Genomic DNA, 56,308 nt, shown 5'->3' with positions numbered 1-56,308 from the left:
TGTTGCCGATGACGTTCTTCTCGCCGCCGACGAAGTCGAGCGTCGGGGCCCGGAACTCGCCGCCGTAGCCGAGGATGTACTGCGATCCCGCGGGGGCGGTCATCTGCCAGGCGTCGAGCTCGGCGCCCTGCTCGGCGACGAAGTCGAAGACGACGTCACCACCCAGCCCGTTGGTGAGGTCCTTGACCGCGGCGACGTGGTTGCCGTCGGCCAGCACCGTCTCGTCGGCGCCGAGCTGCTTGGCCAGCGCGAGCGCGTCGGGGTTGCGGTCGACGACGATGATCCGCGCGCTGGTGATCGCGGCGAGGGACTGGATGCCGATGTGGCCCAGCCCACCCGCGCCCTGGACCACCGCGGTGGTGCCCGGGAACAGACCGCCGGCCGCCTTGCGCACCGCGTGGTAGGCGGTGATGCCGGCGTCGGCCAGCGCGGCGACGTCGGCCGGGTTGGTGCTCGGGTCGAGCTTGATGCAGGCCCGCGCGGTGGTGCGCAGGTACTCCGCCATGCCGCCGTCGTTGTTCGACAGGCCGGGGAAGAACGCCGCCTCGCACTGCATGTCGCGACCGCGACGGCAGGCCAGGCACAGGCCGCAGGAGGGCTGCGGGTGCAGGATCACGGTGTCGCCGACGGCGACGTTCGTGACGCCCGCGCCGACCTCGTGGACCCAGCCCGCGTTCTCGTGGCCGATGACGTAAGGGAGGTTCGGGTTCTGCGCCTCGGCCCAGTCGCCGTTGATGATGTGCAGGTCGGTGCGGCAGACGCCGGCACCACCGACCTTGATGATCACATCCAACGGGCCCTGGATCGTGGGCTCCGGAATGTCGTCGATCTTCGGATCCTCGTGGTACGCGTGTACCCGAACGGCCTTCACCGGTGGACCTCCTCAGGTGTCGGGAACTGGGTCCGATTCCAGTGCCGGGTGCTCCCGCTCACAACCCGTTCCATTCCGCGGAGCGAGAAAACGGACAAAACGCACTGCCTGTCCGGTGAGGGTCGGGATGCTTACCCGTGAGTAACATGACCGGCATGACGACGGACACCAGCTGGGTCGGCCCCGCGATGACACAGACCGTGCCCTGGGTGGGCACGGCCGGGATCACCTTCGGCGAGACCACCGGCACGCGCGCGGTCGCGCACCTCCCCGACGACGCGGCGCAGCACAACCACGTCGCCGGCCCGCACGCGGCGATGATCTTCGGGCTGGGGGAGACGGCGTCGGGGGCCGTCGGGCTCGCGGCCTTCGGTGCGGTGATGGAGCGCGCCACGCCGCTCGTCGTCCGCTCGGAGATCGCCTACCTCCGGCTCGCGAAGGGCCCGCTGACGGCGGTGGCGCAGCTCGACCGCGACGCGGCCGACGTCCTCGCCGAGCTCGACGCGGGCACGCGCCCGGAGTTCACGGTGTCGGTGGTGGTCACCGACGCCGACGGCCGGGAGACCAGCCGGATGACCGTCGTGTGGACGCTGCGCCCCAACCGCTGAACCCAGACCGGGGAATGGCGCACTGTTTGATACTTATGACGGTTCGATGGATCTGCGTGCCTTGGTGACATACTTCGCGTCATAATTCGTGGAGGCTGTCATGGATGACGGGAACGTGACGTGGGGCGGCCGTGTCCGTCGCGCGCTCGCCGAGGGCGAGTCCTACAGCGTGGAGTTCAAGAGCGAGCGGTCGGCGAAGCTCAACGACCGCGATCTCGTCGAGGCCGTGGTGTGCCTGGCCAACGGAGCCGGCGGACTGCTCCTCCTGGGCGTGGAGGACGACGGAACGCCGACCGGCTCACGTCCGCGCCACGAGACAGGACGGACGGATCCGCTGCGCGTACAGGCGTACGTCGCCAACACCACGCAGCCGCCCGTCTCGGTGACGGTGCAGTCGGTCGACGTCGACGGCGTGGAGATCGTCGCCCTCGACGTCCCGGACAGTCCGCGGGTCACCGGCACCACCCGCGGCACCTACGTCCGTCGTGCGGTCGGCAGCGACGGACGTCCCATGTGCATCCCGTTCCACGCCCACGAGATGCTGGCCCACGACATCGACCGCGGCGCCGTCGACCACGCGGCGATCCCGGTCGTCGGTGCTCGCCTCGACGACCTCGATCCCGTCGAGTTCGACCGGGTCCGCAGGCTCGTGAACGAGGCGGGCGCACGGGGCGACCGGATCCTCGCCGGACTGTCGGACCACGAGATCCTCCAGGCTCTGGGAATGGCCCGCGACGATCACGTCGTCACCGTCGGTGCGCTCCTGCTCTTCGGTCGATCGTCGGCGATCCGCCGGTTCGTCCCGACCCACGAGGCAGCGTTCCAGGTGCTGCGTGGCCTCCAGGTCGAGGCCAACGAGTTCTTCGTCGAACCGCTGTTCCGGCTCGCCGAGGCGATGTACGCGCGGTTCGAGGCGCGCAACCGGGAACAGGAGCTGCAATGGGGCCTACTCAGGGTTCCGCTGCCCGACTACTCGCAGACGGCGTTCCGCGAGGCCCTCGCCAACGCGTTGACCCACCGCGACTACACCCGCCGCGGCGCGGTGCACGTGCAGTGGGAGGACGACCAGCTGGAGATCTCCAGCCCTGGCGGCCTCCCCGCCGGTGTGACGGTCCAGAACCTGCTCGTCACACCGCCACGACCGCGCAGCCCGCTGCTTGCCGACGCGTTCAAGCGGACCGGTCTCGTCGAGCGGACCGGTCGTGGGGTCAACCGGATGTTCGCCGAGCAGCTGCGCGTCGGTCGCGCAGCGCCCGACTTCGGCCGGACCTCCCACGAGCAGGTCGTCGCGATCCTGCCCGGGGGACCGGCGGACGCCGCGCTGACGCGCTGGGTGCTCGAGCAGGAGCGGGAGTCCGACCGTCCGCTTCCCCTGCCTGACCTGCAGGTCCTCTCCGAACTCGTGAGGGAGCGGCGCGCGGGAACCGCAGAGCTGTCCCAGGTCCTGCAGCGGACGGAGAGCGAGACGCGTCATCTGCTGGTGCGGATGGTCGAGCAGGGGTGGGTGGAGGCGCGCGGGGATGGCAAGGGTCGTTCCTGGCACCTGTCGGCCGCGGTCCACCGGGCACTGGAGGAACCGTCGGGGTACGTCCGGGTGCGCGGTTTCGAGCCGATGCAGCAGGAGCAGATGGTCCTGTCGTACGTCACGGCGCACGGTCGGATATCCCGCGGACAGGCGGCTGAGCTGTGCTCCCTGGCGCCTGCGCAGGCCAGCCGCCTGCTCGGCAGGTTGGTCGGCAGCGGGAAGCTGGTCCGGCGAGGGGAGCGCCGAGGCAGCTACTACGAGGCACCGTGAGCAGTCGATCGGAGGGCTCCCGGCCCGGCGCGCCCGCCGTGCCGGGTCTAGCGTCGCCGTCGTGCATGTGGTGATCGCAGGAGGACACGGCAAGATCGGGCTGCGGCTCGCCGCACTGCTGGCCGGGCGGGGTGACACCGTCACCGGCCTGGTGCGCAACCCCGACCACCGGGCGGACCTGGAGACGGCGGGCGCCGGGTGCGTCGTCGTCGACCTGGAGACGGCCTCGGTCGACGAGCTGGCGCCGCACCTGGCCGGGGCCGACGCGGTGGTGTTCGCCGCCGGGGCCGGCCCGGGGAGCGGCACGGCCCGCAAGGACACCGTCGACCGCGCCGCCGCCGTGCTGCTGGCCGACGCGGCCGTGCGGGCCGGCGTGGCGCGCTACCTGCTGGTGTCCTCCACCGGCGTCGACGCCGAGCCGGCGCCCGGCACCGACGAGACCTGGGCGGCGTACCTGCGGGCCAAGAAGGCCGCGGAGGAGGCGGTCCAGGCGTCCGACCTGGCCTGGACGATCCTGCGCCCGGGCGCACTCACCGACGACCCGGGCACCGGCAAGGTGCTGCTGGCGTCCCCGCCGGTCGACCGCGGCGACATCACCCGCGACGACACCGCGGCCGTCCTCGCCGCCCTGCTCGACGCCCCCGGCACCGCCGGACGGGTGCTGGAGCTGCGCGAGGGCGAGGTCGACCTGCTCGAGGCCGTCGTGTCGGTGACGGCGCCGTGAGCGACGCGGGGGGCACCTCGTTCGACGTCGTCGTCATCGGCGCCGGGGCGGTCGGCGAGAACGCGGCGGGCTACGCGGCGCAGGCCGGGCTGTCGGTCGCGATGGTCGAGGCCGAGCTCGTGGGCGGCGAGTGCTCGTACTGGGCGTGCATGCCGTCGAAGGCGCTGCTGCGCACCGGACACGCCGTCGCGGCCGTCCGCCGCCTGCCCGGCACCACCGCGACGTTCGACCCGCAGGCCGTGCTCGACCGTCGCGACACCTTCACCCACGACTGGGACGACGCGAGCCAGGTCGAGTGGGCCGAGGGCGCCGGGATCACGCTGCTGCGCGGCCACGCGCGGATCACCGGGGAGAAGGAGGTCACCGTCGACGGCGGTGACGTCCTGACCGCCCGGCACGCCGTCGTCGTCTGCACCGGGAGCACGCCGGTGACGCCCCCGGTGGAGGGCATCGACACCGTCCGCACGTGGACCTCCCGCGACGCCACCTCGGCCAAGGAGGTGCCGGCGCGGCTGGGCGTGCTCGGCGGCGGGGTCGTCGGGTGCGAGCTCGCGCAGGCCTACCAGCGGCTCGGGTCGCAGGTGGTGCTGGTGCAGCACGGGTCGTCGCTGCTGGCGTCGATGGAGCCGTTCGCGGGGGAGCGCGTCGCCGCGGCCCTGCGCGAGGAGGGCGTCGACCTGCGGCTGGACGCCTCGCTCGACTCCGTCGCCCCCGCCGATGACGCCGTCACGATGTCGGTCGGCGGCGAGGAGATCACCGTCGACGCGCTGCTGGTCGCCACCGGGCGCCGCCCGCACACCGCCGACGTCGGCCTGGACGCGGTCGGGCTGGAGCCCGGCACCACGCTGGAGGTCGACGACGCCGGGCGCGTGCAGGGCGTCGACGGGGGGTGGCTGTTCGCCGCGGGCGACGTCACCGGCCGCGCGCCGCTCACCCACCAGGGCAAGTACGCGGCGCGGATCGTCGGCACCGTCATCGGGGCGGTCGCGGCGGGGGAGCCGGTGGACCCGGCGCCGTGGAGCGAGCACGCCGCCACCGCCGACCACGTGGCCGTGCCGCAGGTCGTGTTCACCGATCCCGAGGTCGCCTCCGTCGGGCGCACCGAGGCCCAGGCCCGCGAGGCCGGCCTCGACATCCGGGTCGTCGACATCCCGATCGCCGTCGGCGGCTCGTCGCTGCAGGCCGACGGGTACGACGGGGCCGCCCGGATGATCGTCGACGAGGCGCGGGGCGTGCTCGTCGGCGTCACGTTCGTCGGGCAGGACGTCGCGGAGATGGTCCACGCGGCGACCGTCGCCGTGGTCGGGGAGGTGCCGCTGCACCGGCTCTGGCACGCCGTGCCGGCCTACCCGACGATGAGCGAGGTGTGGCTGCGGCTGCTGGAGGCCTACCGCGGCCCGTGACGGCTAGGAGCCGGTCTGGGTGAGCGCCGCGGCGAGCCCGAGCACCACCGCCATGAGCGCCACCTCGACGCCCGCCCAGCGCAGCACCGGCAGGCGCCCGGCCGCGAGCCGGCGCCGGGCCAGCCCGCCCAGCCCCGCGAGCGCCACCAGCGCCACCGACTTGGCCGCCACGATCAGCCCGTACCCCGTGGTGAGCAGCGCGCCCCAGTCCTGCAGCCGGACCTGCGCGCCGAGCACGCCGGTGATAGCGACGATCACGACGCACGCGCCGGCGAGCGTGGAGAACCGGCCGAGGGTGGCCGCGAGCAGGGTGCGGTGCCGGGCGACGAGCACGAGCAGCCCGCCCAGGCCGCCCACCCACAGCGCGGCCGCCCCGGCGTGCAGGGCGGCGGTGACCACCGCGAGCTGGTGGTCCGGAGCCGACCCGGCGTGGCCGGTGACCGTCGGGGTCAGCACGCCGAGCAGGGCCGCGACCAGCGGGATCCGCACGGCGATCCGGTCCGGGTCGTGCAGCCGCACGGCCGCGCAGACGAGCACGACCAGCGCGCACCCGGCCGTCAGCACCAGGCCGCGGCCCGCGGCGAGGCGCGTCGACCAGGCCAGCACCTCGCCCGCGCCGAGCTGCCCGGGCGAGCGGCCGAACGCGTCGGCCGCGCGGAGCGCGACGCCGACCAGCACGAGCGCGACCCACGCCCCGCCGAGCACCAGCAGGGCTCGGTCGACGGTCCGGTCGACGCGGGCGAGGTCGTGCCGCGTGACGCCGGTCGGCCCGGGCAGCAGCACCGCCACCAGGGCCAGCCCGACGCAGGCGACGCCCGCCACGTCGGCGCCGACCCGGGTGGCGACGACGCCGAGCCCCAGCGCCCCCGCCCCGGCCACCGCGGCCGCGGCCAGCGACGCCCCGACCGCCAGCACGCTCCACGCGACGGGCCGGAGCCGGTCGCGGGTGGCGGCGGTCGGGGAGGTCACCGGGTCAGGCCGGGCCCGTCACGAGCGGCCCAGCCGCAGCGCCGCAGCGACGCCGCCGCCGACCAGCACGACCGCGCCGACGATCCACGGCCACACCGGCATCCCGCCGTCCCCGGCGGGAGCGGCGGGTGCCGCCGCGGGAGCGGGCGCGGCTGCGGCCTGCGACGACGACGACGGGGCGGCGGGCGCGGCGGCCGCGGGGCCGTCGGCCGTGAGCGTGAAGGCGACGCTGCCGGTGACGGGGTGCCCGTCCTCGGAGATCACCCGGTAGCCGATCTCGTAGCGGCCGGCGGCGCCGAGCGGCCCGACGTCGACCGCCACCGTCGCGCCGTCCGCCGTGACCCCACCCGTCTGGAACTGGGTGCCGTCCGGCCCGACCACGGTGATCGTCGAGAAGCCGGCCTGCATGGTCTCGTTGAACTCGAGCGCGACGCGGGACGGCCCGGCGTCGAGGCTGGTGCCGTCGGCGGGGTCGCTGCCGAGCAGGCGGGTGTGCGCCGCGGCCACACCCGTGCCGAGCAGCAGGGCGAACCCGCACAGCAGGGTGAGCGCGGCCGCGCGCAGGACGCGGGTCATCGGGTGCTCTCCTCCTTCGCGCGCCGCCGGTTCTGCAGGACGGCGCCGCCGCCCAGGCCCAGTCCCAGCGCGCCGACGAGCAGGCCCGCGCCGCCGATCCAGCGGGCGGTGCCGTCACCGGTGCCCGCCGGGTCGGCGCCGGTGGCGTCCTCGGCGGGCAGCAGCTCGACGGTGGGGGCGGGGCGCTCGGGCTCGGAGCCGTCGGCGGTGGGCGGCTGGTCCCACGCGACGACCTCGCCGTCGTCGTAGGTCTGCACCGCCGGCAGCACGAGCAGGTCGGTGTCGGTGGGCAGCGGACCCAGGGACAGCGGGAAGTCGGCGAACTGGCCGGGACCGACGCGGACGCCCGGGTCGGCGGTCCAGGTGACGGCGGTGACGGTCTCGCCGCTGCGCTCCAGCACGGCCGTCCAGCCCGGCACCGGGCTGGTGCGGACCGACCGCAGGGGGTGCTCAGCGGGCAGCGTCACGCGCAGGGCGACGGTGCCGGCGGTGTCGGACTCGGTGGGGACGCGCAGGGTGACGACGCCGTAGCCGCCCTGGCGCACCTCGCCGGCCTGGGCGGTGACGTGGGCGAACGCGGGAGCGGCGGTGACGAGGACCGCGGCGGACGCCGCGGCGAGGACGGTGGCGGCGCGCAGGGCGAGCCGTCGGGGACGTGCGGACAAGGGGGTCTCCGGGGGAGTGGGTGCGGACGGGGGGTCAGCACCCCACCGGCGGACCCCTCCGGACCTGGGTCGCGGCGAGCGCCCCGGCCAGTGCCAGGCCCGCGGCGGGCGCGGCCGGGACCGGGGCGGGCAGCGGGCGGCGCGCGGGCGGCGGGGCCGTCCGGCGCGGCAGGACCCGGGCCAGCGCGGCGTGCACGGCCGCGATCGCGGTGTCGGCGTGGCGCACCGCCGCGGCGACGACGAGCGTGGCCGCGCCGTGCATCGCCCACATCCCGGACGGACCGAGCAGTGCGGGCGTGTCGGCGTGCGCGGGGTGCAGCAGCTCCAGCAGGTGGTGCAGCGCGAGCTGGCCGGCGGCGAGCGCGCCGAGCAGCCCGACGAGCCCGGAGGCGCGCTCGGCGACCGTGACGAGGACCCCGCACAGCAGCGGGAGCAGGACGACGAGCAGCGCGAGGTCGGGCAGGGCGCCACCGCCCGCGGCGTGCCCCGTGGCCGTGAGCAGGGCGCTGAGCAGCGCCAGCGCGCTCCCGCGCACCCCCGCTCCGACGCCGTTCACGCCCCGACGGTAGCGGGGGGCTCAGGTGGTGACGACTCCCAGGTGGGTCAGCAGGTCGATCTCGATGCGGTCGAGCTCGGCGCCGATCGACCGGTAGGCCGTGCGGCGCCGCGGGGTGGGCATCTGCTCCGCGGCCCGGACGGCGACGGCGAGGTCGGCGAGCCGCGGACGGGTGGCGGTGACGAACGCGCGGGCGTCGTCGGTGGCGCGGGAGTCCGGCCCCTCCAGCTCCGTGAGCGCCTCGGCGATCCGGGAGAGCCGCGCGTGCAGCGCGCCCCCCGGACCGGAGTAGGCGCCGAGCTGGTCGGGCGCGACGCCCAGGCGCGCGGCCCGGCGCGCGTCCCACGCCCCGCGCGCTGCGCCGGCCACGGCCAGCGCGTACGGCGTCAGGAGCGGCAGCACCGCGGTGCCCACGCCGATCATCCGCTTCGCCTGCTTGCCGGTCAGCGGCTTCTTCACCGCCTTGCCGACGTCCTTCGCCGCGTCGGTGACGGACGTCGTCGCGTCGGTACGCCGGGATCGTCGCCCCAGAGCCATGCTCGTCCTCCTCGACCGGTGTGGGGCGCAGCCTATGACGATCAGCGGCGGGCGGCAGTCGCGGAGGTTGTCGGAGGTCCTCATTACCCTCGGGGGTGTGACGGCGACAGCGCGGACCCCCTCCCCTCCTGCCGTCCTGCTCGACGCCGGGTCGCTCACCCGCTGCCGGCGCCGGATCCACCTCGACCACGACCCGTCGGCGGCGGGCGTCCCGCAGGCGCTGCCCGACCCCTCGCTCGAGCAGCGCCGCGCCGACGCCGCGGCGCACCGCGACGAGCTGGCCGCCCGGCTCGGCGCGGTCCTCGACGGCTGGGAGCGGGTGCCGGCGGGCGGCACGGCGGAGCGGGTCGCGGCCACGGCGGCGGCGGTCGAGCGCGGGGCGCCGTACGTGTGGGGGGCGGTGCTGCCGTCCGACGGCGCCGGGCGCGGCGGGGCCGAGCTGCTGGTGCGGCTGCCCGGCGGCGGGTACGTGCCGCTGGTCGTCGTGCGGCACCGGGTCACCGACCCGGGCACCGGCGCGGTCACGTCGCCGCTGCTGGCGCCGCACCCCGACCGCGCCTTGCCCGACCCCGCGCGCAAGGTCCGCTCGCAGCCGCGCGACCTGCTGCGCCTGGCCCACCTGCACCGCCTGCTGCGCGCCGCCGGCTGGGCCCCACCCGACGCGGCGCGCCACGCCCACCTCGCCGGGGTGATCGGGCTCGACGCCGACGCGGTGGTGTGGCACGACCTGCGCTCCGGGCACTGGCCGGGCGGGCGCTCCACGCTCGCCGAGTACGAGGCCCGCTTCGCCGACCGCACGGCCGTCGCGCGGGCCGCGGCCACCGGCGCGCCCGCGCTCGCCGCGCCCTCGCGCGTCAACGAGTGCCGGCACTGCCCGTGGTGGCCCACCTGCGAGGCCGAGCTCCGCCGCACCGACGACGTCAGCCTCGTCGTCCGCGGGGAGACGGCGGTGGCGCTGCGCGAGGTCGGGGTGCAGACGGTCGAGCAGCTCGCGGGGCTCGACCCCACGGCCGAGCCGCCCATCCCGTTCCCCGCGCAGCCCTACCCCGACGTCGTCGCGCTCGCCCGGGCGTGGCGCAAGGACCTGTCGGTCGTGCGGCGGGTGCCCCGGGTGCCGGTGCTGCGCGCCGACGTCGAGGTCGACGTCGACATGGAGAGCTTCGGGGAGTCCGGCGCCTACCTGTGGGGCGCGCTGCTCACCCACCCCGGCGGCGCCCGCCCGGGCGACGAGCCCGACGGCTACCGCGCCTTCGCCACCTGGGACCCGGTGCCCACCCTCGACGAGGCCCGCTCCTTCGCCGCGTTCTGGGGCTGGCTCTCCGCGGTGCGCGCCCGGGCCGCCGCGTCGGGCCGCACGTTCGCCGCCTACTGCTACAACGAGCAGGCCGAGAACCGCTGGCTGCTGGGCTCCGCGCAGCGCTTCGCCGGGATGCCGGGCATCCCGCCGATCGCGGAGGTCGAGGCGTTCATCGCCGACCCGTGCTGGGTCGACCTGTTCGCCGTGGTCAACGAGTGGTTCCTGTGCGCGCACGGCAAGGGGCTCAAGCGCATCGCCCCCGCCGCGGGCTTCGGCTGGCACGACGCCGAGGCGAGCGGCGAGAACTCCATGCGCTGGTACCGCGACGCGGTGGGCATGGACGGTGCCCCGCCCGACCCGGTCCAGCGCGAGCGGCTGCTGGAGTACAACGCCGACGACGTCGCCGCCACCCACGCCGTCCGGGTGTGGATGACGTCCCCCGCGATCGACGACGTGCCCCTGGCCGCCGACCTGTAGGTGCTGCGCCGCGCTGCGCCGCCCGCCAGGATCGGCGGGTGGCACCGACGAAGCACGAGCAGCGGGGGCCCGCCGGGGCCGCCTCCAGCACCCACCACCTCGGCACCTCCACGGCGATGTCCGTGCTCGCCCGCGGAGGCAACGCGTTCGACGCGGTCGTCGCGGCCGGGTTCGTGCTGCAGGTGGTGGAGCCGCACCTGTGCGGGCCCGGGGGCGAGGTGCCGGCGGTCTTCGTCACCGCCGCGGACCCGGTGCCGCGGGTGCTGTGCGGGCAGGGCGTCGCGCCGGCGGCGGCCACCGTCGAGCGGCTGCGCGACGGCTGCGGCCTGCCGATCGTGCCGGGCACCGGGCTGCTCGCGGCCACCGTCCCCGGCGCCTGGGACGGCTGGCTGACGCTCCTGCGCGACCACGGCACCTGGAGCCTCGCGCAGGTCCTCGAACCGGCGATCGGGTACGCGGTGGGCGGGTTCCCGCTGGTCCCGCGGATCCCCCCGACGATCGCGACGGTCGCCGCGCACTTCCGCGAGCACTGGACGTCCTCGGCGCGGACCTGGCTGCCCGACGGGGACGTCCCCACCTCGACGCACCGGCTCCCGGTGCTGGCTGAGACCTGGCGTCGGCTGCTCGACGCCGCGGTCGGCCCGAGCCGCGAGGCGCGGATCGACGCCGCCCGCGACGCCTGGTACCGCGGCTTCGTCGCCGAGGAGATCGCGGCGTTCTGCACGGTCCCGGTCCGCGACGAGTCCGGCCGCGACCACCCCGGCCTGCTCGTCGCCGACGACCTCGCCCGCTGGTCGGCGACCTACGAGGACGCGCTCGCCGTCGACGTCGGCGGGGGCTGGACGGTGGCGAAGCCCGGCGGGTGGTCCCAGGGGCCGGTGCTGCCGCAGATGCTCCAGCTCCTGCGCGGCGACGTGGAGTACGCCGACGGGGTCGCCACCGCCGCCACGGTCCACCGCGCCGCCGAGGCCGCGAAGCTCGCCTTCGCCGACCGCGAGGCCTGGTACGGCGACAGCGCCCCGGTGCCGCTCGACGCGCTGGTGTCGCCGGCGTACGCCGGGCAGCGCCGGGCGCTCATCGGGGAGGACGCGTCCCGCGAGCTGCGGCCGGGGAGCCCGGACGGCCGCGCGCCGCGGCTGGCCGTCCACGCCGCCCGTCCGGGGCGGCAGCGGGGCGACGGCGTCAGCGGTCCGGGGCTGGGGGAGCCGACCGTCAGCCGCAGCGGGGCCGTGCGGGGCGACACGGTGCACGTCGACGTCGTCGACGCCGCCGGCAACATGGTCTCGGCGACGCCGTCGGGCGGGTGGCTGCAGTCCTCGCCCACCATCCCCGCGCTGGGGTTCTGCCTCGGCACCCGCGCGCAGATGTTCTGGCTGGAGGACGGCCTGCCGTCGTCGCTGGTGCCCGGGCGGCGTCCGCGCACCACGCTGTCGCCCTCGCTCGGCCTGCTCGACGGCGAGCCCCGGATCGCCTTCGGCACCCCGGGCGGTGACCAGCAGGACCAGTGGCAGCTGTGCTTCTGGCTCGCCCACACCGTCGGCGGGCTGGACCTGCAGGCCGCGATCGACGCCCCGGCGTGGCACTCCACCGCCTTCCCCAGCTCGTTCGCGCCGCGCGGGTGGGAGCCCGCGGGCCTGGTGGCGGAGTCGCGCCTGGGTGCGGCGGCGTTCGGGGAGCTGCGCCGGCGCGGGCACGAGGTCGTCGACGCGGGGGAGTGGGCGCTGGGCCGGATGTGCGCGGTCGGGCGCGGCGACGGCCCGATGCTGCGCGCCGCGGCGGACACCCGCAGCGGGGTCGGGGCGGCCGCGGCACTGTGAGACCGTTCCAGAACGACGTGCTGTAGCGTCGTTGTGGAACGACATTGCAGAAAGCTCCTACAGGAAAGAGGTCCGGTGGCCATCGGCACGCGCAGCGCACGGGCGGAGGCCACGCGCGCACGGATCGTCGGGGCGGCGGCGCCGCTGTTCGTCGAGCTCGGGTACCTGGACACGACCACGACCGCGCTGGCGAAGGCGGCGGGGGTCGCGGTGCAGACGCTCTACCTCTCCTTCGGCAGCAAGGCCGCGGTACTGGAGGCCGTCCTCGACGCGGACGCGCAGGATCACCGTTCCGGGTGGCGACCGGGAGCGGCGGCGGACGGTCCCGGCGAGCTGCGCTCCTACGTCGAGGCCACCGCGGCGGAGGTGGCGCGGCGCCACCCGCTCGACGCCGTCCTGCGCGCCGCCGCGGCCGACCCCGAGCCCGCGGAGCTGCTCGACCGGTCGCGGCGCGCCGCGCTGGCGGCGCACGCCCGCGTCGTCGACGAGCTCGCCGACCGTCCCGGCTTCACCACCGAGGTGTCGCTGCAGCGCGCCACCGAGATGCTCGACGCGCTGCTCTCGCCCGAGGTCTACGGGCGGCTGGTCGTCGGGCACGGCTGGACGGTCCCGGACTGGTCGGACTGGGCCGCGCGGCACCTGGTCGCGGACCTGTTCCCGGCCGGCGCTCCCGGACCGTCGGGGGCACCGGGCACACTCGGGGCATGAGCGACGACCGAGGCACGGGCGACCACGGCGCGCCCCGGACCCTGGCCGTGGCCGTCGTGCCGGCTCCCGCGCCGATCGGCGCGCTCACCGTCGGCGCCACCGCGGCCGGGCTGGCGCTGGTCGCGTTCGGCGACGCGCCGCAGGTCGCGGCCCGCGCGGCCGCGCGGCTGGGCGCGGAGGTCGTCGCCTCGGCACCGCTGCTCGAGCAGGCCACGGGCGAGCTCGCCGAGTACCTGGCCGGGCGGCGCCGGGTGTTCACCGTGCCCCTGGACCGGTCGCTCATGTCGGGCTCGCAGCGCCGGGTGCTCGACGCCCTCTTCGCCACCGTCCCGTTCGGCGCCACCGTCACCTACGGCGAGCTCGCCGCCCGGGCCGGCCTGGCCGGCGCCGACCCGGCCCGCGGCCACACCGCCGCCCGCGGCGTCGGCGCGATCATGGGCTCCAACCCGGTCCCGGTCGTCGTGCCCTGCCACCGCGTGCTGGGCTCCGACGGGCTGGGCGGGTTCGGCGGCGGCCGCGCCACCAAGGAGTGGCTGCTCGCGCTGGAGGGCGTGCTCACGCCCGCGCTGGACTTCGGCTGAGGGGGCGGGCGTGAGCGCGATCGACGTCTTCGACCCCCGCGTCTTCGCCCGCGGCGTGCCCCACGAGGCGCTGCGGACGCTGCGCGACACCGACCCGGTGAGCTGGCAGGACGAGCACGAGGTCGGCATCTGGCCCGCCGGGCCCGGGTACTGGGCCGTCACCCGCTACGACGACGTCCGCCACGTCCTGCGCAGCCCGCAGGACTTCTCGTCCTCGCTGGGCGCCACGCAGATCCGCGACCCCGACCCGGCCGACCTCCCGTTCATCCGCCGCATGGTCCTCAACATGGACCCGCCCGAGCAGGTGCGCCTGCGCACGCTGGTCACCGGCGCGTTCACCCGGCGGCGCCTGGAGCGCTTCGCCGACGTCATCGCCGAGCGGGCGCGCACGCTGCTGGCGGCGGCCGGGCCGCGGTTCGACCTCACCGACGTCACCGACGACCTGCCGCTGCAGAACCTGTCCGACCTGCTCGGCGTGCCGCACGCCGACCGGCCCCTGCTCAAGCGCTGGACCGACCGCGTCATCGGCTACCAGGACCCCGAGCACGCGGAGGTCGTCACCGACGCCGACGGGCGCCCGGTCAACCCGCGATCGCCCGCCCAGCTCGCCGACATGTTCGCCTACGCCGGCTCGCTGGCCGACCGCAAGCGCGAGGAGCCCGCCGACGACGTGATGACCGCGCTCGTGCAGGCGGAGGTCGACGGCGAGCGGCTCACCGGGGCCGAGCTGCACATGTTCTTCTTCCTGCTGGTCATCGCGGGCAACGACACCGTCCGCAGCGCGCTGCCCGGCGGCGTGCTGGCGCTGCTGCAGAACCCGGAGGCGTACGCGCGGCTGCGCGAGGACCCGTCCGGGCTGCCGGCGGCGATCGAGGAGATGCTGCGGGTCCATCCGCCGGTGCTCACGTTCCGCCGCACCGCCACCCGCGACGTCGTGCTCGCCGGGCGGGAGATCGCCGCGGGCGACAAGGTCGTCGTCTACCACTGCTCTGCCCACGCCGACGAGCGCCGCTTCCCCGACCCGCTGCGCTTCGACCCGGCCCGCACCCCGAACGAGCACCTCGCCTTCGGCCAGGGTCCGCACCTGTGCCTGGGTGCGGCGTTCGCGCGGCTGCAGATGCGCGCGTTCTTCACCGAGTTCCTGGCCCGCCCGCCCGTCGAGCTCGACGGCGAGCCGCGCCGGCTCACGTCGAACTTCATCAACGGGATCACCCGTCTCCCCCTGCGGACCCGGCCCGTCCCGTAGTCGGCCGCCACGACCGGGGGAGTACCGGACGAGCGCCGGATGATCCTTCCACTACCGTGGGTGTCCGGACGACCGCGGGAGGTTCACCGGTGCGCAGGACGGCTCGGATGCTGGTGGTGCTCGCCGTCGCGGCGGCCACGGTCGCCGGGTGCGCGCAACCGGGCCAGCTGGGCGACCCGGCGGAGGACACCGCGGCGCCCGCCCCCACGGCACCGGCGGCCGGCGACGGGTCCCCGCCGCGGCTGCCCCAGCTGCTGGGCAGCGGCCTCGTCGAGGACCCCCTGCAGATCCGGACGCCCGGGCCCGCCGTCTACTCGGTGCGCACCGCGAGCATCCCGCCCGGCATCGCGATCGGCTGGGCGCTGCACCCCGGCACCGAGACGACCATCGTCACCGCGGGCAGCGTGACGCTGCAGCTCGAGAACGCGTGCGACCCCGTCACCTACGAGGCGGGCGACGCGCTGTTCATCCCGGACGCCGTGCCGCACACGCTGCGCAACGACGGCGACACCACCGCGGAGCTCGTCGTCGCCTACCTGCTCGCACCCGGCGCTCCCGACCAGCTCAGCGCCCCTGCGGCGTGCCCCGCCGCCTGACGAACGCTCCCGCCCCACGGGCCCCCGGTGTGGGACAGTGGACGGCGTGGGAACGAAGACGGTCGCCGGCGTCGACGGGCGCACCTGGCAGGTGCGCCGCAACATCGAGTGGTCCGTGCCCGCCACGGGCGACGACTTCGAGCACGACGTCGACGGCGGCCGCGGCGCCGCGGTCCTCATCCTCTCCGCGCTGTTCCTGTTCTGGGTGATCCTCATCGTCTGGACGCCCGGGCTCGTGCACGTCCCGTGGTTCCTCTGGGCGCTCGCGGCGGCCGTGGTCCTGTTCTTCCCGATCCGCTGGTGGCTGCGGCGGCCGTGGACGGTCGTCGCGGAGACGGCGGGCAGCTACGACCAGCCCGCCGAGCGCTGGACGGGGCTCGTCCGCGGCGGCGCGAAGGCCCGCGAGGAGCTGCGGATCGTCGTGCGGCGGCTGCGCACGCAGGGCACGCCCGGCCACGCCGACAGTCCGCTGCAACCGGTGAACTGATGCCCGAGCTCCCCGAGGTCGAGGCCCTGGCCCACCACCTTCGCGAGCACGCGATCTACCGGCCCGTCGCGCGCGTCGACGTGGCGTCGATGAGCGCGGTCAAGACCTTCGACCCGCCGGTCACGGCGCTGGCCGGGCGGGTCGTCACCGGCGCGGCGCGCTACGGCAAGTTCCTGTCCGTCGAGTTCGCCGACCGGCCCGACGACCCGCTCCACCTGATCACGCACCTGTCCCGCGCCGGCTGGCTGCGCTGGCACGACACCGCCACCACCACCCCGCCCAAGCCCGGGCGCGGGCCGCTGGAGCTGCGGGTGCACCTCGACCACGTCGGCGGCCCGGGCTTCGACCTCACCGAGGCCGGCACGCAGAAGCGGCTCGCCGTGTACCTCGTCCCCGACCCGCAGCAGGTGCCCGGCATCGCGCGGCTGGGCCCGGACGCGCTGGCGCTCACCCGCGACGAGTTCGCGGCGCTGCTGGCGGGGCGCGGCGAGCGGATCAAGACGCTGCTGGTGGAGCAGACCGTGCTCGCGGGCGTCGGCAACGCCTACAGCGACGAGATCCTGCACACCGCCCGGCTCTCGCCCTACGCGTCGGCGGGGCGGCTGACCACCGAGCAGGTCGACGCCCTCTACGCCGCGCTGCGCTCGGTGCTCACCGACGCCGTCGACCGCTCGGTGGGCCAGAAGGCGGCCGAGCTGAAGGGCGAGAAGCGCTCCGGCCTGCGGGTCCACGCCCGCACGGGGCTCCCGTGCCCCGTCTGCGGCGACGTCGTGCGAGAGGTCTCCTTCGCGACGAAGTCGTTCCAGTACTGTCCGGGATGTCAGACCGGCGGCAAGCCGCTGGCCGACCGTCGACTGTCCCGGCTGGTGAGGTAGAGATCGTGGAAGCGCTGTCGCCGGTCGTCCTCGTCCTGGGCGGCCTGCTGGTGCTGAGCGTCGCCGCCACCGTCTTCTACGCGCTGCGCAACCGCCGCAACACCTTCGCCAACCCGCTGGAGAAGGCCACGTTCGGCACGCTGCACACGGTCGCGCTCGCCGCGCCCGCGCTGCGCGAGGGCCTGTCCCCGCAGTCGGCCCGGTTCGCCCTGCCCTACCTGCGCACGCTGCTGGAGACCTGCGCGCTGGCGATGACCGACAACCGGGGCGCCACCCTGGCCTGGGACGGCGACTCCGACCAGCACCAGCCCGACGTGCGGATCCTGGCCGAGAAGGTGATCGCCACCGGGCGCCAGGAGGTCATGTCGCACACCTCCATCTCGTGCGACCACCCCGGCTGCGAGGTGCGCGGCGTCGTCGTCGTCCCGCTGGAGACCGACGGCAACATCATCGGCACGCTCGCCGCCCTCACCACCTCCACGGCGGGCCCGGTGCTGCTGCGGGCCACGGCCGAGGTGGCGCGGTACGTGTCGAGCCAGCTGGAGCTGGCCGAGCTCGACGAGTCGCGCCGGCGCCTGGACCGCGCCGAGGTCCGCGCCCTGCGCGCCCAGATCTCGCCGCACTTCATCTACAACGCGCTGACGACGATCGCCTCGTTCATCCGCACCGACCCGGTCCGGGCCCGCGAGCTGCTGCTGTCCTTCGCCGACTTCACGCGCTACTCCTTCCGCACCGCGGGGGAGTACACGACGCTGAAGGAGGAGCTCACCAACATCGAGCGCTACATCGAGCTCGAGAAGGCGCGCTTCTCCGACCGGCTCAACATCAAGCTGCAGATCGCGCCCGAGGTCCTCGGCGTCGTGCTGCCGTTCCTCGCCCTGCAGCCGCTCGTCGAGAACGCCGTGCGCCACGGCCTCGCGGGCAAGCCCAGCGGCGGCACGATCACCCTCACCGCGGAGAACGCGGGCTCCGAGTGCGTGATCATCGTCGAGGACAACGGCGTGGGCATGGACCCGGCGCGCCTCACCGAGGACCTCGACGACGCCCACCTCTCCGGCGCGCACGTCGGCCTGGGCAACGTCGACGACCGGATGCGCTCGGCCTTCGGCGACGACTTCGGCCTCGTCGTCGAGACCAACATCGGCGAGGGCATGAAGATCACCCTGCGGGTGCCGAAGTTCCGCGCCAACGTCCGGGTGTGAGCCTCCGCGCGTAGCGTGGTCGGCATGGACGTGCTGCGCCTCCCCGACGCCCTGGCCTCCCGGCTCCCCGGCACCCGCACCGACAAGCCCGTGGTGTCGTTGGTCCGCCTGCACGGCGTGATCACGCCGACGGCCGGTCCGGTGCCGCGGTCGGTGATCAACGCGGCGGCCGTGGAGAAGACGCTGGACCGCGCGTTCGCGCCCGACCGGCTCGCCGCCGTCGCGCTGCTGGTCAACTCGCCGGGCGGGTCCCCGACGCAGTCGGCCCTGGTCGCCGACGCCGTGCGCCGCCACGCCGACGAGAAGGGCGTGCCGGTGCTGGCGTTCTGCGAGGACGTCGCCGCGTCCGGCGGCTACTGGCTGGCCTGCGCCGCCGACGAGATCCACGCGCACCCCACGTCGCTGGTCGGCTCGATCGGCGTCGTCAGCCAGGGCTTCGGGCTCGACGGGCTGATCGAGCGGTTCGGCGTGGAGCGCCGCCTCTACACCGCCGGCACGTCGAAGGCGCGGCTCGACCCGTTCCTGCCGGAGAAGCCCGAGGACGTCGCCTGGCTGCGCGACCTGCAGGACCAGCTGCACGCGATGTTCCGCGACTGGGTGACGACCCGACGCGGTGAGCGCCTCTCCTCCGACGCCGACCTGTTCACGGGCGAGGTCTGGACCGGCGCGAAGGCGCTGGAGCTGGGCCTGGTCGACGGGCTGGGCACCGCGCACGCCGTGCTCTCGGAGCGGTTCCCCCAGGCCGAGCTGGTGACGGTCGACACCCGCAAGCCGCTGCTCGCCCGCCTCGGGTTGGGCGCGCCCGCCGCGGCGGGCGCGCCGTTCGGGACGGACGGCCTGCTCGGCGTCCTGCAGGCGGCCGAGGTGCGCGCGATGTGGGCACGGTACGGTTTGTAGCGGCGTGTGATCGAACGAACCCGATTGGTGCGTGCCCCTGGCACTCACACGGATTGGCCGTCACCATGGTTGGCGGCACCCGTGATCGTCGCGGGCAGGATGAGGAGATCGTGGACAGCAACGACAGCTCCGGTGGCCTGGTCGTCCTCGCCGTGGACGACGAGGAGCCGGCACTCGAGGAACTCGCGTACCTGCTGGGCGAGGACCCCCGTGTCGGGCTCGTGCTCAAGGCGTCCGACGCCACCGACGCGCTGCGGATCCTCAACAGCCGGCAAGGCGTGCGCGAGGCCGCCACGGCCGGGCAGGCGCCGCGCGGCTCCCTGAACCAGGCCACGGGCACCCGGGTCGCCGAGCGCACCGACGTCGAGGTCGTCTTCCTCGACATCCGGATGCCCGGCCTCGACGGGCTGGAGCTCGCCCGCGTGTTCTCCTCGATGGCCGTCCCGCCGTCGGTCGTGTTCGTCACCGCGCACGACGACCGCGCGGTCGACGCCTACGAGGTCGGCGCCGTCGACTACCTGCTCAAGCCGCTGCGCTCCGAGCGCCTCTCCGCCTCGATCGACCGGATCCTGGCCAGCCGCACCGCGGCGATGGCCGAGCCGGTGCAGCAGGAGAGCGGCGAGGACGAGGTCATCCCCGTCGAGCTCGCCGGCACCACGAAGCTCGTGCCGCGCTCGGCCGTGCGCTACGTCGAGGCGCAGGGCGACTACGCGCGCCTGCACACCCACGAGGGCAGCCACCTCGTCCGCATCCCCCTGTCGGTGCTGGAGGACCGCTGGCGCGACGCCGGCTTCGTCCGCATCCACCGGTCGTTCCTGGTGTCGCTGCCGCTGGTCACCGAGCTGCGGCTGTCCGGATCGGGCTACGTCGTGCGCGTCGGCACCGGCCCGGACTGCGCCGAGCTCCCGGTCAGCCGCCGCCACACCCGCGAGCTCAAGGACCGGCTCGTCCGCGCCACGAAGCAGGCGTGGAGCCAGCGATGAGCCCCCGCGGCCGGACGTAGCGAGGCCGTGTCGTGAGCACCTCCATCGACGGCGCGCCGCCGTCGGTGACGCCGGGCCCGGACGAGGACGAACCCGCCGACGACGACCCCGCCGACGACCCCGCCGAGGGGTCGGCCGGCGCCGGCTCGTCGGGCACCGGCTCCTCCTGGGTGCAGGAGGAGATGCGCCGCCGCATGGCCGAGCGCCGCTCGGGCGCGGGCGGGCGGCACGCGCGGCGCGACCCCGCCGGGGAGCCGCCCGGCGTCTCGCACGTCCCCCGGCACTCCGTGGCCACGCCCGGCCCCGGGGCGCCCGCCCCCGCGCCGATCGGCGGCCCGTCCATGCCCCCGTCCGGGGTCCCGGCGGCGCGCCGCCGCCGCCCGGGCGGCGACGACAGCTGGTCCGGCCCCGGGGAGGAGGAGCGCCCGGGAGGCCGCCGCCCGCCGCGCGCCTACCGGCCGGGCACCCGCGGCTCGGCCAGCGACGCACCCGCCGTGTTCGGCGGTCCCGGCTTCGTCGAGGGCGCCGTGCGGCCCGTCCCCCCACAGCCCGCCCCGCGCCCGCCCGACGAGTTCGGCGGCCCCGACTTCGCCGCGTCCGCCCTGCGCGGCGACCTCGACGACCTCGACGACCGGTCGGGCTCCACGGTCATCGCCCGCGGCCCGCTGGCCCCGCCGCCCGCCACCCCGCCGCCCGCCGACGTCCTGCCCCCCGCGCGCCCCGGCCCGGCTGCTCGCCCCCCGGCCCGGCCGGCGGCCCGTCGACCGCGCCCCCCGCCCTTCCCGCCCCCGCCGGTCCAGCCGCTCCCCGTCCCGTCGCCCCCGGTCCCGTCGCCCCTCGTCCAGGCGCCGCCGGTCCTGCCGCCCCCGGTCCTCGACGCCCCCGTCCTGAACGACCCGCTGCTCGCCCCGCCCCGCCCGGCGCGCCCGGTCGACGAGACCGACCTGTGGGCGTCCGACCCCCGCGGCCTGGTCCGCGACCCCGCCGACCGCCTCGACCTCACCGGCCCCGTGCAGCGGATCGAGGTGGACCACTACCGGGACGACGACGAGGACGACGGCGACCTGCTCTCCGACCCCGACGACGAGGGCGTGCTCTGGAGCGCCACCATGTCGCCGGTCGCCGAGGACGGCACGGCCACCGCGGCCCCGTCCCTGCCCGGCGACGTCGAGGTGCCCGAGCCGCGCGCCGCCGAGCCCGGCGAGCCGGTCACCGACACCGGGATCCCGCTGCGGCGGGTCAAGGTCACCCTGTCCGAGCGGCGCAACCAGGCGCACCCGGTGCGCACCGTCGTCGACATCCAGGAGGGCGGGGCCGTCGGCGAGCTGCTGCGCAGCAACCTGATCGGCTCCCAGCTCACCGTCGCGCTGCGCTTCGCGCTCTTCGCCGCGCTCACGCTGGGCCTGCTGCCGCTGGCGTTCGCGGTGTTCCCCGAGATCGGCCGCACCGAGGTGTTCGGGCTGCGGCTGCCCTGGCTGCTGCTCGGCGTGCTGGTGTACCCGTTCCTGCTCGGCCTGGGCTGGTGGCACACCCGCACCGCCGAGCGCGTCGAGCAGAACTTCGCCGACCACGTCCAGGACTAGGTGCCGGTGACCCCCTCGGCGCAGTACGCGCTCGTGGCCATCGGGCTGGTCGGGATCGTCTCGGCGGTGATCGGCTCCTACGGCGTGCGGGTCGCGCGCAGCACGTCGGACTTCCTGGTGGCCTCCCGCACGGTCGGACCGGTCGCGAACGCGAGCGCCATCTCCGGCGAGTACCTGTCGGCGGCGTCGTTCCTCGGCATCGCGGGGCTGATCCTGCGCGAGGGCGCCGACGCGCTGTGGTACCCGGTGGCGTTCGTCGCGGGCTACCTGGCACTGGTGCTGTTCGTGGCCGCGCCGCTGCGCCGCTCCGGGGCGTACACGGTGCCCGACTTCGCCGAGGCCCGGCTCGCCTCGCCGGTGCTGCGCCGGCTCTGCACGGTGTTCGTGCTGGTCATCGGCTGGCTCTACCTCCTGCCGCAGCTGCAGGGCGCCGGGCTGGCGCTCACCACCCTCACCACGCTGCCCGCGTGGAGCGGGGTGGCCGCGGCCGGTGCCGTCGTCCTGCTGACCGTCGTCGGCGGCGGGATGCGCTCGATCACCTTCGTGCAGGCCTTCCAGTACTGGCTCAAGCTGACGGCGCTGCTCGTGCCCGCGATCGTGGTGCTCGGCGTCTTCCTGGGCACCGACCACTCCTTCGACCGGCCGACGGCGCCCGCCTTCCCCGCCGCCACCACCGTGGGCATCCGCACCGACGCGGTGCTGCAGGTCGGGGAGGCGGTGCGGATCGAGGCCACCGGCGAGGTCGACGGCGTGCGCGTCGAGGGCCCGCTGGACTGGGCGCCCGGGCCGCACGAGGTGCGCGCCGGGACCAGCCTGGTCTTCCCCGCAGGCACCCCGGTGCCGACCGTGCTGGGCGCGCCGGCCACCGACCGCGAGTGGCTCGAGCCGATGTCGGGCGGCCGCCCCGACCAGCTCCTGGAGATCTACTCGATCCTCATCGCCGGCTTCCTGGGCACGATGGGGCTGCCGCACGTGCTCGTGCGCTTCTACACCAACCCCGACGGCCGGGCGGCGCGCCGCACCACCGTCATCGTGCTGGCGATGATCGGCGGCTTCTACGTCCTGGTCATCCTGCTCGGCGCGCTCTCGCGGCTCTACACCCCGCAGCTGCTGGTCAGCGGGCAGACCGACGCGGCGGTGCTGCTCGTGCCGGTCGCCGCGCTCGGGCAGGGCACGGCGGGGTGGCTGCTGGGCGGGCTGGTCGCCGCCGGTGCCGCGGCCGCGTTCCTCTCCACGTCCTCCGGGATCGTCGTCAGCCTGGCCGGGGTGCTGTTCACCGACGTGCTGCCCGGGCGGTGGCGCGACTTCCGGTTCGCCGCCGTCCTGTCCACCGTCGTGCCGCTGGCGCTCGCGCTGTCGGTCACGCGCCTGGACTTCTCGCTCACCGTCCCGCTCGTCTTCGCCGTCGCCGCGTCGACGTTCTGCCCGCTGCTCGTGCTGGGCATCTGGTGGCGCGGGCTGACCGCGCGGGGGGCCGTCGCCGGGCTGCTGGTGGGCGGCGTGCTGTCGGGCGCCAGCACGGCGGTCTCCCTGTTCGCGACGCCGCCCGCGGGCTGGCTCGGCGTCCTGCTCAACCGGCCCGCCGCCGTCACGGTGCCCGCCGCGTTCCTGACGATGGTGCTGGTCAGCCGCCTCACCCGCGACGAGGTCCCCGCCGACGTCGACCGCGCCCTGCTGCGGCTCCACGCCCCCGAGCGGCTCGGGCTCACCCACGACCGGATCGACGACGACCCCGACCCCGATCCGGCGTGAGCACCACCCGTTCGGAGGGCCTGGTGGTGACCGCACGTGGTCCGGCTTGCCATAGTGGCCCCATGCCGTCGCCGACCCTCCCCGACCGGGTGACGGGATGAGCACGAGCGGCATCGTCGCGCTGGTGGCCATGCTGGCCGTCGCGGTCACCTCGGCGGTGATCGGGGCGATCGGCGTGCGCGTCACGCGCAGCACGTCGGACTTCCTCGTGGCCTCGCGCTCGGTCGGGCCCGCCGCCAACGCCGGGGCGATCTCGGGGGAGTACCTGTCGGCGGCGTCGTTCCTGGGCGTGGCCGGGCTGATCCTGCGCGACGGCGTCGACGCGCTCTGGTACCCGGTCGGGTTCACCGCGGGCTACCTCGCGCTGGTGCTGTTCGTGGCCGCGCCGCTGCGCCGCTCGGGGGCGTACACGGTGCCCGACTTCGCCGAGGCCCGGCTCGCCTCGCCCCTGCTGCGCCGCGTCTGCACCGGGTTCGTGCTGCTCATCGGCTGGCTCTACGTGCTGCCGCAGTTCCAGGGCGCGGGCCTCACCGTCATGATCGTCACCGGGCTGCCGTCCTGGATGGGCGTGCTGGCGGCGGGGGTCGTCGTCGTCCTGACCGTGGCGCTGGGCGGGATGCGCTCGATCACGTTCGTCCAGGCCTTCCAGTACTGGCTCAAGCTCTCCGCCGTCGCCCTGCCGGCGATCATCGCGATCTCCTACTTCCTCGGCGACGTCCGCGAGTTCGACCGCCCGGCGCCGCCGGAGTTCCCCGCCGCCACCACCGTCGACATCCGCACCGACGTGCTCCTCGACGTCCGGGTGCCCACCGCGGTCGTCGCCACCGGCACCGTCGACGGCGTCGACGTGCGCGGCGCGGCGCTCGCGTGGCAGCCCGGGCTGCACTCCGTGCGGACCGGGGCGCAGCTCGGGTTCGAGGGCGGAACCCCGGTGCCGGTCGTCGCGGGCGCCCCCGCGGCCGACGCCGACTGGGTCACGCCCTTCCCCGAGGGCCGGCAGAACGGCCTGCTGGCGACGTACTCGCTGATCATCGCCACGTTCCTGGGCACGATGGGCCTGCCGCACGTGCTCGTGCGCTTCTACACCAACCCCGACGGCCGCACCGCCCGCCGCAGCGCCGTGGTCGTGCTCGCGCTGCTCGGCGGCTTCTACATCACGGTCACGGTGCTCGGGGCGCTGTCGCGGCTCTACACCCCGCAGCTGCTCGTCAGCGGCGAGACCGACGCGGCGGTGCTGCTGCTGCCCACCGCCGTGCTCGGCAGCGGCTGGGCCGGGATCCTGGTCGGCGCGTTCGTCGCGGCAGGGGCGTGGGCGGCGTTCCTGTCGACGTCCTCGGGCCTGATCGTCAGCGTGGCCGGGGTGCTGTCCACCGACGTGTTCAAGCGGCGGCGCGTGCGCGACTTCCGGTTCGCCGCCGTCCTCGCCGGGCTCGTGCCGCTCGGGTTGGCGCTGGGCGTGAGCCGGCTCGACTTCTCCGAGGCCGTCGCGCTGGTGTTCGCCGTGGCGGCGTCGACGTTCTGCCCGCTGCTCGTGCTGGGCATCTGGTGGCGCGGGCTCACCGATCACGGGGCGGTGGCGGGCGTGCTGGTCGGCGGGCTGCTGTCGGCGGGCGCGGTGGCCGTCAGCCTCGCGGGGTTCGGCGACGACGGCGCGCTCGGCGTGCTGCTCTACCGCCCGGCGGTCGTCAGCGTCCCCGCCGCCTTCCTGACGATGGTGGTCGTCAGCCTGCTCACCCGCGACCGCCGGCCGACGGACGTCGACCAGATCCTGCTCCGGCTGCACGCCCCCGAGCGCCTGGGGCTCACCCGCGACCGCCTGGCGGACGGGGAGAACCGCACGCTGCGTTAGGTGTTGCGGCCCACAGTCACCCGTTGGAGTATCTCCACGTTCCCGTGTGGCCGGGGTCTCGTTCCCAGTGGTAGTGGGGGCCGCACGGGCTTGCGCAGGACGACCGGGAGGGACCGACGTGAGCACTGTCGGCGAACGATCGACGAGGACCGTCTACGAAGAGGTGCAGGACAGCGCGGAGTTCGCCGACCTGCGGTCACGGCTGCGGCGCTTCGTCTTCCCGATGAGCGCGGCGTTCCTGGTCTGGTACCTGGCCTACGTGCTGCTGGCGTCCTACGCGCGCGACTTCATGGCGATCAAGGTCGCCGGCAACATCAACGTCGGTCTGGTCATCGGCCTGCTGCAGTTCGTCACCACGTTCGCGATCACCACCATCTACGTGCGCTACGCGAACCGCCACCTCGACCCCGCCGCCGAGCGCCTGCGCCTGCGCGTCGAGGGTCACCGCGCCGAGGGTCACCGCGTCGAGGGTCACCGCCCGGAGGGCCGACGCTGATGGTCCCTGCGCAGACCGGTCAGGCCGCCCCGACGCAGGTCGGGAACGTCGGGCTGAACATCGGCATCTTCGCCGCGTTCGTGCTGGTCACGCTGTACTTCGTGTACCGCGCCAGCCGTACCAACCGGTCTGCATCGGACTACTACGCCGCCGGCCGCTCGTTCACCGGGCCGCAGAACGGCGTCGCGATCGCGGGGGACTACCTCTCCGCGGCGTCGTTCCTGGGCATCGCGGGCGCGATCGCGCTCAACGGCTACGACGGCTTCCTCTACTCCATCGGCTTCCTGGTGGCCTGGCTCGTCGCGCTGCTGCTGGTGGCCGAGCTCCTGCGCAACACCGGCAAGTTCACGATGGGCGACGTCCTGGCGTTCCGGATGCGGCAGCGGCCGGTCCGCGCCGCCGCGGCCACGTCGACGCTGGTCGTGTCGTTCTTCTACCTGCTCGCGCAGATGGCCGGCGCGGGCGGGCTGATCGCGCTGCTGCTGCAGATCCCCAACACCAACCGCGTCGGGCAGAGCGTCGTCATCGCCGTCGTCGGGGTCCTGATGATCGTCTACGTGCTCGTGGGAGGCATGAAGGGCACCACGTACGTGCAGATCATCAAGGCGGCGCTGCTGATCGTGGGCGCCGCGGTGATGACGGCGTGGGTGCTGGGCATCGTCGGGTTCAACCTCTCCGAGCTGCTCGGGCGCGCGGTCGAGAACAGCCCGGAGCGCGGCGAGGCGCTGCTCAACCCGGGCCTGCAGTACACGAACCCGGTCGACTTCATCTCCCTCGGCCTCGCGCTGGTGCTGGGCACCGCGGGCCTGCCGCACATCCTCATGCGCTTCTACACCGTGCCCACGGCCAAGGACGCCCGCCGGTCGGTGGTCTGGGCGATCTGGCTGATCGGGGTCTTCTACCTGTTCACGCTCGTCCTGGGCTACGGGGCGGCCGCGCTGGTCGGGCCGGCCAACATCGCCGCCGCGCCGGGCGGGGCCAACTCCGCGGCGCCGCTGCTCGCGTTCCAGCTCGGCGGCGAGGTCCTGCTCGGCATCATCTCCGCGGTCGCGTTCGCCACGATCCTCGCGGTCGTGGCCGGGCTGACGATCACGGCGTCGGCCTCGTTCGCCCACGACGTCTACGCCAACGTCATCAAGAACGGCGAGGCGTCCCCGGACTCGGAGGTGCGCGTCGCGCGGCTGACGGCGCTCGTCGTCGGCGCCGTCGCGATCGTCGGCGGGATCCTGGTCAACGGCATCAACATCGCGTTCCTGGTGGCGCTGGCGTTCGCCGTGGCCGCCTCGGCGAACCTGCCGACGATCCTGTACTCGCTGTTCTGGAAGCGGTTCAACACGATGGGCGCGCTGTTCAGCATCTACGGCGGCCTGGCCAGCTGCGTGCTGCTGATCGTGTTCTCGCCGGTGGTGTCCGGGCCGAAGAGCGTGATCCTGCCCGGCGGCGGGTTCGACTTCTTCCCGCTGGAGAACCCGGGCATCGTGTCGATCCCGCTGTCGTTCCTGCTCGGGATCATCGGCACCTTCGTCGGCGGGTCGCGCAACTTCGACCACGCCAAGTTCGCCGAGATGGAGGTCCGGTCGCTGACCGGCGCGGGGTCGGAGAAGGCCGTCCGGCACTGATCCGTCCTCACCGGGTCCTGACCGGCGCGCGTGGCAGGATCGGGGGCATGAGCGTTCCTTCCGTACCGGTGACCGGGATCCCCGCCGACGCCCCGATGCTCGACGTCCGCGAGATCGACGAGTGGGACGCCGGGCACGCCCCCGGCGCGCGGCACCTGCCGATGTCGCAGCTCGTCGCGCGCATCAACGAGGTGCCCGCCGACGACCCGCTCTACGTCGTCTGCCGCTCCGGCGGCCGGTCGGCGCAGGTCGTGCAGTACCTCGCCGCGCAGGGCCACCCGGCCGTCAACGTCGAGGGCGGGATGCAGGTCTGGGCCGCGCAGGGCCGGCCGGTCGTCGCCGAGGGCGGCGCGTCCCCGGCGATCGTCTAGCCCCGCCCGTGCCCCCCGCGCCGCAGACCTGCCCCCGGTGCCGCCGGACGTCGGCGACCGGGGCCGGGCCGTTCTGCCCGTACTGCGGCCGGTACCTGGCGGCGCTGGAGTGGGTCGCGGCCCCGCCGGCGCCCGACACCCCGCCCGTGGTGCCGGTGCCGCGCCGGCCCTACGCCGGGCCGCCGCGCACGCGGCCGCAGCGCGGTGGCTACCCGGCGCTGCCCTGGGTCCGCGCCACCGGCCCGGAGGGCGCCACGCCGCTCCACGCCGCCCGCGCGCTGGCGGGCACCGCCGTGCCGCTGCTGTGGGCCACGGCGGCGGTGGCGCTGGTCGCCGCGGGTGCCGAGGTCTGGCGCTACGCGCTGCTGCTGGCCAGCCGGGCCGACGCCCTGAGCGGGCCCGTGGTGGCCGCCTCGGACGCGCTGGTGCTCTCGGCCGGCACGATCGCGCCGGTCATGACGGTGCTCGCGGGCGCGCTCGTCGTGCTGTGGACGGTGCGGGCCGCGGCGGCCGCCGCCGCGGGGGCCGGGGTCGTGCCCTCGCGCCGCACCCGCGACGTCGTCCTCGGCTGGGTCGTGCCGGGGCTGAACCTGGCCGTGCCCGGGGCGGTGCTCGCCGAGATCGAGCACACCGCGCTGCGGCGCCCCGCCGGCGCGCGGCCGCGCCCGTCCCGGCTGGTGCTCGTGTGGTGGGGCCTGTGGGCCGCGGGCGTCGTGCTGTCGGCGGTGGTGCTGCTGTGGGGCCTGCGCACCGGCGTGCAGGCCCGGGCCGACGGGGTGCTCCTGCACGCCCTGCTCGACGTGCTCGCCGCCGCCACCGCGGGCGTCACCGCGGTGCTGGTCGGGCACCTCACCCGCCTGCTCTCCCCGGCCCGGTCGGACCGGCGGGAGCTGCTGGTCCGGGTGACCGGGTCAGGGCGTCCGGATGCGGCAGCGGGGCCCGCTCGCGCGCACCAGCCGGTGGTCGCCGGTGAGCAGGTCGCAGTCGAGTAGCTCGGCCGTGGCCACGTACGCCGCGTCGAACGCCGTGACGTTCTCCCGCAGCTCCCAGATGCGCGTGACCAGGGCGACCGGATCGGCCCAGGTCACCTCGAACCCGGCCAGGGCGTCGACGGCGTCTGCGGCCCGCTGCGGCGCGACCTGACCGCGCAGCACCCGCCGACGCGCCACGGACAGGACCTCGACCGGGAGGACCGGCGGCGCCGCCCATTCGGCGTCGGGCGTGAGCGCGGCGCGGGCCGCGGAGCCTGCCGGGCCGTCGTCGAGCAGGGCGTCGACGAGGACGGAGGCGTCGACGACGATCACTCGCCGCGTTCCGCCGCGAGCTCGGCGGCGGTCTCTCCCGGGCCCGAGCGGACGCCGTCGGCCCGGGTCGCGAACCGGGCCAGGAGCTCGGTGTTGCGCGACCGCCGCGCCTGGGCGCTGACGATCCCCAGCAGGTACCGCTGCAGCGACTGCCCGCGTGCCTCCGCCTGGGCGACCAGCGCGTCGCGGACGTCGTCGGGGACGTCGCGGATCTGGATGGCCACCATGCAGGCAGAATACATGCACTACGCCGTGACGGGCAGCGTCCGCAGGCCGCGCATCACGAAGTCCGGGCGCCGCTCCGGCTCGGCCGCCAGGGCCAGGCCGGGCAGCCGGGTGCGCAGCGCGTCGAGCGCGGCGGCCACCTCGAGCCGGGCCAGCGGGGCGCCCAGGCAGTAGTGCACGCCGAGCCCGAACCCCAGGTGCGGGTTGTGGGCACGGGTGACGTCGAGCTCGTCGGGGCGCTCGAACACCTGCGGGTCGTGGGCGGCGGCGCCGAGCAGGGCGGCGATCCGCGTGCCCGCGGGGACGGGGTGCCCGGCCACCTCGGTGTCGACGACGGCCGTGCGCTCGAACAGCTGCAGCGGCGGGTCGTAGCGGATCAGCTCCTCGACCGCGGGCCCGAGCGGCGCCGTGGCCAGCACGTCCCACTGCGCGGGGTGGCGCAGCAGGGCCAGGACCCCGTTGCCGATGACGTTGACGGTGGCCTCGTGGCCCGCCATGAGCAGCAGCGCCGCCGTGCCGACGAGCTCGTCGGCGTCGATCCCGGCGGCGACGAGGTCGCTCACCAGGTCCTCGCCGGGGTGCCGCCGGCGGTGCTCGGCCAGCTCGCGCAGCGCCGCGACGAACTCGGCCGACGCCCGCTCCGCGGCGGCCTTCCGCTCCAGGCCGGGGTCGGGCTCGTACATCGTCACGATCGCGTTCGACCAGCCGCGCAGCGCCGACCGCTCCGGCTCGGGCACGCCGAGCAGCTCCGCGATGACCTCTACGGGCAGCGCCGCGGCGAGCACCGCGATCACGTCGGCGCTGCCGTCGGCGGCGATCCCGGCCGCCAGGTCGTCGACGAGCCGGCCCGCCAGCCCGCGGACCCACGGCTCCAGCCGGGCGGTGTGGCCGCGGTTGAACGCCCCGGCGACGGCGGCGCGCAGCCGGTGGTGCGGCTCGCCCTCGCGCTCGAGCAGGGAGTTGCGGTGCAGCAGGTTGAACGCGGCGAACTCGGCGGTGGGCTCGGCGTCGGCCCAGATCCGGCCCAGGTCGCGCCCGCGCAGGAGGGCCGAGCAGGCCGCGTGCGAGACGGCGACCGGGGTGCCGAGCGAGGGGTGGTCGTGCACCGGTCCCAGGGCCCTGAGCAGCGCGAAGGCGGGGTAGGGATCGGCGAGGAAGCCGACGTCGGCGGGGTCGAACACGGGCACAGAGGATCTCCCAACGTGACCAATCGGTGACTTAACGCAGCCGGCGTCGTTGGAGAAGGACGGGCGGTGCCCGCATTCTGCCCCGGAAGGACGACGACGTGCTCCTCGCGCAAGCGCCCACGGTCGGTAACCCCACCGTCAACGTGGCCATCTTCGGCGCCTTCGTGGCGCTGACCCTCGTGGTGGTGTTCCGCGCCGGCCGCGGCAACCGCACCGCCGCCCAGTACTACACGGGCGGCAGCGCCTTCACCGGGCCGCAGAACGGCGTGGCGCTGGCGGGGGACTACCTCTCCGCCGCCGCGTTCCTCGGCATCGCCGGGGCCGTCGCCGTGTTCGGCTACGACGGCCTGCTCTACGCGATCGGCTCGTTCGTCGCGTGGCTGGTGGCGCTGCTGCTGGTCGCGGAGTGGCTGCGCAACACCGGCCGCTACACGATGGGCGACGTCCTGAGCTACCGGCTGCGCCAGCGCCCGGTGCGCTCGGCGGCCGCCACGTCGACGCTGCTGGTGTCGGTGCTCTACCTGATCGCCCAGGTCGCGGGCGCGGGCGGACTGATCGCGCTGCTGCTCGGCATCCCGAACTCCAACCGGTTCGCGCAGAGCGTCGTGATCGCGGTCGTGGGCGCGGTCATGATCGTCTACGTGCTGGTCGGCGGGATGAAGGGCACCACCTGGGTGCAGATCCTCAAGGCCAACCTGCTCATCGTCACCGGGCTCGTGCTGGCCGCCTGGCTGCTCGGCCGCTACGCGTTCAACTTCTCCGAGCTGCTCGGCGCCGCGGTCGAGAACAGCCCGGCCACCGGTGAGGCGCTGCTCGTGCCGGGCCTGCAGTACGGCCGCACCGAGCTCTCGCGCATCGACTTCATCTCGCTGTCGCTGGCCGCGGTGCTCGGCCCGGCGAGCCTTCCGCACATCCTCATGCGCTTCTACACCGTGCCCACGGCCCAGGAGGCCCGCCGCTCGGTGGTCTGGGCGATCTGGCTGATCGGCGGCTTCTTCCTCTGCGTCCTGGTCATCGGCTACGGCGCGTCCGCGCTGGTCGGCGCCGAGACGATCATGTCCTCGCCCGGTGCGTCGAACTCGGCGGCGCCGCTGCTGGCCTACCGCCTCGGCGGGGAGCTCCTGCTCGGGATCGTCGCGGCGGTCGCGTTCGCCACGATCCTGGCCGTCGTCGCCGGCCTGACGATCACGGCGTCGGCGTCGTTCGCCCACGACGTGTACGCCAACGTGCTGCGCAAGGGCCGGGCCGAGCCGGCCGACGAGGTGCGCGTGGCGCGGCGCACGGCGGTCGTCGTCGGCCTCGTCGCGGTGGGCGGCGGGATCCTGGCCAACGGCCAGAACGTGGCCGTCCTGGTCAGCCTGGCGTTCGCGGTGGCGGCCTCGGCCAACATGGCCTCGCTGGTGTTCTCGCTGTTCTGGAAGCGGTTCAACACCACCGGCGCGCTCTACAGCATGTACGGCGGCATGGGCACGGCGCTGTTCCTCGTGATCGTGTCGCCCGCGGTGTCCGGCGCGCCCACCTCGATGCTGCCGAACGCCGACTTCGCGCTGTTCCCGCTGGCCAACCCGGGCATCGTGTCGATCCCGCTGTCGTTCCTGCTCGGCGTCATCGGCACCCTGATCGGGCCGCGCGACGACGACGCGCAGCGCCGGTTCGCCGAGATGGAGGTCCGCGCGCTCACCGGTGCCGGTGCCGCCGGCCGTCCGGCGAGCCCGCCGGCACCGGTCGCGCAGCCGCCGCGCGGCGACTCGTTCGCACCCCGCCCGACCCCGGCCCCGCGGCCCCGCTAGCGTTTCCCGGACCATGGCGAAGAAGACACGTGTTGCGGCCCCGGCGGGGGAGAACCCGCGCCGCCCCTGCCCCTGCGGCTCCGGCAAGCGCTTCAAGGCCTGCCACGGCGCGGGTGACGACGTCATCGTCACCCGGCCGTTCGAGGGCCTGGCCGCGGAGTGCGACCTGGTCGCGCTCCGCGAGTTCCTGCCCTCGGCCACCGCGCCGCTGCCGTTGAAGGACGCGGGCGGGCGCACCGTGACGCTCGCGTCGGTGCTGCCCGGTGCGTCGGCCGCACTGGTCCGCCCGAGCGGCGACGTCCTGCTCGGGATGCAGGTCCAGACCCGCTCCGGCGACCTGTCGGCCGACCTCGCCCGCGCGCTGGCCTGGGGCCTCGCGGCCGAGCCCGGCACGGCGCTGCCGGTCGTGGGCCCGAACCTGACCGGCGTCGACGACGCCACGCGGCTGCAGGACGTCCTCGACGCCGACGCGCCGCTCGACCTCACCCTGCACTCCGACTTCGCCTGGTGGGTGGCCCCCGAGGACGGCAGCGAGCCGACCGCCGAGGTGCTGGCCACCGTCGAGCGGGCCAACGCGGTGATCATGCCGACCGAGGCCGTCACCGGCGAGGGCGTGCGCGCGGCCTACTGGGTCGACACCGGCACCAAGGCGCACCTGCGCTGGGTGCGCCCCGAGCCGGAGGACCGGCTCGTCGCCGCGCTCGCCCGGCTGCAGGCCCGCGGCCAGCTCGGGCTGGGCGAGGGCACGAAGTACGCCGGGTCGTTCCGCGCCCACGGCCTGCTCGTGCCGGTGTGGGACCTGGACCGGGAGATGCACGCGTCGGAGTGGTCGAAGCCGGTCACCGACTTCGCCGCCGGGCTGGAGCAGGCCCTGGCCGACACCGCCCCGCTCACCTCCGACGAGCGCCGCGCCCGCGACGCCCTCGCGGGCAAGCAGGTCACGCTCCGCTAGGAGCGCTCCCCGGAGCCGCTCAGGCCCGGCTGCCCGCCACCGGCGGCGCGGTCGGGTCGGCGGCGCCGGCCCGGCTCAGCTCGCGGTTGACGAAGTCCTCGATGTGGAAGAGGTTCTCGCCCGCGCGCTGCACCACCGTGAGCAGCGTCGACATCGAGGCGACCTCCTCGACCTGCTCCTTGAGGAACCACTGCATGAACTGCTCGCCGAGGTAGTCGCCCTCGTCGCGGGCGGTGCGGGCCAGCCGGGTGATCTGCTCGGTGACGACCCTCTCCTGCGCCAGGGCGAGCCGCACGACGTCCTCGACGGAGGTGAAGTCGTTGCGGACGTCGTCGACTCCCGGGATGTGGACGGGCTGCCCGGTGTCGAGCAGGTACTGCACCATGCTCATCGCGTGGTGGCGCTCCTCGAGCGACTGCGCGTAGAAGTGCGCGGCGAGCCGGGGGAGGTCCTGGGCGTCGAGGTAGACGGCGACGGCGGTGTACTGCTGGGACGCCGTGAACTCGTTGCGGATCTGGTCGCGCAGCAGGGCCTGGAACTCCGGCTCGTCCGACATCACTCCAGGATACGTCGGCGATGGTTACCGACGGGTCATATGCTCGGGCCATGGGACTTCTGGATGGCAAGGTCGTCATCGTCACGGGTGCGGGCCGCGGTATCGGCCGTGGTGAGGCTCTGGAGTGCGCGGCGCAGGGGGCCGCGGTCGTCGTGGCCGAGTTCGACCCGTCCACGGGCGAGTCGGTGGCCAAGGAGATCGTCGCCGCCGGGGGCCGCGCGGTCGCCGCGAGCGGGGACGTCGCCGACGCCGACGTCGCGAACTCGCTGGTCGCCACGGCGCTCTCGGAGTTCGGCCGGCTCGACGCGCTGGTCAACAACGCCGGCATCCTGCGCGACAAGACCCTCGCCAAGCTCTCCGACGACGACTGGGACGCCGTGATCCGCGTCCACCTGCGCGGGCACTTCCTGCCCACCCGCGCCGCGGTGCAGCACTGGAAGGAGGCGGGCAAGCCCGGCCACGTCGTCCACACGGCGTCGACGTCGGGCATCCTCGGCAACTTCGGCCAGACCAACTACGGCGCGGCCAAGGCCGGCATCGCGGCCTTCTCCACGATCGTCGCGATGGAGGGCGCGCGCGGCGGCATCACGTCGAACGCGATCGCCCCGACGGCCCTCACGGCCATGACGCTCGACCTCATGCCCCAGGAGTTCCGCGACGAGCGCGACGCCGCGATCGCCCGCGGCGAGTTCGACTTCTTCGCCCCGGAGAACGTCGCGCCGCTCGTCGCCTTCCTCTGCTCGGACGCCTCCGCGCACATCAGCGGCAAGGTCTTCGGCGTGCAGGGCGACAGCATCGAGATCTTCCAGCCCTACACCAGCGTGGCGGAGGTCAAGAACGACGGGAAGCGCTGGGATCCCGAGGACATCGGCGGCCGCATCGACGACCTGTGGGCCGCCAGCGGCATCCAGCCGGGCCCGGAGAACATGATGGCCCGGATGCGGTACCAGATCCTGGCTCTCTGAGCTGCGGCTCCGCCGCCCGTGAGTGGCAACGTGGCTCTGCCACGGTTGCCACTCACGAGCCCGTCAGGGCAGCCAGCCGACCCGGCCGGCCAGCAGGGCGTAGCCGGCGAAGGCCACGACGTCGATCAGCGCGTGCGCGCCCACCAGCGCCCAGAGGCGGTGGGTGCGTTGCCAGACGCGGCCGAACACCAGCCCCATCACCACGTTGCCGACGAAGCCGCCGAGCCCCTGGTACAGGTGGTACGCCCCGCGCAGCAGGGCCTGGGCCAGCAGCGACCCGTTCTCCGACCACCCGAGCTGGCGCAGCCGGGTGATCAGGTACGCCACCATCACGACCTCCTCGGCCCAGCTGTTCGCGGCCGCGGACAGGACGAGCACCGGGAGCTGCCACCAGGTCTGGTCGAGCGTCGAGGGCGCGACGGCGAGGCTGACGCCGAGCGCGCGCGCCACGAGGTAGAGCCCGAGCCCGGGCACGCCGATGAGCGCGGCCAGCCCGGCGGCGCCCAGCGCGTCGCGGCCGGGGCGGCGGGCGTCGAGGCCGACCGCGCGCAGCGCGATCCCCCCGCGCACCAGCAGGTACGCCCCCAGCGCCCCCCAGCCGACGAGCTGCAGCACGCGCAGGAGCTGCAGGGCCAGGTCGACCAGCTCGGCCTGCGCGGCGGGCGCGTTCAGCGCCACCTGCTGCTCGGAGAGCGGGACGGGCTGCAGCAGCGAGTCGACGAGGCTCAGCGCGCTCCGCACGGCCGACAGCCCCAGCGTCACGGTCAGGACCACCAGCACCTCGGTGCCGAGCATCCGGCGCGTGCGCGGGTCGGTGATCACGGGCGTGGACACGGTCCGACGCTACCGGCGGCGTAGTCTGGACGGCGTGTTGCGGCTGGCCCTCTCCCCCCGCTGGATGCTGTGGCACCTGCTCACGCTCGGCGCGATGCTCACCTGCGGGTGGCTCGCGGTGTGGCAGTGGCAGCGGGCCGGATCGGCGCTGGGCAGCGCGCTGAACGTCGGCTACGGCCTGCAGTGGCCGGTGTTCGCGCTGTTCTTCGGCGTGATGTGGTGGCGGTTCCTGCGGCTGGAGGCCCGGGGCCTGCCCGAGGCCCCGGAGCCGGAGCCCGCACCCGCCCCGGCCGCTGAGCCCGCCGCCCCCGCCGCGCCGGAGCCGGCGTCCGACGCCGCGCCGTCGCCGTTCACCGCCCGCCCCCGCGAGGCCGTGCCGGAGCTCACCGAGGACGAGAACCCCCGGCTCGTCGCCTACAACCAGATGCTGCGGCAGCTCGCCGAGCGCGACTCCCGCTAGACCACCGGAGGACCCACCCGTGTCGATCCCGACCGCCCTGCGCAACTACCGCATCGCCGCCTGGGTCACCGGCGTCGGCCTGATCGTGCTGGTCTTCGTGGCCATGCCGCTCAAGTACTTCTTCGACACGCCGGGGCCGGTCGCGGTCGTCGGCGTCACGCACGGCTTCCTGTACATGCTCTACATCGTCTGCACGCTGATCCTGGCCGAGCGGGTGCGGGCCAAGCCGCTGGAGGCGCTGGTCGTGCTGCTCGCCGGCACCATCCCGATCGCGTCGTTCGTGGCCGAGCGCGCGGTCACCCGGCGGGTGCGGGCCCTGACGGCCGCCGCGTGATCACTGCCGCCTGAACGGGCACCCGACCATCCGCTGGAACTGCGTCCGCAGCTCCTCGACGGTCTCGATCGGGGCCTCCCAGGCCAGCCGCACGTCGTGGTCGCGGTCGCCGGTCTCGACGCGCAGGCGCAACCCGCAGCGGTCGACGCCGAGCGGGCGCACCCGGGCGTCGCGGACGTCGCGCAGTGCGGGCGGCAGGTGCCGGGCCAGCGCGGTGAACACCTCGGGGTGGACGCGCTCGAGGTGCCCGAGCCAGTCGCGCTCGTAGCGGCAGAACGGGTCGGGCCGGGCGGCGGCGAGGTCGAGCGGCGAGAGCGCGGCGGTGCCCTCGGCGTCGGACAGCACGGCGGACCCGGGCGTCAGGCGCACCATGGTCGCGCCGTGCCCGAGCTCCAGCATCGCCGGGTACGGGTGCTGCTCGACGAGCCCGACGGCGATGCGGCGCGCGCGCTCGGCGGGGACCGGCGCGATGTGCCCGGTGATCCACAGCAGGCCCCGGACGGGCTCGCGGAGGTCGACCGGCGCGGCGTCGGCCAGCTCCAGCATCACGGGGACCTCGCCGTCGGCGGTCACGCGTGCGAGCACCGGCTCGTCGTCGGAGAGCAGGAGGACGGCCGAGCCGTCGGCGTGCACGTGGTGCGCGCGCGGGTGCGCGACGGGGGAGCCGGTGCCGACGAGCGCGGCGGCGCGTCCGCCCCGCGCGGTGATGCTGCGGGCGCGTTCGGCGTCGGTGGGGGCGGGTGGCCGCCGCAGGCGCGTGGATCCCAAAGGACACCTCCGAATTAGGTGAGGCTAAGTTATCCTCATCGTCTCGGCGGGCGCAAGCACCAGGCCCGGTGCAGCCGCCGTGACCGACCCGTTAGCGTCTGTGGCCGTGACGACGCAGCCGAAGGCGGGGACCGGACCCTGGTCGATCCCGCCCCTGTTCGCGCAGCTCGTCGACGACACCGGCCTGCTGGCCCCGCGCGAGGCGAGCCCGGTTGAGACGGTCGTCGCGCGCTACCTCGCCGCCCGCGACGGCGTGTACGGCGGCCTCGTGGGGCAGCTGGTCTGTCCGGTGTCGCGGCTGCCCGTGCTGGTCAAGGAGCTCGCCCGCTCGAGCGTGTCCCGCCCCGTCGAGCTCTCGCTCGTCGTCGACACCGGGCTGGGGTCGGTGCCCAAGGCGCTGTCCACGGTCTTCTCGCGGCCCGCGCTGCTGGCGCCGCGCACGATCGAGACCGCCGCGCCGACCGACGTCGACGCCGTGTGGCTCGACCGCGTCGCCGAGTTCGTGCCCGAGGACGTCGTCGCGGTGGTGGAGCCCCGGCGCCCGGTGCACGACGACCCCGACGGCACCCAGGCCTGGCTCGACGCCGTGCGCCGCGTCGCCGACCAGGGGTGCGCGCCGAAGCTGCGCTGCGGCGGGCCCCGCCCGACCGACGCGCCCTCGACCGAGGACGTCGAGCGGTTCCTGCGGGTGGTCGCCGACAGCGGCCGCGGCTTCACCACCCTCGGCCTGTACGAGGCCGTGCGCGTCGACAGCCCGGACCAGCCGGTCGCGCGCCGCCACGGCCTGGTCAACCTGCTCGTCGCGGTGGCCCGCGCGCTGAGCGGGGGTGACGTCGCCGCCGCCCTGCGCAGCACCGACGGCGACGCGCTCGCCGCGGAGGTCGGCTCCTGGTCCGACCGGGCGGTGGCCGGCGTGCGCGGGCTGTTCTCGCGGTGCGGCGCCGACCCGGCGCCCGGCGTCGCGCTGTCCGGGCTCGGCCTGCTCACCCGCTGACCCCGCTCACCCCCCGATCCCGGGCGGGCGGCGCGCCGTTAGGGTCGGCGGCGTGGGTCGACTGGCGTTCCTCGGTCCGCACGCCACGTTCACCGAGCAGGCGCTGCGGTCGCTCCCCGAGTCCCGCGGTGCCGAGCTGGTGCCGTGCGCGGGCAGCCCCGCCGTGCTCGAGGCCGTGCGCCGCGGCGAGGTCGACGCGGGCTGCGTCCCGATCGAGAACAGCGTCGAGGGGGCCGTCGGGGCCGTCCTCGACGGGCTCGTCGCGCGGCCGCCGCTGGTCATCCGGCGCGAGGCGCTCGTCGCGGTCCGGTTCGCGGTGATGGCCCTTCCGGGCACCGACCTCGCCTCCGTGCGCCGCGTCGGGTCGCACCCGCACGCCGTCGCGCAGACGCGGGGCTGGCTCGCCCGCCACCTGCCCGGCGCCGAGGTGCTGCTGACGTCGTCGACGTCCGAGGCCGCCGCCCAGGTCGCCCGCGGCGACCTCGACGCCGCCGTGGCCGCACCGCTGGCCGCCGAGCAGCACGGGCTGGAGGTCGTCGTCGACGACGTCGCCGACAACCCCGGGGCCGTCACGCGGTTCGTGCTGGTCGGCCCGCCCGGGCCGCCGCCGGAGCCCACCGGCCACGACCGCACGACGTTCGCCGCCACCACCCGCAACGAGCCCGGGTCGCTGCTCGGCCTGCTCACCGAGCTCGCGGTGCGGGGCATCGACCTCACCCGGATCGAGTCGCGTCCGATCAAGGACCGGCACGCCGAGTACTGGTTCCACATCGACTGCACCGGTCACGTCGCCGACCCCGCGATGGGCGAGGCGCTCGCCGCCCTGCACCGGCGCTGCGACGAGGTGCGCTTCCTCGGTTCGTTCCCGCGCGCCGGGAACGGCACGGCGCCCACCGGCACGGGCGACCCCGCCGCGCCGCTCGGGGCGGCCACCGGCTCGGCGTTCGCCGCCGCGCAGGCCTGGCTCGACGGGCTGCGCGCCGGGAGCGCCTCGTGACGCGGCTGGTCCTGGTCCGGCACGGCCAGACCGACTCCAACGTCGGGCGCGTGCTCGACTCCGCGCCGCCCGGCCCGCCGCTCAACGCGCTCGGCCGGAGCCAGGCCGCGGCGCTGGGGGAGCGGCTCGCCGCCGAGCGGGTCGACGTCGTCCACGCCTCGGTCGCGACGCGCGCCCAGCAGACCGCGGCCCCGGTCGCCGCCGCGCACGGCCTGCCCGTGGAGGTCGTCGAGGGTGTGCACGAGGTGTTCTGCGGCGACCTGGAGGGTCGCGGCGACGAGGACGCGCGCCGGCAGTTCGACGCCGTCTACGACACCTGGTGGACCGGCGACCTGCAGGCGCACCTGCCCGGCGGCGAGTCGGCGCTGGACCTGCGCGCCCGGTTCCTGCCCGCCGTCGACGCGGTCACCCGCGGCGTCGACGGCACGGTCGTGCTGGTCAGCCACGGTGCCGCGATCCGGCTGGCCGCCGCGGCGCTGCTGGGCGACACCGCCGAGACGCAGTACGTGCCCAACACGGGCCTGGTGGTCCTCACCGGCAGCCCGGACGAGGGCTGGGTGCTGGAGCACTGGGACGCCGCGCCGGCCCGCCCCGGCGACGTGACGGCCGGCGGCCCGCCCTCGGCCTGAGCGCGACCCCAGCGCCCCGGTCCCAGCCCGGCCCCGACACGGCCGCAGCCCGACCCCGACACGGTCGCAGCGAGAGCCCGACTCGCGGGTCTTCAGCCCCAGCCGAGGTCGTGCAGCGTGTCCTCGTCGATGCCGAAGTGGTGGGCCACCTCGTGCACCACCGTGACCGCCACCTCGTGCACCACCTCGTCGGCGTCGGTGCACACGTCGAGGATGGCGTCCTGGTAGATCGAGATCCGGTCCGGCAGGTACCCGCCGTAGGACGACGTCCGCTCGGTCAGCGCGATGCCCTCGTAGAGCCCGAGCAGCTCCGGCTCCTCGGCGTTGCGGTCCTCCACGAGCACCACGACGTTGTCCATCGCCGCGGTGAGCTCGGGCGGGATCGTGTCCAGCGCGTCGGCGACGAGCTCCTCGAAGCGCCGCCGCGTCATCTCGAGCACGGTGACCGCGATCCGGTCAGGTGCCCTCGAGGGGCACCGGGACCTCGAGCGGGACCTCCGCGGGCGGGGCCTCCCCGGCCGGCGGCGCGCCCTCGGCGGGCGCGGGCGTCGGGGACGGGGTGCCGGTGCCGTCGGCGGGCGGTGCCGTCGTCGGGGCGGCCGGGGTGGTGGTCGGCGGCGCCGGGATGCCCGCGTCGGGCGTGTTCTCGGCGGGCGGCGCGAGCTGGTCGCCGATCACGACGTCGCCGGTGACCGGGCCGGTGACGGGCGCGAATCCGCTGCGGTCGGGCAGCAGCGCCGCCACGTTGCAGTTGGCGCGGTAGGTGCCCGCCGCCCACGACTCCTCGCTGATGTTGTTCCAGTAGACCGTGAGCCCCTTGTCGGTGACGACGGTCGGGCCGCCCGCGTAGGCCGCCGCGATCTCGTTGCACTTGGGCTGCAGGTACGCGTCCTGGTCGGCGACGGCCGGGTAGCCGTCCGGGAAGTCGGCCGCCATGTCGACGATGCCGACGGTCTCCAGCGCGTGCGGGCCGGAGCAGGCCACCGGGTCACCGACGCGGGGGCCGTCGATCGCCAGGCACACGCCCGGCTCCTGGACGGCGGCCTGGTCACCCTCGGCGACGCGCCCGGTCATCGGGTAGAGCGCCCCGGAGCGCGAGGCGCTCTGCAGGCCGCAGCGCAGCTCGCGGTCGCCCTGCTCCCACTTCGACGCCGACGGCTTGAGCGCGCCGACGCGGTAGCGGCCGTCGGGGTCGAACACGTCGTTGAGGTAGGACAGGACGACGGGACCGCAGCGCTCGTCGACGAGCTGGCGCCACGTCGAGTCGTCGGGCAGCGCGACCTGGTCGGCGAGCACGACCGTGCCGGCCTGCTCGAACAGGTGCGGCTGGGCGCAGTCGACCAGCGCGGTGTCGGCCGCGTCGGCCCGGCTCCAGGTCAGGCACGTGCCGGGGGTGGCGGGCGGGGCCGGCACCTCCACGACCTCGGGCTCCTCGGGCGGGGCGGCGACCGCGGCGAACGACCCCAGCACGGGGACCTCCGCGTCGGTGAAGGTGTCGAGCGAGGCGGCGCCCAGCATCAGCAGGGCGCCGACCACGACACCGGTGACGACACGGCGCACGGGGTGCACGGCGGGGCTGGGTGCACGTCCACCCGGCGCGACGGCGGACGACGGGGGGAGCGGGGGAGCGTCGTCGTCACGTGCGGACCGGGGAGCGGTGAGGGTTCGTTCCATGACGACCGTCATCATGCCGTGACCTCCGCCGTCACTCACCGTCGCGGTCGTCGTGGCGCGGTCATCGGTCGTCGCCGTGCTGCGAACGTCCGTGTTCGCGCGGCGCGCCGTCCCGGGTAGCGTGCGCGCGCGAACGGATCTGTGAGGGGGCGGCCATGCGCGACGACGAGGAGCGTCCGGAACCGGGCAGCATGCGGTTCCAGGACGGATCGACGACCCCGCGCGAACCCACGCTGGCGGAGCGCCGGGCCCGCGAGCAGGCGGAGCGCCGCCGGGAGGCCGCCGAGCGGCAGGCCGCCGAGGACGAGGCGCGCGGCAAGAAGAAGCGCAGCCGGATCCTCGTGGGCGCCGGCGTCACCGTGGGCGTCGTCGCGCTGATCGCCGTCGGGTACGCGGCGGCGCGGCCCGAGGAGGAGATCCAGGCGCAGTGCGTCGACGAGGAGACCAACGAGATCGTCGACGACTCCAACTGCGTCACGCCCGTCGCGAACGACGGCTACCACGGCGGCGGCTTCTACCCGATCTTCATCGGCGGCGGCGGCCGGCAGTACCACTACAACTACGGCGGGTCCGGCGCCATCGGGCAGCGCGTGTCCGGCGGCACGACCTCGGTGCCCGGAGGCGGCACCCGCGTCACCACCTCCTCGGGCCGGGACATCTCCCCGCGCGCGTCGAGCAGCGGCGTCTCGCGCGGCGGGCTGGGCGTGTCCGGCGGCGGATCCTCGAGCGGCTCCTGACGTGCAGCGCCACCGCAGCACCCCGCGCGCCGGCTGGGAGCAGACCGTCCGCGAGCAGGGCATGGTCTACGGCGCGCCCGGCCGCGGCCAGGGCGGCGCGGCGCGGCCGTACTGGGACGAGTCGGTGCACTACACGTTCTCGATGGACGAGGTGCTCTCGCTCGAGGCCGACGTCGAGGTGCTGCACTCGATGTGCCTGGAGGCCGTCGACCACGTCGTCACCACCGAGCGCTTCCGCGACTTCGCGATCCCGGAGTACGCGTGGGAGGGCGTGGCCGCGTCGTGGCGGCGCAGCGACCCGCACGTCTACGGCCGCTTCGACCTGCGCTACGACGGCTCCGGCCCCGCGCAGATGCTGGAGTACAACGCCGACACCCCGACCACGCTGCTCGAGGCGTCGCTGCTGCAGTGGTACTGGCTCAAGGACGTCCACCCCGACGACGACCAGTGGAACTCCCTGCACGAGAAGCTCGTCGAGCGCTGGGGCGAGCTGAAGGCGCGGCTCCCCGGCGACGACGTCTACTTCACCTGGTCGGGCGCCGACGCGAGCGGCGAGGACCACGTCACCGTCGGCTACCTGCAGGAGACGGCCGCCGAGGCGGGGCTCAACACCGTCGGGCTGGCGATCGAGGACATCGGCTGGGACGCGGTGCTCGACCGCTTCGTCGACCTCGAGGAGTCGCCGATGGCCGCGGTCTTCAAGCTCTACCCGTGGGAGTGGGTCGTCACCGACGACTTCGGCAAGCACGTGCTGCGCAGCCTCCCCGAGACGCTGTGGGTCGAGCCGCTGTGGAAGACGGTGCTGTCGAACAAGGCGCTGCTCGCGGTGCTGTGGGAGATGTACCCCGGCCACCCCAACCTGCTGCCCGCCTACCTCGACCAGCCCGGGCTGCTCACCGAGTACGTCCGCAAGCCCCGGCTGGGCCGTGAGGGCGCCAACATCTCGATCGTCGCCCCCGGGTACGAGCACGAGACGGGCGGCGTCTACGGCGAGGAGGGCTACGTCTACCAGCTCTTCTCCCCGCTCCCCGAGTTCGACGGGTTCCGGCCCGCGCTGGGCGCCTGGGTCGTGGGCGACACGGCGGCCGGGCTCGGCATCCGCGAGACCGTCGGCCTGGTGACCGACGACGGCGCGGCGTTCGTCCCCCACCGCATCCCCGCCTGAACCACCCCGCACGAACCACGAAAGGCTCCCCAGATGATCAACCCGGGCTTCTTCTCGGTGATCGGCGTCGGCATCGGCGCCATCCTGCTCTACGCGGTGCTCGGCGTGATCCTCATGCTGCTCGGCTTCTACGCCGTCGACCTCACGACGCCGGGCAAGCTCAACGTGATGGTCCGCGAGGGACTGCCCAACGCCGTCGTCATCACCGCCGCGGGCATGATCAGCATGGCGCTGATCGTCGTGACCGCGATCTACACCTCGTCGGGCTTCCTCACCGAGGGCCTGATCCAGACCGCGATCTTCGGCGTCATCGGGATCCTGGCCCAGGTCGGCGCCGTCCGGCTGCTGGAGTGGGTCATGGGCATCGACATCGGCGGCGTCCTGGCCGCCGACCGCGTCCTGCCGCAGAGCTTCCTCATCGCCGCCGCGCACCTGGCGCTGGGCCTCGTGGTGGCCTTCGCGATCATCTGAGCCGCCGGTGGCGGGCGGGGGCCGTCCGGAGTGGGTACCGTCGCCCCTCGTGAGCGGGCGGGTCCCGGTGGGAACGATCGTGCTGGACGGCGACGGGCTGGTGCGCGCGGTCGACGCGGGCGCGGCGGAGGTCCTGCAGCGCCCGGAGGCCGACGTCGTCGGCACCGACCTGCACCGCCTCGTGCACGGCGACGCCCACGGCGCGGCCGACTGCCCCGTGCACCGCGCGCTGGCCCGCGGGCGCGCCGAGCGCGGCGTGGACGTCTTCCGGCGGCCCGGTGGCACCTCGGTGGCCGTCCGCCGCAACGTCGAGCCGGCGCTGCAGGACGGACGGGTCACGGGCGCGGTCGTGGTCGTCGACACCGGCGCCCCCACCGACGACCCCGCGGCCCGCGACCGCTTCCTCGCCGGGCTGGAGCGGGCCCTGCAGCCCCTGGAGGACGCCGACGAGATCATGTCGACCGTCGCCCGGCTGCTCGGCGAGCACCTGGCGGTGGACCGCAGCGCCTACGCCGAGGCCGAGGCCGACGCCGACCACTTCACGATGACCGGCAGCTACGCCCGCGGCCTGCCCCCGCTGACCGGCCGGTTCGCGATGTCGCAGTTCGGGGCCGAGACGCTGCGGCTCATGCGCGCGGGCGACCCGTACGTCGTGTCCGACGCGTCCACCGACCCGCGCGTCCGGCCCGACCAGCTGTGGGTCTACGAGCAGACGGGCATCGTCGGCGTGGTCTGCCTGCCGCTGCACAAGGGCGGCCGGTTCGTCGCCGCGATGGCGGTGCACCAGGCGTCGCCACGGCTGTGGACCGCGGCGGACGTCGAGCTGCTCACGACGGTCGTGACGCGCTGCTGGGAGTCGCTGCAGCGCGCGCACGCCCTCGCGACGGTCCGGGAGAGCGAGCAGCGCTACCGGATGATCGTGGAGCGGGCGAGCGACGGCATCTGGCTGTGCGACGAGGACCAGCGCTACGTCGACGCGAACGACGCGGCCTGCGCGCTGCTGGGGTACTCGCGGGCCGAGCTGCTGGAGCTCCGCGTGTCGGACGTGGCCCGGGAGGAGGACGGCGAGCGGCTCCGGCGGCTGCTGGCCCGGCTCGGCTCCGGTGAGCCCGTCTCGGAGGTGTGGGAGCTGCGACGGCGCGACGGCGCGCTGGTGCCCGTGGAGCTGTCGATCCGCTCCGCCGGGCACGGGCTGGTGCAGGCGATCGGGCGCGACATCACGCAGCGCCGGCGCGCGGAGGCCGAGCGGGAGCGCCTGCTCGCGCGCGAGCGGGAGGCCAACCGGCAGCTGCGCCTGCTCCAGCGCGCCACGGCCGCGCTCTCCGGCGCGACGACCCCGCAGGAGGTGCTCGACGTCGCGCTCGACCACGCCGGCGAGCTCGGGGCCGACGCGGCCGTCGTCCTGTCGCCGCGCGCGGGCCGATGGGAGATCGCGGCGCTGCGCGGCCCGGAACCCGCCGGGCTGCCCACCGAGCACGGTGCCGACCACCCGCTGGCCCGGGCGGTGCGCACCGGCCTGCCCGTGTGGGACGCGATGCCGCAGGCCGTGCCCGTCGTGGTGGCGGGCCGGGCCGTCGCGGTGCTGGGCCTCTGGTCCGCCGGGCCGGGCCTGGACAACGCGCGGTGCGCGTCGGTGCGGAGCGTGACCGAGCAGTGCGCCCAGGCACTGGACCGGGCGCGGCTCCACCAGGCCGAGCACGAGGTGGCCGAGGTGCTGCAGCGCAGCCTGCTGCCGGCCGCGCTGCCCGCGCTGGACCGCCTGGTCGCGGCCTCGCGCTACACCCCGTCCGCGGCGCACGCGAGGGCGGGCGGCGACTGGTTCGAGATGCTGCCGGTGGGTCCGACCTCCGTCGCGCTCGTCGTCGGTGACGTCGTCGGGCACGGGCCGACCGCGGCCGCCGTCATGGGGCAGCTGCGCAGCGCCCTGGCCGCGATCCTGCTCGACGGCGCCTCCCCGGCGGACGCGCTGGAGCGCCTCGACGCGTTCGCGGCCCGCGTGGCGGGCTCGGTGGGCAGCACCTGCGCCTGCCTGGTCCTCGACTGGGAGTCCGGCGAGCTCGTCTGGGCCCTGGCCGGGCACCCGCCGGTGCTCGTCGTCGACGGCGGGGGCGCACGCCTGCTGGACGACCCGGCGGGCCGTGGCACGGTGCTCGGCGTCCGCGACCGCGCGGCGTACGGGCAGGCCCGGGCCCGGATCGAGCCGGGTGCATCGCTCGTGCTCTACACCGACGGGCTGGTGGAGCGGCGCGGGGAGGACGTCGACGACGGGCTGGCGCGGCTGCGCGCGGCCGCCGCGGGCGCCGCGGTGGACGCCCCCCGTCCGCTGGTGGCGGCACTCGTCCGGGGCCTGCTGGGTGACGAGGGCCCGGCCGACGACGTCGCGCTGCTGGTGGTGCGGCGGGTGCCCGCGCCGCTGGTGGTCGAGCTGCCCGCGGCCGCCGCCTCGATGCGCTCGCTGCGCGGGAGGATCGACGAGTGGGCCGGGCTCGCCGGCCTCCCCGAGGACGACGTCGACGACCTGCAGCTCGTCGTCGGTGAGGCGGCCGCCAACGCCGCCGAGCACGCCTACCCCGACGGGCCGGGATCGTTCACCTGCGTGCTGGCCCGCGACGCGCAGGGCGGGGTGCGGGTACGGGTGAGCGACCGGGGCCGCTGGCGCCCGGTGCCGGCGGACAACGGGCACCGCGGGCACGGCCTGCGGGTGATGGACCGGCTGACCGAGGGGATGGTGCTGGACCGCCGCGACTCCGGCACGACGGTGCTGTTCCGCGTGCCACCCGGTCCCGAGCAGCCCGGGCGCCCGCCGGCCGTGCGCCCGGCCCCGCCCGCCGGGGCGGAGCTCTCCGTGGAGCGGCGGACCCGGCCGGACGACCGCCCCGAGCTCGTGCTGCGCGGTGACCTCGACGTGGGCGGCCGCGACCGCGTGTCCGCCGCCCTGCGCGAGGCGGGGGAGGACGCCGTGGTCGACCTCACCCGGCTGCGCTACCTCAGCAGCGCCGGGGTCGCCCTGCTCGCCGGCGCGGGCGGGCGGGTGTCCGTGGTCGTCGCGGAGGGGTCCGCGCCCGCACGGGTGCTCGCGCTCACCGGGCTCGACGCCGCCCTGACGGTCACGACGGTGCCGCCCTTGACCCTCGAGGAGGTCGAGGCTCCACGGTGAGCGGTGTGGAGAGCTGGCGGGGGATCGGGGCGATGGCCCGGGCGTCGGGCCTGACGGTGAGCGCGCTGCGCTTCTACGACGGCGCCGGGGTGCTCGGGCCCGCGCACGTCGACCCGCGCAGCGGCTACCGGAGCTACGCCCCCGAGCAGCTGGTCGTCGCCCGCCTGGTGGCGTCGCTGCGCCGGGTCGGGATGCCGCTCGCCGGCATCCGGGAGGTGCTCGCGCACCGCCACGACCCGGACGCCGTCGACGCCCTGCTGGCCGGGCACCTGCACCGGCTCGAACAGGGTGTGGCCGCCGCGCGCCGCGAGCTCTCCACCGTCCGCGACCTGCTCGCCCCGGAGGAGACCCCCGTGACCCCGACCACCCCGACCACCCCCACCACCGTCACCGTCGACGCCCCCGCACTGGCCGCCGCGCTGCGCACCGTCCGGTTCGCGGTCGGCTCCGACCCGGAGTTCCCGGTGCTGCACGGCGTGCTGCTCGACGTCGGGCCCGAGGTGCTCACCGTCGTCGCCACCGACCGCTACCGCGTCGCCGTCGCCTCGGTGCCCGTGCTGGCCCTCGACGGGCCGGCGCGGTCGGTCGTCGTGCCGCCCGACCTGCCCGCGGGCGACGGCGTCCTGCGCGTCGACGACGCCGCGGTGACGGTCGGCGGCACCGCGCACCCGCTGGTCGAGGGCGCGTTCCCGGACCACCGGCGCCTGCTGCCCGCCCCCTCGGACCGCGGGGTCGCGGTGGAGGCGGCCGAGCTGCGGGCCGCGGTCGCGGCGGGCGGCACGCGCCGCGTCGCGGGGGCGCAGGTGACGGTGCTCGCCGTCGACGGCGCGGGCCGGTTGGTGGTCGGCGCCGGGCACGACGGCGTCGGGGTGAACGCGGAGTTCCTGCTGGAGGCCGTCGACGCCGGGGGTCCCGGACCGCTGCGCCTCGAGCTCGACGGCCCGCTCGCGCCGGTGGCCCTGCGCTCCGCCGACGCGTTCTCGCTGCTCATGCCGGTGCGCCTGGACGAGCCGGAGGCCGCACCCACTCCGTAGGGTGGGAGGGGTGCAGGCTCCCCGACTGGTCGCGTCCGACGTCGACGGCACGCTGCTGGACCCCCACGACCAGGTCACCCCCCGCGCCGCCGCGGTGATCGGGCGGGCGGTCGCGGCGGGTGTCGGCTTCGTGCTGGTCACCGGGCGGCCGCCGCGCTGGATCCCGCCGGTCGTCGCGGCCGTCGGGGTCGGGCGGCTCGCGGTGTGCGCCAACGGCAGCGTGCTCTACGACGCCGTCGAGGACCGCGTGCTGTGGTCGCAGACCCTGGAGCCCGCCGCGCTGGCCGACATCGCGCAGGCCGTCGCCGACGTGCTACCCACGAGCGGGCTGGCGGTGGAGCGGGTCGGCACGAGCGCCCAGGACCGGGACGCGTTCGTCGCCGAGCCCGCCTACCGGCACGCCTGGCCCGACTCCGACAACGCGATCACCGAGCGCTCCGACCTGCTCACCGCGCCGGCCGTGAAGATGCTGGTGCGGTGCTCGGAGCTGCGCAGCGAGGCGATGGTCGCGGCGCTGGCGCCCGTCGTCGGGCACATCGGCGACCTCACGTTCTCCCACCCCGGGGGCCTGGTCGAGATCTCCCCGCCGGGCGTCACCAAGGCCACCGGGCTCTCCGAGGTGGCCGGGCGGCTCGGCGTCGACGTCGCCGACGTCATCGCGTTCGGCGACATGCCCAACGACCTGGAGATGCTGCGCTGGGCCGGGCACGGCGTGGCGATGGGCAACGCCCACCCCGTCCTGCACGACGTGGCCGACGAGATCACCGCGACCAACGGCGAGGACGGCCTGGCGCTGGTGCTCGAACGGTGGTTCTGAGGGGCCCGCGTAGGATCGCCGACGCCCGAGCAACCCCGATCGGCCGGTGGTCCGCCCCCGCCGGCACCCCTGGAGGCCCCGTCGTGGCCCAGCCCGATGTCCGCGCCCTCGAGGTGCGCGCGCTGAGCGCCGTGCAGCGCACCGTCGGCCCGCCGGCCGTGGTGCGCGTGGCCCGGGGGATGTCGCTGTTCGGCGAGCACGCCGCCGGCTGGCTCGCGCTCGGCGCCGCGGGCGCCCTGCTCGACCCCCCGCGCCGGCGCGAGTGGCTCGTCGCCACCGCGGGCGTCGCCTTCGCCCACGGCGCGTCGATCGGGGTCAAGCGCGTGGTGCGCAGGCCCCGGCCCGACGACCCGACCGTCGAGGTCCGGGTGGGCGTCCCGTCGAAGCTCAGCTTCCCGTCCGCGCACGCCACGTCGACCACGGCCGCGGCCGTCCTGTTCGGCGCGCTCGTCGGGCGGCCCCTGGTCGCGGTGCTGGTGCCGCCGATGGCGCTGTCGCGGCTCGTGCTCGGCGTCCACTACCCCAGCGACGTCGTCGCCGGCTCCCTGCTCGGCGCCGCCGTGGCCGCGGGAGCCCGCCGCGCCACCCGGAGGAGATCCCGATGACCAGCACCGACACGCCGGCCACGGACGTGGCTCCGCAGCGCACGCCGGCGGCCGTGGCGCGCGGGGTGCTGAAGACGATGCGCCCGCGGCAGTGGGTCAAGAACGTGCTCGTGCTCGCCGCCCCGTTCGCGGCGGGCGACCTGCTCCGGCCCGGCATCGGGCTGCAGCTCGCCGTCGCGTTCGTGGCGTTCTCGCTGGCCGCGTCCGGGATCTACCTGGTCAACGACGCGAAGGACGTCGAGGCCGACCGCGCTCACCCCACCAAGCGCCACCGCCCGATCGCCGCCGGGATCGTCCCGCCGCGCCTGGCGGTCGCGGTGGCGGTCGTCCTGCTGCTGGCCGCCGTCGCGATCTCGCTGGTCGCGAGCGTGCAGCTCGTGGTCGTGCTCGCCGTGTACGTCGTCGTGCAGCTGTCGTACTGCTTCTGGCTCAAGCACCAGCCCGTCCTCGACATCTGCATCGTCGCGTCGGGCTTCCTGCTCCGGGCGATCGCCGGCGGTGCGGCCACCTCGATCGGCCTGTCGCAGTGGTTCCTGCTCGTCGCCGGGTTCGGCTCGCTGTTCATGGTCGCCGGCAAGCGGTACGCCGAGATGATGCTGGCCGAGCGCACCGGCGCGAAGATCCGCAAGTCGCTGGAGAGCTACTCGGCGTCCTACCTGCGGTTCGTGTGGGGCCTGTCGGCGACGGTCCTCATCACGACCTACAGCCTGTGGGCCTTCGAGATCCGCGAGACCCAGCACAACCCGATCTGGTCGGCCATCTCGATCGTGCCGTTCGTGGTGGCGGTGCTGCGGTACGCGGTGGACGTCGACAACGGCAACGGCGGTGAGCCCGAGGAGATCGCCCTGGGCGACCGGGTCCTTCAGGTGCTCGCGCTGGCCTGGCTGGCCGCGCTGACGGTGGCGGTGTACGCGTGAAGGGCATCATCCTGGCCGGCGGCGCCGGCACCCGGCTGCACCCGATCACCCGCGCGGTGTCGAAGCAGCTGCTGCCCGTCTACGACAAGCCGATGATCTACTACCCGCTCTCGGTGCTGATGCTGGCCGGGATCCGGGACATCCTGGTGATCACCACGCCCGAGGAGCAGTCGATGTTCCGCCGCCTGCTGGGCGACGGGGCCGAGCTGGGCCTGCGGCTGTCCTACGCCGCGCAGCCCGAGCCGAACGGCATCGCGCAGGCCTTCCTCATCGGCGCCGACCACATCGACGGCGACGCCACGGCGCTCGTACTCGGCGACAACATCTTCCACGGGCCCGGCTTCGCCGACACGCTGCGCGCCTGCATCGCCGACGTCGAGCGCGGCGACGACGGCGCGGTCCTGTTCGGGTACCCGGTGCGCGACCCCGAGCGCTACGGCGTGGGCGTCGCCGACGCGGACGGGCGGCTGACCGACATCGAGGAGAAGCCCGCGAAGCCGCGCAGCAACCGCGCGATCACCGGGCTCTACCTCTACGACGACCGCGTGGTCGACGTCGCCCGCGGCCTGACGCCCTCGGCGCGCGGCGAGCTGGAGATCACCGACGTCAACCGCGCGTACCTCGACAAGGACGCCGCCCGGCTGGTCGACCTCGGCCGCGGGTTCGCCTGGCTCGACACCGGCACCCACGACTCGCTGCTCGAGGCCGGGCAGTACGTGCAGGTGCTCGAGCACCGGCAGGGCGTGCGGATCGCCTGCCTGGAGGAGATCGCGCTCGAGCGCGGCTGGATCGACGCCGACGCCTGCTACGCCCTGGGCGCGGCGCAGGGCAAGTCCGGCTACGGCGAGTACGTCATGGCCGTGGCCGACGCACACCGGAAGGCATGAGCATGCGGGTCCTCGTCACCGGCGGTGCCGGGTTCATCGGATCGCACTACGTGCGGTCGCTGCTGGGCGGCGCCTACCCGGCGTTCGCCGGCGCCGAGGTGGTGGTCCTCGACCTGCTCACCTACGCCGGCACGCTGACCAACCTCCCCGAGGCCGACGAGCGGCTGCGGTTCGTCCACGGCGACATCCGCGACGCCGCCGCCGTCGCCGACGTGATGGCCGGCACCGACGTGGTGGTGCACTTCGCGGCGGAGTCGCACGTCGACCGCTCGATCACCGGCGCGGCCGACTTCGTCTCCACCAACGTCGTCGGCACGCAGGTGCTGCTGCAGGCCGCGCTGGACGCGGAGGTCGGCCGGTTCGTGCACGTCTCCACCGACGAGGTCTACGGCTCGATCGACGAGGGCTCGTGGCCGGAGACCCACCCGCTGGAGCCCAACTCGCCGTACTCGGCGTCGAAGGCGTCGTCGGACCTGCTGGCCCGCTCCTACCACCGCACCCACGGCCTGCCGGTCTGCATCACGCGCTGCTCGAACAACTACGGGCCGCACCAGTTCCCCGAGAAGGTCATCCCGCTGTTCGTGAGCAACCTGCTCGACGGGAAGAAGGTGCCGCTCTACGGCGACGGCCTCAACGTGCGCGACTGGCTGCACGTCGACGACCACTGCCGCGGCATCCAGCTCGTCGCCGAGAAGGGCCGCGACGGCGAGGTCTACAACATCGGCGGCGGCACCGAGCTGACCAACCGCGAGCTGACGCACCGCCTGGTGGCCGCGGTGGGGGCCGACGACTCGATGATCGAGCAGGTGGCCGACCGCAAGGGCCACGACCGGCGCTACAGCGTCGACTGGTCGAAGATCGCCGACGAGCTCGGGTACGCCCCGCAGGTGCCGTTCGAGCAGGGCCTCGCCGACACGGTGGCCTGGTACGCCGACAACCGCGCCTGGTGGGAGCCCCTCAGGGCGCGCTGACGTACTCCGCCAGCCGCTGCCGCCAGTCGGGGGCGACCACGCCGGCCGCCTCGATGCGGCCCAGGTCCAGCACGCTGTTGAGCGGGCGCGGGGCCGTCCCGGGCTTGTCGGCGAAGTACTCGGCCGTGCTCGTGCCGGTGACCCGCAGCTCGGAACGGCCGGCGAGCGCGTAGGTGGCGCGGGCGACGTCGGCCCACGAGGCCGGCTCGCCGCCACCGGTGAGGTGGTAGGTGCCGAACGGCGCACCGGTCGTCACGAGGTGCACGATCGCGGCGGCGATGTCCACGGCGAACGTCGGGCGCCCGATCTGGTCGGACACCACCGTCGGCTCGATCCCGCGGCCCGCGAGGCCGAGCATCGTGCGCACGAAGTTGGCGCCGTCGCCGACCACCCACGTCGGGCGGACGAGGTAGTGCCGCTCCACCCCCGCGACGACGGCGACGTCGCCCGCCGCCTTCGAGGCGCCGTACGCGCCCAGCGGGGCGACCGGGGCGGTCTCCGGGATCGGGCCGTCGTGGGTGCCGTCGAAGACGTACTCGCTCGACAGGTGCACGAGCGTGGTGCCGTGCGCCCGGGCTCGTGCGGCGAGCGCGGCCGGCCCGCCCGCGTTGGTCCGCCACGCGTCGACGCGGCCCTGCGGGGTCTCCGCGGCGTCGACCTTCGTGTACGCGGCGGCGTTGACGACCACGTCGAACGCGGCCCAGTCGACGCCGGTGGGGTCGGCGACGTCGCACTGCGCGCGCGTGAGCCCGATGGCGTCGGGCAGCGCGGCGGTGAGGGCGCGGCCGACCTGGCCGTTCGCCCCGAGCACGAGCACCCGCACGTCAGCGCACCCCCGTGGCCAGCTCGGCGAGCCGGGGGTGGTGGCGGTCCTTCTCCGAGCGGATCGCGTCCTCGGGCCCGATCGGCCAGTCGATGCCCAGCGCCGGGTCGAACGCCTGGATCAGGGTGTACTGCGCGTCCGGCGACCAGTGCTCGTTGACCAGGTAGGTGTAGATGACGTCCGGGGTGAGGGTCTGGTAGCTGTTGCCGCAGCCCCGGGGCACGAACAGCGCGATGCCCGGGTCCATGTCGAACGTCTCGACGCGGCCGTAGGACTCCCCGGGTCGCAGGTCCACGATCGCCGCGAACGCGCGGCCGTTGGCGAGCGAGATGTACTTGTCCCACGGCTCGGCGTGGATGCCGCGGGTGACGCCCACATCGGCGTTGAAGGACACGTTGCTCTGCACCGGCTCGAACGGCGGGAAGCCCGCGGCCTCCAGCTTCGCGCGCTGGTAGGACTCCTTGAACCAGCCGCGCTCGTCGGTGTGCAGGGCGAGCTCGACGTGCAGCAGCCCGGGGATCGACGTCTCCACCATCTTCACGACGGCGAGTCTCGCAGGGGACCGGTTCCGCCGCGCCGCGTGGTTCGCGGCACACTGGCCGGGTGACCGCACCCGAACCCCGTCCGGGGACCGATGCGCCCGACTACACCGAGCGCCTGGCCACGATGGAGAGCGCGGGGTGGAAGCAGCGCCTCGACGTGCAGGCGCCCTACCGCTGGAACATCCGCCTCCTGGCGCTGGGCCGCACCCTCGACATCGGCTGCGGCCTGGGCCGTAACCTCGCCCACCTCGACGGCAACGGGGTGGGCGTCGACCACAACGCGTCCTCGGTGGCCATGGCGGTGCAGCGCGGGTACGAGGCCTACACGCCCGACGGCTTCGCGGCGAGCCCGCACGCCCGCCCCGGTGCGTTCGACAGCCTGCTGCTGGCCCACGTGGTGGAGCACATGACCGAGGACGACGCGCTCGGCCTCCTGCGCACCTACCTGCCGTTCGTCCGCACCGGCGGCAAGGTCGTGCTGATCACGCCGCAGGAGAAGGGCTACACGACCGACGCCACCCACGTGCGGTTCTGCGGCTTCCCCGAGGTCGCGGCGCTGTGCACGTCCGTCGGGCTGACGGTGGACCGCCAGTACTCGTTCCCGTTCCCGCGCCCGGCCGGGAAGGTCTTCCCCTACAACGAGTTCGTGACGCTCGCCCGGATCTGAGCCCGCGCCGCTGCGCACTACCGTGGACCGGGTGACGCGCAGCGGACGGATGGGCACCGCGCTGCACCTGGCCCTGGGACTCGGGGTCCTCGGTGTGGCCGGCTACGCGTTCGTCGCGGTGGTCGGGCACGTCTTCGAGGGCCCCGCCGACGCCGGCGCGCTGAGCGCTCTGATCTCGCTCTACCTGGTCGTGAACATCGTCGGGCCGGGCGTGTTCGCGGCGCTGGAGCAGGAGACGAGCCGCGCGGTGAGCGCGGCCGTCGCCCGCGGCGAGCCGGTGCGGCCGGTCGCCCGCCGCGCCGCCGCGTTCGCGTTCCGGTCCCTGGCCGTGCTCGTGGTGGCGGTCCTGGTCGCCTGGCCGCTGGTGCTGCACCGCGTGTTCGACGGGCGCGTGGGCCTGCTCGTCGCGCTGCTGGTGGCGATCGCCGGGTCGGCGGCCGTCTACTGGGCGCGGGGCGTGCTCGGCGGGCAGCAGCGCTTCACCGCCTACGCCCGCACGCTCTACGTCGAGGGGGCGGTGCGGCTGCTGCCCGGTCTGGGGCTGGTCGCGCTGGCGGTCACCGAGCCCGCGGCCTACGGGATGGCGTTCGCGCTCGGCTCGGCCCTCGCGGCGCTGAGCGTGGCCGGCACCGTCCGGCTGCCGCGCGCGACGGGCCCGGTGCCCGAGCGGATGGGCCGCTCGCTGGCGTACCTGATGGTGGCCGTGGCGCTGAGCCAGCTCGTGGCCAACCTGGCGCCGGTCGTCGTCACCTACCGCTCGCCCGACGACCTCGTCGCCGCGACGGTGTTCGGCTCCACGTTCGTGCTGGCGCGGATCCCGCTGTTCCTGTTCGCGCCCGTCCAGGCGGTCCTGCTGCCCAAGCTCACCCGCGCGGCCACCCTCGGGCAGCGCGCCGAGCTGGAGCGGCGGCTCAAGCAGGTGGTCGGGCTGGTGCTCGGGGTCGGCGCGGTCGGGGTCGTCGGGTGCGCCGTGCTCGGACCGTGGGCGGCCGAGGTGCTGTTCAACACCGCCGAGCGGCCGACGGTCACCGTGCTGACCCTGCTCGGGGCGGCGACGATGCTGATGCTGGTGGCGATGGTCGTGCAGCCGACGCTCGTCGCGCTGGGCCAGCAGCGGGTCGTCACCGTCGCGTGGGCGGCGGGGACCGTGGTGTTCCTGGGGCTGCTGGTGCTGCCCGTCGCCCCCGTCACGGCGGCGCTCGTCGCGCAGCTGGTGGGCCCCGCGGTCGTCGTCGCCGTACTGGCAGGTGGGGTGCTGCGCGCCCTGCGCGCGGGCCACCCGGGCGTGGACGCCGGGGTGCCGCGGGTAGGTTGACGGCCGCAGGCAGCGGGAGGAGCTGGTCGTGGTGGACCCCGGTCCGGTCAACGACGACGTCTGGGTCGTGATCCCGGTCTTCAACGAGGCGCAGGTCCTGGAGCAGGTCGTCCGCCAGACCCTCGTGGTGTTCCCGAACGTCGTCTGCGTCGACGACGGCAGCCGGGACGGGTCGGTCGAGGCGGTGCTGCGCACCCGCGCCCACCTGGTCCGGCACCCGGTCAACCTCGGCCAGGGGGCCGCGCTGCAGACCGGCCTCACCTACGCCAGGGCCCAGCCCGGCGCGCGGTACTTCGTCATGTTCGACGCCGACGGCCAGCACCGGCTGGAGGACGCCTCGACGATGGTCCAGGTCGCCCGCTCCGGTGCCGCCGACGTGGTGCTCGGCACGCGGTTCGCCGAGAACGCCGAGTCCGTCCCGCTGCTCAAGCGGATCGTGCTGCGCACCGCGGTGCTGCTCAGCCCGGCGGGTCGCAAGCTCAAGCTCACCGACGCCCACAACGGCCTGCGCGTGCTCACGCGCCCGGTCGCCGACGACCTGCAGATCACGATGAACGGGATGGCGCACGCGTCGGAGATCGTGTCCTACCTCGGCCGGTCGTCCTGGCGGGTGCGCGAGGTGCCGGTGTCGATCCGGTACACCGAGTACTCGCGCAGCAAGGGCCAGTCGCTGCTCAACGGCGTCAACATCCTGTTCGACCTGTCGGTCCGCCAGCGGGGAGGCTGAGCCGTGCTGATCCAGATCATCCTGGTGGTGGCCGTCGTGGCCGTGCTGTTCCTGTTCGTCCGGAGCAGCGGCGCGGTCTACGTGCAGGCCAGCAAGCGCATCGCGCTCGTGCTGTTCGCGATCGCCAACATCTACGCCGTCATGCGGCCCGACGACCTCACCGCGGTCGCGCGCGTGCTCGGCGTCGGCCGCGGCACCGACCTCGTGCTCTACGCGCTGGTCGTGGCGTTCATGGCCGGCATGTTCAGCTTCTACCAGCGCTTC

General features: G+C 75.1%; 60 protein-coding genes (2 of these 60 only partly in view). 44 read left to right on the top strand and 16 right to left on the bottom strand.

Annotation, left to right across the window (positions count from 1 at the left end; all coding sequences use genetic code 11):
• A protein-coding gene (locus HOP40_RS07560) for an NAD(P)-dependent alcohol dehydrogenase (RefSeq protein WP_172156012.1) crosses the window boundary here: on the bottom strand, window positions 1-871 show its 5' portion. It extends 158 nt beyond the left edge of the window; only the first 871 of its 1,029 coding nucleotides appear in the window; the start codon lies at window positions 869-871; the stop codon falls past the left edge of the window.
• A 155-nt stretch (window positions 872-1,026) separates the two neighbouring features.
• Between HOP40_RS07560 and HOP40_RS07555 the strand changes: the two genes are divergently transcribed.
• From HOP40_RS07555 to HOP40_RS07540, 4 genes are all read left to right on the top strand, one after another.
• The gene (locus HOP40_RS07555) at window positions 1,027-1,479 is read left to right on the top strand and encodes a DUF4442 domain-containing protein (RefSeq protein ID WP_172156010.1); all 453 of its coding nucleotides are present in this window, start codon (window positions 1,027-1,029) and stop codon (window positions 1,477-1,479) included.
• A gap of 100 nt (window positions 1,480-1,579) precedes the next feature.
• Window positions 1,580-3,274, top strand: coding sequence for an RNA-binding domain-containing protein (locus HOP40_RS07550; protein ID WP_172156008.1), 1,695 nt, complete (start codon window positions 1,580-1,582; stop codon window positions 3,272-3,274).
• A gap of 61 nt (window positions 3,275-3,335) precedes the next feature.
• The gene (locus HOP40_RS07545) at window positions 3,336-3,998 is read left to right on the top strand and encodes an SDR family oxidoreductase (protein ID WP_172156006.1); all 663 of its coding nucleotides are present in this window, start codon (window positions 3,336-3,338) and stop codon (window positions 3,996-3,998) included.
• Complete coding sequence (locus HOP40_RS07540) at window positions 3,995-5,401, top strand: dihydrolipoyl dehydrogenase family protein (RefSeq protein ID WP_172156004.1); 1,407 nt, start codon at window positions 3,995-3,997, stop codon at window positions 5,399-5,401. Before HOP40_RS07545 ends, HOP40_RS07540 begins: the two co-directional genes overlap by 4 nt.
• Before the next feature lie 3 nt (window positions 5,402-5,404).
• Here HOP40_RS07540 and HOP40_RS07535 read toward each other — a convergent pair whose 3' ends face one another.
• The 5 genes from HOP40_RS07535 to HOP40_RS07515 are packed head-to-tail and all read right to left on the bottom strand — an operon-like array spanning window position 5,405 to window position 8,704.
• Entirely contained in the window at window positions 5,405-6,370 is a 966-nt protein-coding gene (locus HOP40_RS07535) for a copper resistance D family protein (RefSeq protein ID WP_172156002.1), read from the bottom strand.
• 18 nt (window positions 6,371-6,388) lie between these two features.
• Window positions 6,389-6,946 carry a copper resistance CopC family protein gene (locus HOP40_RS07530; RefSeq protein WP_172156000.1) on the bottom strand — a complete coding sequence of 186 codons (558 nt, stop codon included), beginning with the start codon at window positions 6,944-6,946 and terminating at the stop codon, window positions 6,389-6,391.
• Complete coding sequence (locus HOP40_RS07525) at window positions 6,943-7,611, bottom strand: YcnI family copper-binding membrane protein (protein WP_172155998.1); 669 nt, start codon at window positions 7,609-7,611, stop codon at window positions 6,943-6,945. The genes HOP40_RS07530 and HOP40_RS07525 overlap by 4 nt, the downstream gene beginning before the upstream one ends.
• A 34-nt stretch (window positions 7,612-7,645) precedes the next feature.
• Entirely contained in the window at window positions 7,646-8,167 is a 522-nt protein-coding gene (locus HOP40_RS07520) for a hypothetical protein (RefSeq protein WP_172155996.1), read from the bottom strand.
• Between the two features lie 21 nt (window positions 8,168-8,188).
• The gene (locus HOP40_RS07515; RefSeq protein WP_172155994.1) at window positions 8,189-8,704 is read right to left on the bottom strand and encodes a DUF6474 family protein; all 516 of its coding nucleotides are present in this window, start codon (window positions 8,702-8,704) and stop codon (window positions 8,189-8,191) included.
• A gap of 34 nt (window positions 8,705-8,738) precedes the next feature.
• On the opposite strand from HOP40_RS07515, the gene HOP40_RS07510 reads away from it, so the two are divergent.
• From HOP40_RS07510 to HOP40_RS07425, 18 genes are all read left to right on the top strand, one after another.
• Entirely contained in the window at window positions 8,739-10,478 is a 1,740-nt protein-coding gene (locus tag HOP40_RS07510) for a TM0106 family RecB-like putative nuclease (RefSeq protein ID WP_172155992.1), read from the top strand.
• Window positions 10,479-10,516: 38 nt separating this feature from the next.
• Entirely contained in the window at window positions 10,517-12,295 is a 1,779-nt protein-coding gene (locus HOP40_RS07505; RefSeq protein WP_420821791.1) for a gamma-glutamyltransferase family protein, read from the top strand.
• A gap of 75 nt (window positions 12,296-12,370) precedes the next feature.
• Window positions 12,371-13,003 (top strand): TetR/AcrR family transcriptional regulator, encoded by a 633-nt coding sequence (locus tag HOP40_RS07500; protein ID WP_172155990.1) that lies wholly within the window; start codon window positions 12,371-12,373, stop codon window positions 13,001-13,003.
• Complete coding sequence (locus HOP40_RS07495; protein WP_172155988.1) at window positions 13,000-13,584, top strand: methylated-DNA--[protein]-cysteine S-methyltransferase; 585 nt, start codon at window positions 13,000-13,002, stop codon at window positions 13,582-13,584. Before HOP40_RS07500 ends, HOP40_RS07495 begins: the two co-directional genes overlap by 4 nt.
• Window positions 13,585-13,594: 10 nt before the next feature.
• A complete protein-coding gene (locus tag HOP40_RS07490; protein ID WP_172155986.1) occupies window positions 13,595-14,830 on the top strand; it encodes a cytochrome P450 in 1,236 nt (411 codons plus the stop codon).
• 89 nt (window positions 14,831-14,919) lie between these two features.
• Entirely contained in the window at window positions 14,920-15,426 is a 507-nt protein-coding gene (locus HOP40_RS07485; protein ID WP_172155984.1) for a cupin domain-containing protein, read from the top strand.
• Between the two features lie 46 nt (window positions 15,427-15,472).
• A complete protein-coding gene (locus HOP40_RS07480) occupies window positions 15,473-15,913 on the top strand; it encodes a hypothetical protein (protein ID WP_172155982.1) in 441 nt (146 codons plus the stop codon).
• Window positions 15,913-16,788, top strand: coding sequence for an Fpg/Nei family DNA glycosylase (locus tag HOP40_RS07475; RefSeq protein WP_172155980.1), 876 nt, complete (start codon window positions 15,913-15,915; stop codon window positions 16,786-16,788). The genes HOP40_RS07480 and HOP40_RS07475 overlap by 1 nt, the downstream gene beginning before the upstream one ends.
• Window positions 16,789-16,793: 5 nt before the next feature.
• Window positions 16,794-17,990, top strand: a complete 1,197-nt coding sequence (locus HOP40_RS07470) for a sensor histidine kinase (RefSeq protein ID WP_240157565.1) — start codon at window positions 16,794-16,796, stop codon at window positions 17,988-17,990.
• Between the two features lie 33 nt (window positions 17,991-18,023).
• On the top strand, window positions 18,024-18,887 hold the full coding sequence (locus HOP40_RS07465) for a S49 family peptidase (RefSeq protein WP_172168030.1): 864 nt from the start codon (window positions 18,024-18,026) through the stop codon (window positions 18,885-18,887).
• Between the two features lie 110 nt (window positions 18,888-18,997).
• A complete protein-coding gene (locus HOP40_RS07460) occupies window positions 18,998-19,870 on the top strand; it encodes a LytR/AlgR family response regulator transcription factor (RefSeq protein ID WP_172155976.1) in 873 nt (290 codons plus the stop codon).
• Window positions 19,871-19,902: 32 nt separating this feature from the next.
• On the top strand, window positions 19,903-21,453 hold the full coding sequence (locus HOP40_RS07455) for a hypothetical protein (protein WP_172155974.1): 1,551 nt from the start codon (window positions 19,903-19,905) through the stop codon (window positions 21,451-21,453).
• 6 nt (window positions 21,454-21,459) lie between these two features.
• Window positions 21,460-23,205 carry a sodium/solute symporter gene (locus tag HOP40_RS07450; protein ID WP_172155972.1) on the top strand — a complete coding sequence of 582 codons (1,746 nt, stop codon included), beginning with the start codon at window positions 21,460-21,462 and terminating at the stop codon, window positions 23,203-23,205.
• A 97-nt stretch (window positions 23,206-23,302) separates the two neighbouring features.
• Window positions 23,303-25,054, top strand: coding sequence for a sodium/solute symporter (locus tag HOP40_RS07445; RefSeq protein WP_172155970.1), 1,752 nt, complete (start codon window positions 23,303-23,305; stop codon window positions 25,052-25,054).
• A 118-nt stretch (window positions 25,055-25,172) separates the two neighbouring features.
• Entirely contained in the window at window positions 25,173-25,550 is a 378-nt protein-coding gene (locus tag HOP40_RS07440; protein WP_172155968.1) for a DUF485 domain-containing protein, read from the top strand.
• Complete coding sequence (locus tag HOP40_RS07435) at window positions 25,550-27,169, top strand: solute symporter family protein (RefSeq protein WP_172155966.1); 1,620 nt, start codon at window positions 25,550-25,552, stop codon at window positions 27,167-27,169. Before HOP40_RS07440 ends, HOP40_RS07435 begins: the two co-directional genes overlap by 1 nt.
• Window positions 27,170-27,216: 47 nt before the next feature.
• Window positions 27,217-27,540 carry a rhodanese-like domain-containing protein gene (locus HOP40_RS07430; protein WP_172155964.1) on the top strand — a complete coding sequence of 108 codons (324 nt, stop codon included), beginning with the start codon at window positions 27,217-27,219 and terminating at the stop codon, window positions 27,538-27,540.
• An 8-nt stretch (window positions 27,541-27,548) separates the two neighbouring features.
• Window positions 27,549-28,532 (top strand): DUF4328 domain-containing protein, encoded by a 984-nt coding sequence (locus HOP40_RS07425; protein WP_172155962.1) that lies wholly within the window; start codon window positions 27,549-27,551, stop codon window positions 28,530-28,532.
• Here the strand turns inward: HOP40_RS07425 and HOP40_RS07420 are convergent.
• From HOP40_RS07420 to HOP40_RS07410, 3 genes are read right to left on the bottom strand one after another with little or no spacing between them, the layout of a single operon-like run.
• Complete coding sequence (locus HOP40_RS07420) at window positions 28,452-28,844, bottom strand: type II toxin-antitoxin system VapC family toxin (protein WP_172155960.1); 393 nt, start codon at window positions 28,842-28,844, stop codon at window positions 28,452-28,454. The two genes, HOP40_RS07425 and HOP40_RS07420, sit on opposite strands and share 81 nt — an antisense overlap.
• Window positions 28,841-29,071: a FitA-like ribbon-helix-helix domain-containing protein gene (locus HOP40_RS07415; RefSeq protein WP_172155958.1), complete on the bottom strand. Its 231-nt coding sequence runs from the start codon at window positions 29,069-29,071 to the stop codon at window positions 28,841-28,843. Before HOP40_RS07415 ends, HOP40_RS07420 begins: the two co-directional genes overlap by 4 nt.
• Before the next feature lie 18 nt (window positions 29,072-29,089).
• Complete coding sequence (locus tag HOP40_RS07410; RefSeq protein ID WP_172168028.1) at window positions 29,090-30,250, bottom strand: cytochrome P450; 1,161 nt, start codon at window positions 30,248-30,250, stop codon at window positions 29,090-29,092.
• A gap of 104 nt (window positions 30,251-30,354) precedes the next feature.
• Here HOP40_RS07410 and HOP40_RS07405 point away from each other — a divergent pair, with 104 nt between their 5' ends.
• Entirely contained in the window at window positions 30,355-32,046 is a 1,692-nt protein-coding gene (locus tag HOP40_RS07405) for a solute symporter family protein (protein WP_172155956.1), read from the top strand.
• A 13-nt stretch (window positions 32,047-32,059) separates the two neighbouring features.
• The gene (locus tag HOP40_RS07400; RefSeq protein ID WP_172155954.1) at window positions 32,060-32,998 is read left to right on the top strand and encodes a DUF5926 family protein; all 939 of its coding nucleotides are present in this window, start codon (window positions 32,060-32,062) and stop codon (window positions 32,996-32,998) included.
• Window positions 32,999-33,017: 19 nt separating this feature from the next.
• Here HOP40_RS07400 and HOP40_RS07395 read toward each other — a convergent pair whose 3' ends face one another.
• On the bottom strand, window positions 33,018-33,554 hold the full coding sequence (locus tag HOP40_RS07395) for a ferritin (protein ID WP_172155952.1): 537 nt from the start codon (window positions 33,552-33,554) through the stop codon (window positions 33,018-33,020).
• A 50-nt stretch (window positions 33,555-33,604) separates the two neighbouring features.
• Between HOP40_RS07395 and HOP40_RS07390 the strand changes: the two genes are divergently transcribed.
• The gene (locus HOP40_RS07390) at window positions 33,605-34,519 is read left to right on the top strand and encodes an SDR family NAD(P)-dependent oxidoreductase (protein ID WP_172155950.1); all 915 of its coding nucleotides are present in this window, start codon (window positions 33,605-33,607) and stop codon (window positions 34,517-34,519) included.
• Window positions 34,520-34,582: 63 nt separating this feature from the next.
• On the opposite strand, the gene HOP40_RS07385 is transcribed toward HOP40_RS07390, so the two are convergent.
• Window positions 34,583-35,314: a CPBP family intramembrane glutamic endopeptidase gene (locus HOP40_RS07385; RefSeq protein WP_172168026.1), complete on the bottom strand. Its 732-nt coding sequence runs from the start codon at window positions 35,312-35,314 to the stop codon at window positions 34,583-34,585.
• A gap of 73 nt (window positions 35,315-35,387) precedes the next feature.
• Between HOP40_RS07385 and HOP40_RS07380 the strand changes: the two genes are divergently transcribed.
• Window positions 35,388-35,813, top strand: coding sequence for a hypothetical protein (locus tag HOP40_RS07380; protein ID WP_172155948.1), 426 nt, complete (start codon window positions 35,388-35,390; stop codon window positions 35,811-35,813).
• A gap of 19 nt (window positions 35,814-35,832) precedes the next feature.
• A complete protein-coding gene (locus HOP40_RS07375; protein WP_172155946.1) occupies window positions 35,833-36,147 on the top strand; it encodes a DUF3817 domain-containing protein in 315 nt (104 codons plus the stop codon).
• Here HOP40_RS07375 and HOP40_RS07370 read toward each other — a convergent pair whose 3' ends face one another.
• The gene (locus HOP40_RS07370) at window positions 36,148-36,915 is read right to left on the bottom strand and encodes a DUF2470 domain-containing protein (RefSeq protein ID WP_172155944.1); all 768 of its coding nucleotides are present in this window, start codon (window positions 36,913-36,915) and stop codon (window positions 36,148-36,150) included.
• A gap of 106 nt (window positions 36,916-37,021) precedes the next feature.
• Between HOP40_RS07370 and HOP40_RS07365 the strand changes: the two genes are divergently transcribed.
• The 3 genes from HOP40_RS07365 to HOP40_RS07355 are packed head-to-tail and all read left to right on the top strand — an operon-like array spanning window position 37,022 to window position 39,535.
• Window positions 37,022-37,909 carry a hypothetical protein gene (locus HOP40_RS07365; protein WP_172155942.1) on the top strand — a complete coding sequence of 296 codons (888 nt, stop codon included), beginning with the start codon at window positions 37,022-37,024 and terminating at the stop codon, window positions 37,907-37,909.
• Window positions 37,910-37,961: 52 nt separating this feature from the next.
• The gene (gene pheA, locus HOP40_RS07360; RefSeq protein WP_172155940.1) at window positions 37,962-38,906 is read left to right on the top strand and encodes a prephenate dehydratase; all 945 of its coding nucleotides are present in this window, start codon (window positions 37,962-37,964) and stop codon (window positions 38,904-38,906) included.
• On the top strand, window positions 38,903-39,535 hold the full coding sequence (locus HOP40_RS07355) for a histidine phosphatase family protein (RefSeq protein WP_172155938.1): 633 nt from the start codon (window positions 38,903-38,905) through the stop codon (window positions 39,533-39,535). Before pheA ends, HOP40_RS07355 begins: the two co-directional genes overlap by 4 nt.
• 92 nt (window positions 39,536-39,627) lie before the next feature.
• On the opposite strand, the gene HOP40_RS07350 is transcribed toward HOP40_RS07355, so the two are convergent.
• Entirely contained in the window at window positions 39,628-39,966 is a 339-nt protein-coding gene (locus HOP40_RS07350) for a metallopeptidase family protein (RefSeq protein WP_172155936.1), read from the bottom strand.
• Between the two features lie 25 nt (window positions 39,967-39,991).
• Window positions 39,992-41,095 (bottom strand): septum formation family protein, encoded by a 1,104-nt coding sequence (locus HOP40_RS07345; protein ID WP_172155934.1) that lies wholly within the window; start codon window positions 41,093-41,095, stop codon window positions 39,992-39,994.
• 269 nt (window positions 41,096-41,364) lie between these two features.
• On the opposite strand from HOP40_RS07345, the gene HOP40_RS07340 reads away from it, so the two are divergent.
• The 10 genes from HOP40_RS07340 (at window position 41,365) to rfbB (ending at window position 51,970) form a co-directional block, all read left to right on the top strand.
• The gene (locus HOP40_RS07340; RefSeq protein ID WP_172155932.1) at window positions 41,365-41,946 is read left to right on the top strand and encodes a hypothetical protein; all 582 of its coding nucleotides are present in this window, start codon (window positions 41,365-41,367) and stop codon (window positions 41,944-41,946) included.
• Between the two features lies 1 nt (window position 41,947).
• Window positions 41,948-43,111, top strand: coding sequence for a glutathionylspermidine synthase family protein (locus HOP40_RS07335; protein WP_172155930.1), 1,164 nt, complete (start codon window positions 41,948-41,950; stop codon window positions 43,109-43,111).
• A gap of 33 nt (window positions 43,112-43,144) precedes the next feature.
• Window positions 43,145-43,582: a DUF350 domain-containing protein gene (locus tag HOP40_RS07330; RefSeq protein WP_172155928.1), complete on the top strand. Its 438-nt coding sequence runs from the start codon at window positions 43,145-43,147 to the stop codon at window positions 43,580-43,582.
• A 49-nt stretch (window positions 43,583-43,631) separates the two neighbouring features.
• The gene (locus HOP40_RS07325) at window positions 43,632-46,739 is read left to right on the top strand and encodes a SpoIIE family protein phosphatase (RefSeq protein ID WP_172155926.1); all 3,108 of its coding nucleotides are present in this window, start codon (window positions 43,632-43,634) and stop codon (window positions 46,737-46,739) included.
• On the top strand, window positions 46,736-47,773 hold the full coding sequence (locus HOP40_RS07320; RefSeq protein WP_205347120.1) for a DNA polymerase III subunit beta family protein: 1,038 nt from the start codon (window positions 46,736-46,738) through the stop codon (window positions 47,771-47,773). The genes HOP40_RS07325 and HOP40_RS07320 overlap by 4 nt, the downstream gene beginning before the upstream one ends.
• Window positions 47,774-47,783: 10 nt before the next feature.
• The gene (locus HOP40_RS07315) at window positions 47,784-48,590 is read left to right on the top strand and encodes an HAD family hydrolase (protein ID WP_205347119.1); all 807 of its coding nucleotides are present in this window, start codon (window positions 47,784-47,786) and stop codon (window positions 48,588-48,590) included.
• Window positions 48,591-48,673: 83 nt separating this feature from the next.
• Window positions 48,674-49,195 (top strand): phosphatase PAP2 family protein, encoded by a 522-nt coding sequence (locus tag HOP40_RS07310; protein ID WP_420821790.1) that lies wholly within the window; start codon window positions 48,674-48,676, stop codon window positions 49,193-49,195.
• Window positions 49,192-50,112, top strand: coding sequence for a decaprenyl-phosphate phosphoribosyltransferase (locus HOP40_RS07305; protein ID WP_172155922.1), 921 nt, complete (start codon window positions 49,192-49,194; stop codon window positions 50,110-50,112). Before HOP40_RS07310 ends, HOP40_RS07305 begins: the two co-directional genes overlap by 4 nt.
• The gene (gene rfbA / locus HOP40_RS07300) at window positions 50,109-50,999 is read left to right on the top strand and encodes a glucose-1-phosphate thymidylyltransferase RfbA (RefSeq protein WP_172155920.1); all 891 of its coding nucleotides are present in this window, start codon (window positions 50,109-50,111) and stop codon (window positions 50,997-50,999) included. The genes HOP40_RS07305 and rfbA overlap by 4 nt, the downstream gene beginning before the upstream one ends.
• Before the next feature lie 2 nt (window positions 51,000-51,001).
• Window positions 51,002-51,970 carry a dTDP-glucose 4,6-dehydratase gene (gene rfbB / locus HOP40_RS07295; protein WP_172168020.1) on the top strand — a complete coding sequence of 323 codons (969 nt, stop codon included), beginning with the start codon at window positions 51,002-51,004 and terminating at the stop codon, window positions 51,968-51,970.
• On the opposite strand, the gene HOP40_RS35800 is transcribed toward rfbB, so the two are convergent.
• Window positions 51,957-52,793: an SDR family oxidoreductase gene (locus tag HOP40_RS35800; protein ID WP_240157564.1), complete on the bottom strand. Its 837-nt coding sequence runs from the start codon at window positions 52,791-52,793 to the stop codon at window positions 51,957-51,959. The two genes, rfbB and HOP40_RS35800, sit on opposite strands and share 14 nt — an antisense overlap.
• 1 nt (window position 52,794) lies before the next feature.
• Window positions 52,795-53,328, bottom strand: a complete 534-nt coding sequence (locus HOP40_RS35795; protein WP_240157760.1) for a dTDP-4-dehydrorhamnose 3,5-epimerase family protein — start codon at window positions 53,326-53,328, stop codon at window positions 52,795-52,797.
• Window positions 53,329-53,396: 68 nt separating this feature from the next.
• Between HOP40_RS35795 and HOP40_RS07285 the strand changes: the two genes are divergently transcribed.
• The 4 genes in view from HOP40_RS07285 to HOP40_RS07270 are tightly spaced (at most 31 nt apart) and all read left to right on the top strand, a layout consistent with a single transcriptional unit that may run on beyond the window.
• Window positions 53,397-54,002 (top strand): class I SAM-dependent methyltransferase, encoded by a 606-nt coding sequence (locus HOP40_RS07285; RefSeq protein WP_240157563.1) that lies wholly within the window; start codon window positions 53,397-53,399, stop codon window positions 54,000-54,002.
• A gap of 31 nt (window positions 54,003-54,033) precedes the next feature.
• Window positions 54,034-55,317 carry a lipopolysaccharide biosynthesis protein gene (locus HOP40_RS07280; RefSeq protein ID WP_172155918.1) on the top strand — a complete coding sequence of 428 codons (1,284 nt, stop codon included), beginning with the start codon at window positions 54,034-54,036 and terminating at the stop codon, window positions 55,315-55,317.
• A gap of 28 nt (window positions 55,318-55,345) precedes the next feature.
• Window positions 55,346-56,044 (top strand): glycosyltransferase family 2 protein, encoded by a 699-nt coding sequence (locus HOP40_RS07275; protein WP_240157562.1) that lies wholly within the window; start codon window positions 55,346-55,348, stop codon window positions 56,042-56,044.
• Between the two features lie 3 nt (window positions 56,045-56,047).
• Window positions 56,048-56,308, top strand: the 5' portion of a protein-coding gene (locus tag HOP40_RS07270) for a DUF2304 domain-containing protein (RefSeq protein ID WP_172155916.1). It continues 144 nt past the right edge of the window; only the first 261 of its 405 coding nucleotides appear in the window; the start codon lies at window positions 56,048-56,050; its stop codon lies off the right edge, out of view.

This window comes from Pseudonocardia broussonetiae, from assembly GCF_013155125.1.
GTDB lineage: Bacteria > Actinomycetota > Actinomycetes > Mycobacteriales > Pseudonocardiaceae > Pseudonocardia > Pseudonocardia broussonetiae.
This window is presented reverse-complemented; position numbering and strand designations above follow the sequence as displayed.

Excerpts from the sequence above, each read along its gene's own strand:
- HOP40_RS07385 (WP_172168026.1), bottom strand. The coding sequence starts at position 35,314 with ATGCTCGGCACCGAGGTGCTGGTGGTCCTGACCGTGACGCTGGGGCTG.
- rfbB (WP_172168020.1), top strand. The coding sequence starts at position 51,002 with ATGCGGGTCCTCGTCACCGGCGGTGCCGGGTTCATCGGATCGCACTAC.
- HOP40_RS07550 (WP_172156008.1), top strand. The coding sequence starts at position 1,580 with ATGGATGACGGGAACGTGACGTGGGGCGGCCGTGTCCGTCGCGCGCTC.
- HOP40_RS07435 (WP_172155966.1), top strand. The coding sequence starts at position 25,550 with ATGGTCCCTGCGCAGACCGGTCAGGCCGCCCCGACGCAGGTCGGGAAC.
- HOP40_RS07330 (WP_172155928.1), top strand. The coding sequence starts at position 43,145 with ATGATCAACCCGGGCTTCTTCTCGGTGATCGGCGTCGGCATCGGCGCC.
- HOP40_RS07390 (WP_172155950.1), top strand. The coding sequence starts at position 33,605 with ATGGGACTTCTGGATGGCAAGGTCGTCATCGTCACGGGTGCGGGCCGC.
- HOP40_RS07415 (WP_172155958.1), bottom strand. The coding sequence starts at position 29,071 with ATGGTGGCCATCCAGATCCGCGACGTCCCCGACGACGTCCGCGACGCG.
- HOP40_RS07445 (WP_172155970.1), top strand. The coding sequence starts at position 23,303 with ATGAGCACGAGCGGCATCGTCGCGCTGGTGGCCATGCTGGCCGTCGCG.
- HOP40_RS07495 (WP_172155988.1), top strand. The coding sequence starts at position 13,000 with ATGAGCGACGACCGAGGCACGGGCGACCACGGCGCGCCCCGGACCCTG.
- HOP40_RS07530 (WP_172156000.1), bottom strand. The coding sequence starts at position 6,946 with ATGACCCGCGTCCTGCGCGCGGCCGCGCTCACCCTGCTGTGCGGGTTC.
- HOP40_RS07340 (WP_172155932.1), top strand. The coding sequence starts at position 41,365 with ATGCGCGACGACGAGGAGCGTCCGGAACCGGGCAGCATGCGGTTCCAG.
- HOP40_RS07395 (WP_172155952.1), bottom strand. The coding sequence starts at position 33,554 with ATGTCGGACGAGCCGGAGTTCCAGGCCCTGCTGCGCGACCAGATCCGC.
- HOP40_RS07400 (WP_172155954.1), top strand. The coding sequence starts at position 32,060 with ATGGCGAAGAAGACACGTGTTGCGGCCCCGGCGGGGGAGAACCCGCGC.
- HOP40_RS07515 (WP_172155994.1), bottom strand. The coding sequence starts at position 8,704 with ATGGCTCTGGGGCGACGATCCCGGCGTACCGACGCGACGACGTCCGTC.
- HOP40_RS07475 (WP_172155980.1), top strand. The coding sequence starts at position 15,913 with ATGCCCGAGCTCCCCGAGGTCGAGGCCCTGGCCCACCACCTTCGCGAG.
- HOP40_RS07430 (WP_172155964.1), top strand. The coding sequence starts at position 27,217 with ATGAGCGTTCCTTCCGTACCGGTGACCGGGATCCCCGCCGACGCCCCG.
- HOP40_RS07350 (WP_172155936.1), bottom strand. The coding sequence starts at position 39,966 with ATGACGCGGCGGCGCTTCGAGGAGCTCGTCGCCGACGCGCTGGACACG.
- HOP40_RS07555 (WP_172156010.1), top strand. The coding sequence starts at position 1,027 with ATGACGACGGACACCAGCTGGGTCGGCCCCGCGATGACACAGACCGTG.
- HOP40_RS07510 (WP_172155992.1), top strand. The coding sequence starts at position 8,739 with ATGACGATCAGCGGCGGGCGGCAGTCGCGGAGGTTGTCGGAGGTCCTC.
- HOP40_RS35795 (WP_240157760.1), bottom strand. The coding sequence starts at position 53,328 with ATGGTGGAGACGTCGATCCCCGGGCTGCTGCACGTCGAGCTCGCCCTG.
- HOP40_RS07305 (WP_172155922.1), top strand. The coding sequence starts at position 49,192 with ATGACCAGCACCGACACGCCGGCCACGGACGTGGCTCCGCAGCGCACG.